Below are 56,779 nucleotides of genomic sequence, written 5' to 3'. Positions count from 1 at the left end.
GACGAGCATCGCCCGTCTCGGCGTCGTTCCGAGCCATTTGAGGACGGCAGCGGTCATCGAGACCTCGTAGCGATCACGCAACGGTTCGAAATCGACGAGCTTCGGCTTGCGAAATTCTGCGGTCTGAATTCGGAAGTCGTCTGGCGGCATCAACACGAGCGAAGCGAAACGGTTCGCCTCAGCTTCCATCTTTGCGTAGTCGGAATCTCAGCCCCACATGTCGCGGCGCGAGCAGTAGATCGGATCCCCGCTCAAATGGCGGTGGAGCAGGTAGTGTCCGAATTCGTGTGCCAGCGAAAAGTTGATACGCCCCTTCGAGGTGATGGCCGCATTGTAGAAGATGCCCCACTCGCCGTTCCCCTTCGGAACAAGCGCGCCCTCGAATCTGGTATCGAAGCGCCCACCTTCGACGGCGGTGATTGGTTCTTTCGGGAAAAGGTTACGGGCGTATTCAATGGCCACGGGAGCGATTTTGATCGGGAACCCGGCATCACCAGCATCGACGTCGACGGCAGGAAAATGCTGCTGTCGCCGGGCATGTCTGTAACCGTCGAGGTTAAAACCGGGAAACGGCGGATCCTGGAATATCTGTTTTCGCCGCTTGCGGAGATTTCATCGCAAGCCATGCAGGAGCGGTAAACAAAACATTTAGCGGCACTAACCGTGATGATGAGAGCCGACACGTCGATTGCTGACGCACTGCCAAACGACGCTTTGCAAATCGAAGTCGTTGTCACACGCTGACTACTTGCTTTCAATACGCCAATCCCTCGCGCCGAAACTCACATCAAAACGGGATAAAAAGGAACGGCCCAAAAGCCCGTCGATACCATCGCCGAGTGGCTTGTCACTGTCGGCAAGCACAATTGCCGCAACGTCCTTCGCCTCGACGCGTCCGATTCGTATTTGTTTTGCAGAACTGCGTTGGGCGAGGGAAATGCCGTTTGCGGACTGCATGCGTACCGAAAGGTCGCCGGATAGCGGCACCTTTGCCCGCTCTGCAAAGCGTCGTGTCAGCGAGACAAAGCTCGCGCCCGTATCGACGACGAATATGCCGGACACACCGTTGATGCTCACTTTGGCTGTAATAACGTCCTTGCCTTGCGTGGGAAAACGATCCTTGCCCGTCGCATAGGATCCTTCGCATTTTCCTCTGGTGCTATAATCCTTAATCATCGCCTGCGCGGCCGGCGTGTCGTTCTTCGATGGGTCGATGGAGACCCATGTCTGGATGGGGGTCATTGCTTCGCAATAATCAGCCAGTGCAACATAGGTTAACGACATTCGCCGAAAGACTTCATTGTTGAGTAAAGCTAGATCCTCGGTCAAACCTAGGACTGAATCGTAGGCATTGATCGCTTCCTTGTAGCGTTTCGCGTCGTGCAGTATCCGACCTCGCAAGTAGTAGGATTGAGGCAGATCAGGCGACATGGCTAAAAGATCCTCCGACACCGCTAGTGCGGCAGGAAGATCGCTCAACCCATAGAGAATATCGGCGGCCGAATAGAGAGCTACATCCGATGCCCTGCATTTGGCCGAAAATGCCAGAAATACCTTTGCCGCTTCGCGCGGATAGCCAGCTTGCTGCAGGTCGCCGGCAAAGGCATAGGATGAATTCCAATCGCACGGCTCACGCAGCAAAGCAGCGATGTGACCCGCCATTGGATTGCGATTCACCACCGCCCCCGGCAATGGCTCGAACTCAAGACGGGAATAAAAATCTTTGGGCACCGCGGCCGGATTGATGCCCATGATTTGCCTGAACTTATCGGAGACCATGTCTAACCCGACATATGCCGAGACACCACCTCCCAGCACAATGCATAGAATTAAGCCGATAATGATATACTCCTTCCACACGCTAGGAGGAACCATGCCACCGTTTCTGTCTTCCCAATCAGCCTTGAGCATGTATCGATCTCCCATAAATCACGCAGTAGTGTCGGTCGGCCTGCAAATCAAAGCTACTGGTGCAGCAGTCCCTTTCTAAAAATTTCGTCGGGCGATCGACGTCCGTTGCTTCACGCTCGGGGAACCAGGCGGGCGACCATGATCATCGGATTCAGCGGATCATAGGCGTCCCGTGGCTCTCCCTTTCCGGGCTCGCCGATATCTTGAGCTAATTTTCCCTTTGCCCCGAGCATGTATTCTGCGCCGGCGCATAAATGGGCGAGGGCCCGATAGTCAAAATGGGTGAAGGTCATGCGGGCAGCATCATATGCGTCCCGCTGTGCGGACAAAGCCGCATTGCCCATACCCGTGCTGGCAAGATAGGCCAGTAGCTTGGACCTATTGATCTTGGCGCCCTGACAGTAAGAACCGACAAGTCGGGCCACGATGAAATTCCTCGCGCCCGTCTGCAGCGGATTTTGCAGATCAAGAGAATATTCGGTGAGATAGGGATTTGTCGCTGGATCGTTTGTCATCGTCTTTCGCCATGATGCGGGGAACTTTTCCGCAGCGGTGGCTCTATGGCTGAGCACCGTTAGCGCTGCGACGATGATGAGTAGATGCTTCTTCATGGATGAAACCTTTTGGCTCAAGTTGCTGAAAGCGGTGTGGCGCAACTTTTTTTCGACTGCTCCAGATCGATCATTGGTCGAACGGCGGTGGAGGCTCGATGGTACGGTCGTAAGTGAATATCTCAACGGCCGTTGCTCCAACCTGCGGACCGTATCCAAGTGCAACAGCGGTGAAAATCCGCTCTGTTCGGAGCAACTTGCCTGTGTCCGCCGATATCCAGACCTTGCCTTTGGCTCGATTGGCACCCCGGTGCCAATCGGCGGCAATCACGATCGCTTTCATCGTTCCAATGATCTCGTCCGCTAGCCTGGAACAGTTCTCGAAGATCGGCTCACCATTTTGCTGACTTTCAATCATCGGTCGGCGATATTTCTTCCAGCCCGCATTCCGCTGGTTTTCATAGACAAAAGACCCATCAAAGCGATTTTCGCTTAAGATGAGTTTCGCTGGGTATCTGTTCGAAGCAATGTCGTGGATGATGTCCTGATATCTGCCCGTATTGCGCGTCTTTTCGTTGGCAGCGTCAAGGTCGTCGCATGCAGTGTTGCTGATGGCCTCTGATGTGCTGATCTGGCTGATTTCCACTGATGGTTTTTGCTGCATTGGCGGTGCAGCAGCAACGACGGTAGGCTTGCTGTCCGCAAGAGCGATACAGTGTGGTGGCGCTGGCAGCGCCTCACAAACTCGAAAGGACACAAAATCGCGAACAGCGCTGTCGCCCGTGATGATTTTCATCGCCTTCATTTCGTCGCGGGAAAGCGTGTACATATCAGCAGCGGGTATCGAAAGCGCTTTTTGCAAAAGCGCCGGACCGATTCCCATTTCATTAAAATAGGCGGTCAGATTGCCACGATGCGACGCGGTCAGTTTTGTGGTCGTGCGCGTTGTCACCTGCTTGTGCCCCACGACCTTTCTATCAATCACACGCTTTTTGCCTCCGACGGATTTGTAGTCGTTGCGGTAAATAGGCTCGCGACGAAAATAGGTCGTCGTGATTTGGTGCACGCCAACCTGGGCCCACCCTCCAGCAAACCGCCGCACGCCGCCTGCCATCATGTATCCGCAAGATGAGTTGCATTGTGCCTGGTAGTCATAAGCAAATCCGGGATAGGTCCCATCTGCGTTTTTGGGCGGCAGGCAGTTCTCCTTGGCGGTCGGGCAACCTGACAGACGTGTTGTCGCCACGACGACGTCAAGTCCATTCTTCCGGATCATGCGGCCCAATTTGATCGCGCCTTCGACGCTGCCGCCAAACGAATTGACGACGATCGGAAGACGGCGCGCGCCGAGGTGCTTCAACACCGCCGAAAACAACGCTGGTGTCGTTTCGGTGATCTGCCCTTCCATCGAGATCCATTCCGGACAAAGGGGCTCGCAAGCCGGAAGGTCGCCCCGCACGAGCTTGATCCGCATTGGCTGCCAGTCCGGACCGGTTCGGTCCTCCTGTGCTGCAAGGCTTGGGCTGGTAAACGCCAGGCAACAGATTACGACGAGAACCGATCGAGCCAATGCAGTCCATACCGCATCCCAAATACGAGACATGTCCCCTCGCTCTTCAAAAGCAAAATTGTAATGTGTTGAGATACCGGAAGCGGACGCTTCAGTACGGTCGTTGCTAGCGCGCGACAATCTTGAGCGCATCCAGCGTTTGCGGTGTGATTGTCCCTGTTACTTTTAGCCCATAGTCTTCCTGCATTTTTCGCAGGCTTGCGCGCAATTCATTGCCGAAAACGCCATCTATCGGACCTTGGTAGTAGCCGAACGCCATCATGGCGAACTGGACTTCCTCAACGATTTCTTTGAATTTTTCTGTGTTGCCGCGCAGCGTCCGCGGCACAACGGGCTGTGTTAGTGCCGGATATTGCGGTTGAGCCGGCGCCGTGTAGTCGGGCGCTGGCGGAACACTTCGTGGCGCGGGCGCACTATAAAGAGGATCGAGATAGGTCGGCGACGGCGCCGCATATCGTGGTGCGGCATAGCCGCCGGTTGAGGAACGATGAGAGACATGGCTGCTGTGCGAGCTGTGCGAACTATGGCTTCGATGCCCGGCAAGAATGAAATGGTGTGTTAGCCGAAAAACATCGAAAATTGACTTCGAATCCGCGCGCGGACCGTCTGGAATTTTTAAGAGCGGCAGCGCCTGCGATTGAAAGGGGAGAAATCCCGCGGCGAGCAAAGAGGGGATTGCGAACAGCTTTCGTTTCATATCGGCCTAACTCCCTCATAGCTTTTATTGTGCGGATGCCATTCGAAGAAGCCGCTGCACTCCGTTTTCATGCTACAGGGTTCGCATATGTCGGGATATGCGCGTTTCCAATCGGAAATTGTCTGTGGTGCCAGTTCCCTGTATTCGAAAGGCACCGTGCAAAGTGGAAAATTATAAAGCCGTGCCTCGATGCCGCGAGCGCGCACGAGATTCATCGCTGATGCGATCGGCGCAAAATCAACAGAGTTGTCGAAGAACAATTGGTCCCAGTTTTGTCGCCCGTAACCGATGTTTTCGAGCTGCATGATGGCCCAGACGGAAATAAATGGCACGTGACTGGAAATGAACCGCGCCAGCGACGGAAGCTGTGCTGCGTTAGGTTGCATGACAACCGTTCGCAGTTCAATGGCAGAGCCGGTTCGGGCAAGGATGGCGAGGGATTGCATTAGGCGACCGTGGGCGCCTTGCTTGCCAACGATCTCATCATGCGTCGCGGATTTGTGAGAATAAAGTGGTATGCCCCAAAGGATGCTGTCCCTCGGCAAAGCCGAGAGGGCTCCGGCATCTTCTTCGCAAAAGTGCTGGCCATTGGTCAGGATGTGGAATCTCAGATCCGGCCTTGCCGTTAGGACGCGCTCCAGCAGGCCGAACAACTCATCTTTATAAAGCAGGGGCTCACCGCCGGAGATACCAATTGTCTTGCCCGTTTCGGTCAACAGTGCGGCCGCCTCGAAATGCGGAAACATATCGGTGTGATTTTCTTTTGGCGGCTGCGAACACATGACACAAAGCTGATCGCACCGCTCCGTTACAAGAAACGTATTGTGCCGTGAATTGGCTCTGATAAATCGGTGCGCAATCTTCCGGTCGGGAACGACAAACAAAACATCGCCGTGGGTTTCCGTCGGGTCAGTATCATAAATATGCAGAGGTCCGTGGTTAGTCGCGTATAGCGCTGCGTTCGCCGTCACGTCCTCGAGCTGAGCGTCAAAGGCTGTCATCCTGCCATAGGTCGCGTCGAGAAAATGCCGGTCATCATTGAGGCGGACGATGAAAGGCTCGCCGCGTTGGGTAGCAATCTTCAGTCTGAGCGGAATCATCGGTGCACCATCGCCAGCTCTTGCGGCCACGCTGGAAGCCCGATCCAATGCACCAATGATTTTTGCGTGGCTGGGTCGTCGCGATAGATAAGTTCAAACACCTTGTCGAAGATCGATGTCTGCCGTCGGCAGAACCAGGTCTCGTGTCGTGGGATATCAACTCGTCCATAACGCGATATGTCGTCGACGACGTCAGAACCACAGAAAGGTTGATAGGCGCAATGGATGCAGTCTGGATCGAAATTGTTGAGGGATGAACCGTTCAACATTGCGACCTTTTCCTGATCAATCCCAGTTGCAACCCTACCGACCGATAAATCAACGCGGCCGATCCGCGACAGCATCCTTGCTTCATCCGTCGGATAGAAGACGCCATCATGGTCGACCACGATATAGTCCGAAGCAAAGAAATTGGGATTTCGAAGGTCAACATGATTGTCGGCGCCGGACCGCAGCACCCGCTTCAGGCACTGGCTGAAATAGTACTCCTCCATGAAATTGCCAGTGCGTGCGTTTCTCTTGATCAGGGTCTCGATGAACTGTGCGTGAAAACTGTTCCAACGCGCCGCAACGTCGCCTTGCGGTTTCAGCTTGCGGGCAAAGCCGTGATGATTGATAGGGCGAAGGTAGATCGAGCGAAGGCCGAAGTGTTCAAAATTGTCCAGCAGCATTTCGACGTCAGGTGGGTCGTCGACATCAATGGTGGGGAGAGCCGACACTTTGTTGCTTCCGAGGCGACGAACTGCTTCTTCCAGATTGGCAAAAAAGGTCTTGGTCTTGTCGGCATCACTGGTTCGTTGGCGCTGATGCGTCGCGAAATCACCGTCGAGTGAGGTGCTGACGAATGTGTCGTCAGCGTCCAGAAAATTCCACTCGTTGGGCCCGAGGCGTTGCAGGTTGGTGCAGACGACGAATTGGGATTGTTTGAAGCGAGAGCGACAGAAGGCTCTTATCTTATCGAGCAAGTCGAGCCGAAGCAGGGGTTCACCTCCCTGAAACTCGATTTTGATGTCGGCAGTCTCGAGTGCGTCCAGGAAAGAGATCGTGCCGGCAAGTGTTTCATCGCTCCAATCAAAGCCCTTGGCTGCCTCCGGGGCGCGAGAAACCTGACAATAGGTGCAGGTCAAATTGCAACGGAGGGTTGGGACAAGAATGATGTAGGAGAGCTTCTTTTGTACCGATTGTCTTCTTGTCCATCGGAACGCAAATGACGTGAAAGCAAGATCATCTTCTGTCGAATAACTGTGCCCATTGTCGGAAAGGAAGACATGATCACTCTGGAAGAGAACATCGCTGGCATAGCGGTCCAGGAATTCATTGTCCGATCTGAAGTAGCCGCCGGCATCGTCGGCAAACAGCAGCGACGAAGCGTCAAGTGAGCGAAATTTCAGGGGCCAGATCTGGTTCATCGCATAACGGCCGTCAGCAGGCTTTGACGCATGGTAAGCGTCTCCGCATAGATTTTTTCGCGATAGACGATGTGAAGGACAGCCGAGCGCAATATCTCGGGATCGATGTCGGTGTCACCAGTAACGATAATACCGCGGTCATTCCCAGAAAAAACCAAAGCTGGATAGTGCATCCGAAGGCGCACAATTGCAGCATCGAGATATTTTATAAACAGCGGCGGTAAGTCGATTGTCAGGCCTTGTGGGCCCAAAGTTTGCTTGTTCACGCTTTATAGTCCCCCGATACATTTTGTTATACGAAAGTATAGTTTTCGCAAGAACAAACAGACGTGCCTTGGTAAATTTCCATGCATCGTCTCGTAACGGACAATAAAGTTGCGAGTTCAGACGTTTCCGGCCACCTGAGGGAGTTTACAATGTCGATGATCCGAAATCTCGTATTCGCGGGCATGTTTGCGGCGGCATCATTTGCCGTTGCACCAGCCTATGCGCTCACAGCGAAGGAATGCAGCGTCAAATATCAGGCGGCAAAGGAGGCAGGAACGCTTGGTGGTTTGAAATGGAATGATTTCCGCAAAGCTGAATGCGCTTCTGATGCCGCGCCGGCAACGGAGACGAAAAAGCCGGCGAGCAAGACAAAATCCGATACCGCAACAACACCCACAGCCGCCGGCGGCACCGATGGAGCTGATGGTTTGACGATGAAGGAATGCAGTGCCAAATATCAGGCTGCCAAGAGTGCCGGGACATTGGGTGGTCTGAAGTGGAATGATTTCCGTAAAGCCCAATGCAGCGCGGATTCTGCTGCTGCAGCTCCGGCAAGCCCTACCGATGCCCGCGAGATCCGAACCGAGCGTCAGTGGTAAAGGTTGCGGCAGGGCACTCTTGCCGGAACGAATCCAGCCATCCCAAGGTCCGACACCCGCGGCCTTAACCTTGATCAAGACCTCCCCTTCGCCAGGCACCGGTCGAACTATCTGTTCGGTCCGGATTATTTCCGGTGGACCAAATTCATGCACACGGCAGGCGGTCATTTTGAGTTTATCTGACATTGCTTCATTCATTCCTTATCATTTGATGGGGGTAACGAGTTCCTTGTCGTCGGCGTCAACCACGAATACCGCGAGCAGCTTGGCTGGCTTGGTCTTGCTCGCGTTCCGGCTGATGGAGTGGATTGCGCCCGGTGCCTCCGACCAACTCTCGCCTGCGCGGTAGACCTTGGTCGGTTCGTCATTCACCTTCGACTCGATTTCTCCGGAGACGACGTAAGCGAAAATGAATGCCGACTTCGGATGGGTGTGTGCAGGCGATGATCCGCCCGGCGCATAATCGACGACCGCCGTCACAAGCGATTTGCCCGGGATGTTGGGGATCGCCTGCCGGAAGTTTGGAGTGACGGTTTCTCCCTTGCCATGCGCAGCCGCCGCCATTGCCGGGGCGATCGCAAGGGAGGCAAAAGCGGCAGCTATCTCTCCGGTCTGCGGCTCGAAGCTCAGGCCATTCGGATTGCGCAGCCCGCTGGCAAATATCCGCCAGCGACCGGTCGCCCTGTCGACTTCACAGATGGCGGCCCGGTTCTTCTCGGCCTCCATGCCGTTCTCGGTGATATTGCTATTGGAGCCAACCCCGACATAGAGCAGCGAACCGTCGGCGCTCGCGAGCAGGCTCTTTGTCCAATGGTGGTCAATGGGTCCTCCCGGCAAGGGCGTGAGCTCGGTGCCGGATGCGGTGATCTGCGTGCCGCCATCATACGGGTAGCGCATGATCGCATCAGTATTGGCGACGTAAAGATCGCTGCCGACCAATGCCACTCCAAAGGGAGAAAACAGGTTGTCAAGGAAAACGGAACGCGTCTCGGGTTTCCCGTCGGAATTGGTATCGCGCAGCAAGGTGATGCGGTTGCTCTTTACTGCTTTGCCATCTGACGTCACATACGATTCTACCCAGCTCCTGACTATATCCTTTGGACGCTTTGCGCTGTCTATTTTCGGGTCGCGGGATTCGACAACGAAGATGTCGCCGTTCGGAAGCGCATAGACCGACCTTGGGTGCTCTAGCTCGGTGGCGAGCGCCTCGATCTTGAGTCCTGCGGCGACAGTCGGCTTTTCACCGTCCTTCCATCCGACGACGGGTGCAAGATGTATGGGCGGGTACAGATATTGCTGCGGTTCGGGCAGCACCGGATTGGGGCCGATCTGGCTCTGGACGTCAAAGGTGTCCGCAGCGAAACCGGATGCCGAAGCCAAGGTGAAAACAAGCGTCAGTGCCGTAGCGCGGCCAGCGCTGATCAATGAAAAATGGTAAGACATTATTCTGATACTCCTACACCAAGACGGAAGACCAACGAGAAGCCCATCCACTCGGTGACCAAGGCGACGACCACGATGCCCGCCGACAAGGTCAGGCCCAAGGGAATCATCGAGGTCCACGCATGATGGGTGTGAATAAACATGTTGAACGCTGCCATGACCAGCAGGATCACGCTGCCGATGAGATGAATCCGGGCGATCAGCTCACTGCCGAGGCCGGGGTCGCCGAGAAAATCGATCAGTCCTGCTATGAAGCCGAGACCACCCATGATCAGGCCGACGGTGACGAGCCAGGCGGAAAAGTCCGCCCACATCATGTCGGCGGTTCGCGAGTAGGTAATGTCGGACAAAAATGCGCCGATGAAGCAGACAAGAGGGAATTGCGCAAACACGGCGCGGAGCGGAATTCCGGCAATTCTGGCCGTTGCGCGGGGACGCGAATGGGGCATAGGGATATCCTTTCGGCCTGCGCATGAACTGGAAAAGGGGCACGTCGCAGTGCATCCCAATCCCTTCGGGCGGCAGCTTTCTCTAACAGGCAAGGATTTGCCGGCGACACATACGAATTCGGCTTTCTCTTGCAGAACTTGACACTTCCTTGAGGCCGCGACCGCATCAGATTTGTTGCAGACACTGCAGGATAAACGCTGTTGGAATTATGTGACGTACGGCTGCATTTTGGATTGCAGCAAAAGGGCGTTCGTTGAACGAAGATATTATAATTGCCTTCTCAGGGATTTTATCGCCCGGCGATCCGCCACGCCGCGCCTCCGGACACGGGCAGCACGTATCTTCCAAATCCACGATTGCTGTTGAAGATTTCAGGTCGAGTGTGGCCCACCACTGCGCGCGATCCGGAAGGCGATCGGCGGCTAACCGGATTTGGCGGAGCTGCGTTTGTTGGAGTTCTGCCGATCCCTCAGGTAAGCCAGGATGCATCCATTGCTATCGCCGTGTCAGTCTTGGTTGGATTGCGGAAAATCGGCACGTGCCGGGCCCGTCCCATCAACACAATGTCGAGGACGGAATAGGGAAAAGAACCTGCAAAATCCTGGGGTACGAAGCCGACCGTGTGCAGGACCTCGATCATGCCCCTGTTCAGCTTGAGCAGGTGTGCCATGGCGCGCAGCAGCGTTGATTTCCCACGGCCGTTGGGGCCGAGGATAGCGAGTATGTCACCACGTTTCATGTCGAGATCGAGATCGCGAAACTGCCAGTGCCGACCGTCATAGCTATGCCCGGCATTGCGAATGGTCACGACGGATTCAACCACGACTCCCGCCTCCTGCCTGACTATGGCGCAACAGGATCGCAAAGACCGGCGTGCCGATCAATGCGGTAAGATGCCAAGCGGGATTTCAGTGCCGGTGAGTGTTCGCGCAACGTCGTCGATGATGATGAGGTACAGTCCACCGAGCAAAACCGAGGCGGGCATCATGACGCGATGATCCGGACCAATGAGCATACGGGCGATGTGCGGTACGACCAATCCGACCCAGCCGATAATACCGCTGACCGCAACCTGAGCGGCAACGATGCACGCAACCAGCGTCAGGATGAGCCAGCGCAGCCGCTCCACTTTCACGCCGAGCGCCCTCGCATCCTCGTCACCGACGGACAACAGATTGATCCGCCAGCGCAATGCCAATAGCAAGCCGCCTGCGATCAGCACCGGCGGCGCGATGAGGGTGATTTTTTCATGATTTGCGGTGGCAAAGCTACCAAGCAGCCAGAACACTATGGTTGGAGCTTGTCTTCGGTGTCGGCAAGATACTGGACCAGACTAACCAGCGCGCCGAAAAAACCGCTAATCATGACGCCGGCGAGAACAAGCGCAAGGATGTTGCGGCGCGCCACCAGGGAATTCAGGCCATAAACCAGGATAAGGGCAAAAAGGCCGAAGACGAAGGATGTACCAAGCAGGCCTGTTCGCGGCAGGCTCAAGAGGATGGCGAGCGTGCCACCGAACGCTGCACCCGACGAGACTCCCATGATTTGCGGGCCGACGAGCGGATTGCGGAAGACACCTTGCAGGGCTGCACCTGCAAGGGCGAGACCGGACCCGGCAAACATCGCAAGCAGAATGCGAAGATCACATTCTGTTCGACGGCCGAAACCAGAACCGTTGCCGGCAGCAGCGGATCGAGCAGAACTTCAATGACGCGCCTTACTGGAATATCGAAGCGGGCGATGCCGAGCGAGGTGATCGCCACAAGCAACAGTAAACAGGCCAGGACAAAAAGGGTCGTCCTCGGAGAGCGTGTTGACAGGATGGCCTTACCCGTCACTGGGCAGGGTGATAGTCGGTGCGGTAGAACTTGCGATAATAGGCGTCGGCCTCTGCTTGCATGTCGATATCCTTGAAGCGCTCGGGATAAAGCTGCTTCGCCAGCCATAATTCGCCAAGCGCCAGCGCCTCGGGCATGGGATGTCCCCATGCCTTGGCATATTCGGGCATCAGATAGATGCGGTTGTTCTTTACCGCGTCGATTGTCTGCCAGGCATCGGATTTCCTGATCTCATCGACAACGGCGGGATAGCGCTCCTGCACGAAGATCACGGAGGGATTCCACGCAAGTACGTCCTCCATCGTCACCTGCTTGAAACCCGCGACGCTATCGGCAACATTGCGTCCGCCAGCTTTCGCCATCATCAGGCCGGTATATTTGCCATGGCCATATGTCGTCAGGTCGGGATTGGCCATGTAAAGCGACACGCGCTCGGCGCCAGTAAGACCGGTCAGCCGGTCGGCGACCAGCTTGCAGTTCTTCATGGCGTAGGCGATCAATTCGTCACCCTGTGGCTTTTTCTCGAAAACGTCGGCAATGATGCGGATCGCTTGAGCAAAACCTTCGTCGTAGGCGGCGGGTTCGTCCTTGACGGAAGGGTTAAGCTTGGAGGCTTCCTGCGGCGGGACGGCGAGGAAGGATATCGCGATAACGGGAACGCCGACACCTTCGATCTGACTGATCATATCTGCAGGCGCATAGCTGGTGACAAACACGACGTCGGGCTTCAGTTTAAGCAACTCCTCGATGTTCACCTTGGTAAGGCCGCCTGGCATCGGCATATTGGCAAGCTGCGGCGCTAGCCTAAGATAGTTTGCGCCGAGTTGCTTCTTCCATTCGTCGAGTACACCGACGACCTTGTCCATCGCGTCGAGCTGTACTGCTATATTCAGTGTCTGATGCTGCAGGATCACTGCCCGATTGACCACGTCCGGTACGCTTACCTGCTTCCCCACTTGGTCGGTTATAATTCTGTTGGCCCAGGTAGGCGTCGCGATGATCAGGCAGGCGAGAAGAACGGCGATACGGGACATGGAATATTGGCGCGCAATATTGAACATAATAATTGAGAGTATCATTATAGTTTTGGGGATACAACGCAGATGGATTCCACTGCGCCAATCTGCACTTTACCCGCGCCTTCAGGACTGATTTTATGCGGTCCAGCTAACCAAGGGAGGACCAACATGAAAATCAGTGCACGCAATCGCCTCAAGGGCAAGATTGTCGAAGTCGTCAAGGGCACAACAACTGCGCACGTTCGCATCGATATCGGCGGATCCATCGTCACGTCTTCAATCACCAATGAAGCGGTGGACGAACTCGGCCTGAAGGTTGGAAATACGGCCTATGCCGTGGTGAAGGCTTCAGACGTGATGGTCGCCATCGACTGACGGCAGCTCGATCAAGCCGTGGCAGTAGCCCTCAGTCGGGCCATCACCTATGTCGAAATCGCCAGCTTGCGGTGGCGCGATCGGCTTGAACAAAGTCCTGTCGGGTTTGATGTCGAGCAGCGGCGTGCCATCGAGGCAGTCGAGACCGCGGACCGACAGGAACGCACCCTCTATGCTCCCAAAAGCTCCCTCAGTCTGGTCAACCTAACTGCAGAATCTCAACCCTACTGTTGACGTTCGTCCCCTTACACCATCTGCAAAAAGGGACATGCCGAACCCGAATCCAGGCAGTTGCCTAACCCGAAAATCTGCCAGTAAAACTTGTTTGAGAATGCCAAAATAACAAACTCGTAATCGAGATCATCCGGCGCGACTGCACCACCAAAATGCTCGCAAAGAAAACGCAACGGAGGCTCGTTGGAGGCTTGGGTGTTATGCGGTCGACATCAGCATTGCCCAGCAAGTGGGGCCGCATGTTCGCTGCTACGTTGATCAGCACCTTCCGGATGTCTGCGAGCTCACTACGCCGCTTTGTTAAGTTCCTCGTAATACCGTTTCAGTGCAAACGTGGCTGGGCTTAAACGAGCGGTGTAGTGTAAGTCTTAAGGTAATTGCTCATCACGTCACGCAACTCCACATTACTGAGTTTCAGTATTGCTGTGGATATGCGCAATCTTTTATTCAATCCGGTCAGTGTGCCCTTCAGCCGTCTGCCTTCGCCTTCGAAATACTCGGGGCGAACGTTAACCATCAGAGTTCCGATACGGTCCTGAAAGCGGTCCGCGATGTATACAGACTGAATATACTACCAGGGAATGAAAACCTTGCTGAGTGGAGATTTGCACACTAAGCCCTCTGAAGTCAGCGTGTAGAGTGACCGCCGGTTCAGCATCCCCCATAAAGATCCGAAAACGCATAGCGGTGAGAGGACAAGGATAGCGCACCAGGCGGAGATGCGTGTTCTCATTCGCGGATCGTCGAGAAGAAACCAAAAATGGTAGGCAAACAACAGGCTGAAGACGAGTAATACGAAAAGAGCCAAAACGGATACCTCTACGTTGAAATCAGTTTGTAAAGGCTTTTTCGGATCATGTTTTCTGTTCATTAAACGCACCCAACAGACATTGGCCTGCGCTAAACTACGGCCGCGCACTTGCATTTATTGAGGAACCGTTGCAAGTCTCCCTAAAATCTTAAGATCATCGAATATCCACGCCGTTTTCGACCCGATGCGCCCTAAAAGACTTTACCGACATTTGTTAGAATGCGGGCTCGGACAATAAGCTGCTCCAGCATCTCTACCTTGGCCGCCTGTTCCGGCGAGATTGGTGGGGCAGGCGACACGCTCTTGCGTTGTATGCGGGTATCTAAATCCTTGGCCCAGTACCCATCTGGAAAGGATTGCCGCAAACCCCAAGAACGGGGACGCGACCCTCAAAATTCCTTGACTTGCTTTTGCATTCTGGATGCCGAATCTGCGCTATTCGCAACTTGATAGATTCAACACGCCTTGGTATCGGCCTTGCGAAAAGGGGCGAACAGTACCGCAAGATGGAAAGTATATCGTCGAAGCTTCGCTCAGTTTTCCATGCCTGCCCCTCGATACAACTGGCTTGCAGTTCCCCGCGCAAAGTTTCAACAAGCGGATTGCTTGGCAGAACGGTGATATGAAGTTGACTGCCGAATTTGGATTAAGAAGACCAACCGGTGGTCCGTTCATTCTTTATGGAGCCAAAGCAGGCGGGGATCCTGAGGTCTCTATTCGTTGCTGGCGCGAACCTCAAGAATTTCTAAATCCACCGTGTCTTGGTGAGTTCTTGTGGCGCAACGATAGGCTAGGTTTGTCGATCCGTTTTCCGCAATCGGAAATTTCCAATTGGTCCCATATCGCCGATGGTGCGCGGACACTTTTGTACCGCTGGAGCGAAAATGCTCATCTGCACCAATAGGCTAAATCTGTTAGGCAATCGCCAATCTGGAATGTGCGTAACCTCCAGTGCGTCTGAAAAGATTGTCGCGACACTAACAAGCAGCAGCAAGAGCAAGCTACGCTGGGCCCGCGCGGCGATTGGGATTGATCCTCAGGTTTTATGTCTGTTAGCCCGCTCGAAGCCTTCGTTCCATTGCTTCCAGTGACGTGAGTTTTCTCGGTAGGGATTGTCCAGCTTGACGCCAGTTTCTCTGGAGCAGCGAGCGTCTCTCAGCCCATTGTTATAAGGGACACCCTGCCTCCGGTCGACTTCGTTTGGTTCCATCGATCCGAGTTTGATCGAAGCTTTGACTACGGCCATGAGTGCGTGGAAGTGCTGTTTGAGATTCATCTTTTCAGAATACTTGTCTTTAACGATTGAACATAGTGTCCAATGCGTTGGACACGCATCGCGATGAATGGTCCTTCGTTAAGGTCAGCAATGCCCGTAACGGGGATTGGACGAGCGTCCGCTTTGTAGGCCAGAAGCAGCCACTGTCTCGTCGGGGTCTTACCCCGAAGCGCATGGGAAAGCCCGCTTTCGGCACCATCTCGGTCTTTGATGGCGATTGGACGATGGCTACTTTTTGGCGCGATCAGGGCTCTGTCATGTCACTGGCGATGTCTGCTTCAGGGCACAGCGAAATTGCCTGTATGTCCGGTACGCGGGCGCACAGCGGACATAGACGTCTGCCGAACCCCAAAGCCTGCCTTGTCTTGACGTTAGGGCGTTACATCATAGCGAACGACGATTCGCCCCTCGACTTGTCCGGCAGCAAGTTCTTCGAGTGCGCTTTCAACGCCTGCAAGCGATATTTCCCGCATCTCCATTGCGAAAGGTTTGTCCGTGTGCATGCGCAGCAGCTCGCGCATTTCAAGGCGTGTGCCGACACTTGTCCCGGTGATCACGACGCCTGTGCCAGTCAGCCATTCCTGATTAACTGGAACGGGCGTTGATACCATCGCTGTGGCGACAATTCTCCCGCGTGGGCGAATGCTTCCAATCATCATGGGCCAGGTTGCTGCAGTCGGGGCAAAGTTGATGCATGCATGCATCCCTCCAAGGCTTCCCAACTTCTCGATCGCTGTATCGTCCGCGATCAATGTCGCCTGGGCACCCACAGCTCTTGCAAGCTCGAGTTTATCTTCGGAGATGTCGAGGGCAACGACGAAAGCTCCTGACCGCACTGCGATCTGGATAGCGTAGAGACCGAGGCCCCCGCAACCGAATATAGCGCAGCGCATGCCAGGTCTCAGTTCAGCCCGCCGAATGGCGGAATAGGCGGTGACGCCTGCACACATCAACGGGGCAAGCGAAACAGCATCGGATCCATCAGGGAGGGGAATTGCGAAATTCGCGTCAACGATAACATATTCCGCAAATCCGCCATCTACATCAAAACCATGGGCGCGCTGGCGTTGACAAAAGGACTCCTGACCTGCCAGGCATTCATCGCAGGTGCCACAGGTGTCGTGCAGCCAAGGCACCCCCACACGGTCGCCAGTTACGAAACGATCAACGCCTGGTCCCGTCGCTACGACGCGACCTATGCCTTCATGTCCGAGGATCTGCGCCGGAGGCTTGCCGCTGCCTGGCCGCACTGTGCCTTTCCATACATGCAGATCCGTGTGACATACGCCGCAAGCTTCCAGCTTCACCAGCATCTCGCCATGCGCGGATTGCGGAACTGGCAAACAGCGGATTGTGAATGATCCACCCGCGTTTCCCTCGAGAACAGCTGCACGCATGTCGAGGCCATCGACCAGGCTCATTTTAGAAGCTCTTCCTTGACCTTTGCCAGAGCAGGAGATCCGTCGAGCATGGTCACGCCGTCCAGCCATTTGTCCAGGTTTTGCGGATTCTTGCGGATCATGGCCATTGCCGCCTCTTCGCCTGTCGCGCCGTCGTCGAGCATCGATTTCATTCCTTCGTTTTCCTGATCGACGGAAAACACAAGATTCTTGAAGAACTTCGCGACATTCGGGCAGGTGGAGGCATAGCCCGGCCGTGTGAGTGTCCAAACGGTCGAGCCGCCAAATTCAGGGCCGAATTCTTCGTCGCCACCCGACAGATAGTCCATTTTCAGATTGAGGTTCATCGGGTGTGGTTGCCAGCCAAGAAAGACGATCCAGTCCTTACGATCCACGGCTCGTTTGACCTGTGCAAGCATTGCTTGCTCGCTGGATTCAACGATTGTCCACCCGCTGAGCCCATGGGCACCCTTGGCAACCATGTCGATTAAGGGCTGGTTGGTGCCCGGCTCGATACCATAGATCTTCTTGCTGAATTCATCCGGAAACCTGGCCAGATCGTCGAATGATTTGACGCCCGCCGCGGCCACATAGTCAGGAACCGCCAGGGTATATTTTGCTCCGGAAAGATTGGTGGTGAGTACGTCCACCCACTTTTTGTCGAAGAATTCCTTGAACTCGATATTCTGCGCGGGACGCCAGTTGCCGAGAAAAACGTCGGTCTGTCCGTCTTTCAGACTTGCATATGTGACGCTGAGACCGAGGAGATTGCTCTTCATCTCGTATTTCATGGCATTGAGAACGATGGTTGCCGTCGCCGTCGTCAGCGCGATATCCGTCCATCCAAGATCCGCGGCTTTGATCGTTTCGCAAGAAGCATCATCCGCCAACGCCGTTTTCATATTTGCAAGTAACAGACCTGCGACAAGCATAGCTGACAGACGCTTTCTCATGCCGTTTCCCCTTTGGTTTTCTAACGTGAGACAATGGCGGGAGCTTCGCACCGTTTATTTTTTTGTCAATTCAAAAAATTGTATGAGCGTACAAAATTTTGAACGCTATAGTTACAAGGATAGCTGGTAGTTGATTTGGGGCACATGAAACGTTCAATCGAAGACATAAGACGGCAGGAGCTGATCGAGGGCGCTTACAGGGCGTTTTTGCAGTTTGGAATGGACGGGTTGACCACCGCACGGATCTGCAAGGAGGCCGGCATGTCACCTGGTATCCTGTCCTACTATTTCAAAAACAAGGACGAAGTTTTGTTCTGGATGGTACGGCATGCCAACCGCGTTATCATGGATGAGGTGGTGGAGCGCATGAAACGCGCCTCCAATCGCTGGGATCGCCTCCTGGCCATCATTGAAGGCAACTTCCCTGAGACTCTGTTTGAACAGAATATCGCCAACGCCTGGCTGTCGTTCTATGTCGCGAGCGCACGAGACCCGCAACTTCAACGGTTGCAACGGCTTTTTCATCGACGCCTGGCTTCTAACATCACCAGCTGCGTCGACCAGATCATGGATGATGAAAGCGTGCCGCGCTTCGTTGCGACGGTGGCAATCCTCATCGACGGCAGCTGGCTGCATCGCGCCGCAGCACACACCAAAACATCCAGTGTCGAGGCGATCGACCTGATCAAAACTCAAATCGAACATGCGCTGGGAACCGCTAAAATGGTTGAGATGAAGAGGATAAAATAAGCAAAATTTGTTCTGCAACGAGAGTCGTGAATACTTCGCAATAAATTCCCTTGAACCAAGCGAAGCGCAGCTTCAGGCGCGAAGCGGACATTATGGAATGGCCGCTCGTGGCGCGATCACGACTCTGTCATGTCTGTGGCGATGTCTGCTTCCGGGCACAGCAAAATTTGCCTGTATGTCCGGTACGGGGGCGCGAATCGGACATTCGCACCGACACTACACGTCCTACTGACCGGGTCGGACATGAGCCGTATCAGCGCCCAGACCGACCGGCAGGTACGGCAAGGACCGGTCCGCTTCGCGCAGGCCTCGTAACGCTCTCCGGTCCGCTGATAGAACTCCCGGTGCAATTCCAACGCCCGGACATACCGCTTGTACTCGGAAGCCTTGGCCTGGGCGTCGGCAGTTGCATCATCTGGTACGCAGTAATGCAGCTTTCTTAACTTCAAGGGACGGCGTTGACCTCAGTCATGTGCGTCTTGCCTCCCGGCTCCTTGAACAGGACTCTTCCAGAATAAAAGCGGCGCGACGGCGTCCAATCTGCTTTGAGGTAATAAGCCTCCGCTACGTGGATGATATAGTCGCCTTCGGGCTTGCGGGTTTTTCATTGCGGTCTAATTCCTCTTGGTGGCGGGATGCCATTCAAGGATTGTCGGGCATTGCTGCCGGGGCAACGATGTTGCTCTGTGTTGTCGGAGATTCAACCCAAGGAATTTGGAAATTAGTTCCAGATCACGAAGCAATGCGGACGAACCAGATGCTGGCACTGAATCTCATTTGCTTCCACCGGAGAAACCGCTTTTAATTTTGTCTGAGTTCAACTCATGCAATTCGAGTGCGGTCCTGTTAACGATGAGACCGACCTGGACGGTGAGATGGGATCCCGATGCCATCCTTCGGCAATTGGCTCTTCGAGCAGGCCGAGTTCGGTAAAACTACCGCCGACCACGTTCTCGAGCATGTAGCTATTTTGGACTCCACATAAGAGCTGAAGAGAGAGTCATATAGCGGGGCAACCTTTCTGCCGAAAGCAGCGGCCAAGTGCGCAATCTTGTGCCATTCGATTATGCCGCCGACAAAGGCGACATCGGCCTGAACGCCATCGACGCGTCGGCTCGAAGGTACTCCAGAAATCGCTGCCGACTATAAATGCTTTCGCCAAGCGTTGTGGATGGCGGAAGCGCGTTCGGAACTCAATGCGCTGCAAAAAGGCGATAGCGGCACAGTGACTATTGGGGCTGGACCAGCTTGGTTGCGCAGCCATTTGCCGGAGGCCATCGCTCGGGCGATCTCAACGCGGCCGGAGTTGAAGATCTTCATCTCCGAAGGTTTCGATGAAGCCCTTTTTCGAAAGTTGCGCCGGGTGGAAGTTGACTTCGTGGTGTCGGAAACACCATGGTCGCAGAATGCCAGTGACCTCGATGTAGAGGTCCTGACATCTATCGACCTTTGTGTCGTCGCACGAAAGGGACATCCCCTGTCATTCAAGGATTCCATCAGTTTGAATAAACTGCTGGCTTAGCCAAGCGAGTTATAGCGCAAGCAGGTTTCGTAGCCAGCCAAACCTTGCCGCCTGTTTCGGGGCGAGCAATTTTCTGACAAAACGTGCTGTTCTACCGGAGCTCACGTCGGCCCCGAGATGACAGTAGCAGACCATCCGGTGCAGCTGAAGGTCTGTGATTTCGAAGTAGCGTTTGGCTTCGCCATAGGAGTCATTCGCCAAACCTGATGCGCGCAGATACGGGTCTTCAAAGGCGACTGCCAGCGCAGAACCTTCGGCACGCATAACATCGCGTACCGCGGGGGCCTGGAACTCCGTCTGATGGAAGGTCGAAAGCCGCCGCTTGGGATCACGTTCTAGAAGTTGTATCCAGCGTTCCAGGCGCTCAATGCGCGACAAAGTGCGGCGTGGATAATCGGGATCGGTTCTGTCAAGGACGTTCAGTTCTTCGGGTAGTGCATGTTTCACAGTGGCCTCCTATGTCAATGTTAGTTGGTCCGCCCATGCTCGCAATTCAGCCCACCAATGATCGTGGGTAGGTCATGATTTGATGTCCAATCACGATCATGCCGCACTTCAATTTCACGAGATGCGCAGATACTCAGTTTCAATTCATATGCCTCTCGCAGCTTTTGCCGTTTTCCTCAGAAGGTACTTCAATCCGGGTTCAACCACCCATTCGCCGAAATGCAGTGTCTGGACGTCGAGGCTGCCGTCGCTGCTGCGTGGAACCACAGCCGCGTACTCATAGCGCTTTCCAGTACGGTCGGTCACGGCGCCCGATATCGGCATTCCGTCGAAGTAGCCAATGATGTCGCCCTCGGGTTGAGGAGCGTCCAGCATGAAGTATTCGACTGGATGCCGTCGACTGACCTTCGGGGTAAATTAAAGTCCAAGCTCGTTCTTACCCATCTGACCACCGGTCAGATTTATGGAAAACCGTCGGAGACTGTAAGCCGAGGCACCGCGCTCCTACCTTTAGTCGCTCCAATGCATTGCGGCAGGTTGCGTCAGTTTTGCTCCTAAATCTTGAACGCTGGCCTCGGATTTAGAAGAGAAGCGCTGCCTTAAGCGTTTAATGGCTTACCAAGACGATCTTTAACACTTGTGTACAAGCACAGCGACACCCGCGGGAATTGCGCCCGCACAAAAGTGAGCACCACGTTCCGCTGCCGCTCATAGCACTGCGCTCTCTACGCCCTTGTGACGCAGGCAACTGAGATATCTCACCGACTGGAATGACGGCCGGCTCAGAACCGAGCTCAATTTCAAATCCTGTCGTAGAGCGACCAATAGGATTTTGCCATTCGGACGAAGCGGCGGCGGTCCTCGGCGAATTCTTGTAGAAGACAATAGCTGGAGTCTTGTCGGTTAGATCAGGGAATCACGCGATCGGCTCGCAATCGATCGAAGGCGTCGGTGAACGACGCAACCGTATCCTGATAGTCGAGGAAACCGAGCTTTCGACTGAGGGTCATGTCATTGAAAGTTTCGACTTCGCGACCAAGGTCGGCGTCCGTATGCCAGAAGGATGCAACCTTGGAAAGATGATTTGGCTCAAGTCCGTACTTGGCAACAATGCCATCCCAGATCGGTGCCGCATCGGCCATGCTTGTCTCCAATGGCCCCGCCTTGCCGGGATAGGGCGCTGCCTCGATTCCGAAGTAAGCGGCCAATCGCGGCCACAGCCAATTCCACCGGAAAATCTCGCCGTTGACCACATTAAACGCCAAGTCCTTGGCCTGGGGAGTCGTGCTCGCCCACAGCAGATGCTTGGCAAGAATTCGGCCGTCTGTCACGTCGATGGCCGCTTCCCATTGTTGTGGTGAACCTGGAAATACAAATGGACGACCTGTTTCCCGGCAGATCGAAGCGTAAACGCCGAGTGTGGCCGCCATGTTCATGACATTGCCTACTGCATATCCAATCAGGGTATGAGGCCGGTGCACGGACCAACTGAATCCATCCCGCTTGGCCGCAGCGAAAACCTCGTCCTCCTGAACATAGTAGAAATTGTCGAAAGGAAGCCGCGGCTGATCCTCGCGGAAGGGCGTTTCAGGCTTGAACTTGGCGTAGGCATCGAAGGGTCCAAGATAGTGCTTGGTTCCCGTGACCAAAGCGGTGTGCTCAACGCCTTGGCCTTCCACCGCTTTCAGAAGGTTGCGCACCATGCCGCCGTTAACACGGATATTCTCGACTTCCGTTGCCTGCCGCGACCAAGTGGTGATGAAGACATGGCTTGGCTGCAGGTCGGTCAAAACGGACTTCAGGCTGACAGGATCGTTCAGATCCGCACTCAGCGAATTGACGCCGTTCAGTCGGGATGGGGATCGAGACAGACCGGAGACCGTCCAACCTCCCACGTCGAGAAGATGTTCGGCAAGATGGCCGCCGACGATGCCGGTAACGCCTGCTATGAGTGCATGTTTCATGAAAGTCGTCTCAACTGTCGAGGAAAGCCATTTTGAAGCTATGCGGAGCATTCCGACCGAATGCAGATCTAAGGCCGGTCTAATTGGAGATCGTGAGGCCGGATCGAAAGGTCAAGGGCAGCCTCGCGAATTGCCGCAGCACCGCCAAATGCGCCACGTGCCGCAAATTCGCGACTAGCGTTCAGCTCAAGGTTGCTTCACAAAAAAGCGTGTTTCGTTAGATCTCTTTTTAGAGCCTCTGAACGGTACCGTCACTATATGACATTTCCCTTCAAAACAACGTCCAACCATCCAATTCACCTCGTTAGATATCGTTCATGGTCGGGCGAGATGTGCAAATTTGCCCTCTCGATTACCATTACAGGAGATACCATGAAAAACTTCTTTTGGATTGTCATTGCTGGACTTATGGCCGTCTTCATGACTCTGACGTCACTCAGTGCAACAGCTGCGAGTATACGCGCCCAGGCAGCTGCAACAGATGTAAATATGGTTCAGATAAAGAAGAACAATCAAAGGCAGTATGAACATAAGCATTATCACAAGAAACACTGGCATCGTCATGATCGACGTCATCACCGCTTCGACCAACGCCATGATCGTCGCGGCCATTGGCACGGTCACCACCGCTATCATGAACATCGGCGGGGCTAGTGTCTTCAGCGTTTGTCCCCAGTTGACAATTGCAGGGCATTGATGCCGCTGATGAGTTCGAAGAAGCGCGGATTAAGGAGTTAATTCGTGACGGATGACGATGCGCCCATCGACCTGTCCCGCTGCAAGGTCTTCAAGTGCGGTTTCAATGCCTGCAAGCGATATTTCCCGCATTTCCATTGCGAAAGGTTTGTCGCTGTGCATATGCAGCAGCTCGCGCATTTCGAGCCGTGTGCCCACACTCGTTCCGGTGATCACACCCCTGTGCCTGTAAGCCATTCTTGGCTCACTGGCACCAGTGCTGATACCATCGCCGTGGCGACAATTCTCCCACGGGGACGAATGCCTCCAATCCTCATAGGCCAGGTTGCTGCTGTTGGGGCAAAGTTGATGCATGCGTGCATCCCTCCAAGGCTTCCCAACTTCTCGATCGCCGTATCGTTCGCGATCAATGTCGCTTGTGCACCCGCAGCTCTTGCAAGCTTGAGTTTATTTTCGGAGACGTCGAGCGCAACGACGAAAGCTCCGGACCGCACTGCGATCTGAATAGCGTAGGGACCGAGGCCGCCGCAACCGAATATAGCGCAGCGCATGCCAGCTTTCAGTTCAGCCCGGCGAATGGCGGAATAGGCAGTGACGCCTGCACACATTAACGGGTGTCAGGAACTCGATAAGTTGCCTCAACGATCTGCGACTTATTGTTATTGTTCGGTAATTTTTCATAGGTTGGCTCAAAAAAATGGGTACATACCTCATTAGGTGCCTCATCGCAGACTCATTAACCCGCCTCAAATGCTACTCAAACATAAACAAGCCTGGAATGACCCGGGCTAAACCTCTGGAAAATATATCCTTATTGAAGTTCGGGAATTTTATCTCGGCAGTAGCCATGGCTCACCCCACCATGGAATCGACCGTGCCGCTTCACTTTGTAACTGTTACGTACTTAGAAATGCACCCCTCCAGTATTAGTCTCCAGTGTGTCGTCCGTGCGCATCACTTGATGGACGTTTCAGCAGTTATCAAGCAACGCGGATTTTCCGATTGCTTCGCATCCGACTTCGCGGCTTTGGTCTCAATGGTCGATCGATCAGAAATAAACTAAAGCCACCCAAGAGTGGCGTGCGTGTAGGCCGCAAATTGCGGTTCCTCGAAATCCAGAACGGTCAGGGGTCTCGCCCTGATCTGGAAATCACCGCCAGTTCCGGTTGTCGGTATCAACGACGAAATATCGTCAATGGCAGAACGTGTAGAACGCGTGAAGGGAGGGGACCACCATGAGTAACTCCGACGTCAAATCAAACGGATCGAAGAAAGCCGTGGAGGAACCTCGATCACCAGGTGGGACCAGCAACGAACCAGATAAGAAACCGGACAAGGAACCTTGCTCATCGAATGCTGCCGCCAGCTGCAACATTAACATCCATATCAAAAGCACCGGAACCATCAATATCTATAACTGCTCCAGCCCTTGCGAACCCAAGGACAGGACACCGAAAGACCGCGGACCTGCCAAACCTGCCGGTTCTTGCCTTGCCGTACCACCCGGACGAAAACACAAGCTCAGCCGGGAGCAACGGCTTAACAAATGGAGCCAGGGCACGCCCGTGCCAAGCGCGTTGGCGGCAAGCACGCTTCACACAATTCGGCGGTACCTTCTCAACAAAACTCCAGCAAATGCCCTGGAAACCTCGTCTTTTGCCATTTTATCCAGAATGACGCCTGAGATGCGCGAGGTGATGTCCTGTGCCGTTTCGTCCTACGACGGACTGCCGAAAGAACAACGGAAGCAACTGTTCGACACGTCGCTAGCTTTGGGAGACGATCAGCCGGTCGACCCAGACTTGTTGGCGACGGCTGTGCTGCAGGAGCTGACCCGTCGCACCGGACTCGTGATATTCAATGATCCGGACGGGCTCGAACAGGAACGCCCGGGACAAATCCGCGTCTACGAACCTGTGGGGGAAGATTTCTTCACCCAAGTACGAATCTGCCGGATCAATGACCTGAGAACCGCAAATTACATTCCATCCCTTACTCCGGGAGACCTTCTTCCCGATGAAGTGCAGCACGACTGCTCGTCTCAAATCGTCGACGGCACGGTTCAGGTCGTTTGCCAGGTTCGAACCGACGATTGTCCCGGTCACCGTTTCAACGAGGAAGTCTGTTTGCGCGTTCTCGATATCGAGGCGGGCAACTCGGTAGTCCTGCGGGGCGTGAACTACTTCAGCACCGACGCAAAGGTAAGATTGACATCGCGGCCCCCTGCCACAGTCGTCCGCGAAGTGGACGCCCATGTTTTCGGCGACGTCACAACGCCTGTCAGAGAAACTGTAAACGGCGAGTCAGTGCTGATCAATGATTGCCGCGTTGACGACAGGATTACATTCCGGCTCCCTGATGACCTGCCGCCCGCGATTTACGAGATACAGGTCGTTGTCCCCAATGTCACCGGCATCGCGTCGTTGGGACCGTTCATGATCTCCAATACCGAGTTCATCAACGTATTGCCGGCATCGACGGCAAGGTTCCAGATAACTGCGGAACGTCTTGGGTGCCGAAAGGAATCGTCGCCCACTTGGGCCGGCTCCGACGAGGTCGGACTGACGTTCCTGACGATCGCGCTTTTCCCCGACCTTACCATGAGCGAAGCCGTCTCCAACAAGTTCCCGATATTCGGAGACGTCGATTCCGCGGAAAACCGCACCTTGAACCGGGTGCTCTTTGACCAGCAGCAACCGATCGCCGCAGTCGTCGTCACGGCCCTCGGGCACGAGGTGGACGGCCAAGATGCCTATGACAACATGATCACCGACTGGAAGGACATCTTCGTCGATCTTGTCAAGGATCAATGGAAGTACATCACCGCCGGCCTATCGGCGGCGGGTGGGATTGCTGCTATCGCCAAGCTCGGACCCTACGCTTGGATCGCCATCGGAATAGGTGCACTGGTCACAGCGGGCATCGATCTGATCATCGCGCTATGGGCTCCCGCCGATCTGATCATCGAGGACAGCTTGGGGTATTCGACGGCTGACCTTACCGCGCTGACGAGCGAGAACTATCCCGCGCCGTCGACTGCAAGCTATGTCACTGCGGGAAAAATCACGGTCAATCCGCAATTCGTCGACAAGATACCCCTGCAATATCGAGTGCGGCACGACTACGTGGATCAGGATGAGGACACGCGCTATGACATCACGTACCGGATCAATCGTGTAGCGTAGACCCACTGTGATCGCGACGAATGCGGGTGGGGTTGGAACTAAACATCGGCGCGGGAGCGGACGATCCGGCGGCCCCCCAGGCACACTCAGTGCGCCGAGCGTCACATGTTGACGCTGGCGGCGGAACACTCAACTTCAATCAGATGTCCGCCAGCGATGGCAGCGGTACGGCTGCTGGCGGTCTTGATCCAATCACTGGTTGCGTATGCTGCAGGGCCCGGCGCGACCCGTGGCGTAGACGGATATGGCCTGCCACGGGGTCTTGATTATTATGGAACTGCGCAAAGTGTGCCGCCAGCACGGGCCGGGGAGGCGAGCGCGGTCAAGTCGGATTGGCCGACGTTACTTCCTCGGTAATTACCTCGAAGCGAGTTAATAACGAGGCACCAAAACTGGTCGATATGGCCACGTCGGTTGCCTCACGCCCGGTGGCCATGAGTATGCGCCCTATGCGCGCCGTGTTGTGGCTGGCGTCGACGGTGTGCCAGTGACCGCCAAGATATACTTCGAACCATGCGCTGAGGTCCATGGGATCCGGATTGAATAGGACGCCGATGTCGCCAAGATACCCCGTGCAATATCCTGAAAGCAGCGTGTTCATACAAACGGAAACGCCAGCACAGAACCAGACACCTGCGCCCGCCGACGCGCAAACTAGACCCGCTTCCGACAGCAATGCTGCGAAGCCGATGCAACGGAAAATGGACAAGAACGATGAGGGCACTGTGGACCTATCTGAGTTCACCAACATGGCGTTTGAAGCAAGCCGACACCAACGGCGACGGGGCGCTGTCGCAGGATGAAATTAAGGCGATGGTGATGAAACGCATGGTCCGGCGCGGCGAATGACCAATCGCCTCGATATTAACAGCGACGGTGTGGTGACGATCGCAGAAGTCGAAAAGCAGAAAGAAAAGCGGTTTGCATTGATGGATCGCAATGACGATGGGAAGTTGGAACAAAGCAAACTCCGCCACGGCAAGAACACCCACAAGGGACGTGAACGCCGCGGCCATCAGCAACATCGCGAAAACGGCAATGGCGAGAACTAAAAGATTGCATGGCACAACTTGGCGGCCGCGATTGCAACGAACGGCCGCCTGAGGCCTCTAGTGGGCAACGACATGACTTAGCGCGCGACGAGGACTTTCATGGGATTTTCCTGGAGCTGTCGCATCATCTGTTCTTCGAGCAAAGATGGCATTTTACCAACCATGGAAATCGCACCGTTGGCGGGGAGTGCATGCAAATGCTGGCAACCCTTGGCCTTATGCCATCATTTCAGTCGTCAGCGTCGGCGGATCGTTCGCGATCAGCATCGCGCCAAGCTTTAGTATATGCATAGCACCGCTATTTATTCTCCCGCCGCCACTTCCGAGATTTCTCTGCTGCCTTTGCCTTTTGCTCGGCCGCGCGGTCATACTCAATGCAACACAAAAACCTATAACAGATGGATGCGCTTCCCCGTGTTTTTCTCAAAAAGGAATACGTCCTCGGTCCTGTAACCGATAGAAACGTTATCTCCCAATCCGATGGCTGCTGACCGAGGTGCCACGACGATAAGTGGACCAGTCGCCGTCTTGGCGTGAATGTTGCGATTGCTGCCCGTAGTCTCGATAAGCATCACTTCGCCCGGGAATTCGATCGCCATCCTTTTGTCGCCCGTTGACAGAACGCCGTTTTCGGGCCGCAAACCAATTACAACTTGTGATCCTTCAAGCTCTGGAGGGCAAGTTATCGGAATGCGGATTCCCTCAATGGTCTTGACTAAACCTTCCTTACAGACGGCATCGATAAAATTCATCGGGGGCGATCCGATGAACCCAGCCACGAACAGACTTGCCGGATCGTCGTAAATTTTTTCTGGGGTGTCGAATTGCTGAAGCACACCCTTGTTCATGACGGCGATCCGGTCAGCCAATGTCAACGCCTCCACCTGATCGTGTGTGACGTAGATCATCGTTGCCTTCAATTGCCTGTGCAGATGCTTTATCTCTGCCCGCATACTGCTCCTCAACTCAGCGTCGAGATTGGATAAAGGCTCATCCATCAAATACGTCTTGGCGTCACGGGCGATCGCCCGTCCCATGGCGACGCGCTGGCGTTGGCCGCCGGACAGGTCCTTGGGCTTTTTGTGGAGATAGTCCGAAAGCTGCAAGAGATGCGCGACCACTTCGACGCGCCTTAGCCTTTCGGTTTTGGAGACGCCGCGCATTTCCAAACTGAAGCCGATGTTCTCTGCGACTGTGAGGTGGGGGTAGAGCGCATAATTCTGAAAGACCATCGCGATGTCGCGGTGCTGCGGCGGGATATCGTTGGCTACCCTGCCGCCTATTCTGAGAGTTCCCGATGAGATCCGCTCCAAACCAGCAATCATGCGCATCATCGTTGATTTGCCGCAACCTGAGGGACCTACAATTACGACAAACTCGCCCGGCTCGATATCGAGATCCACGTTCTTAACAACGGGAGTATCGGCTTGGTACGACTTGCTGACATTTTCGAGCGCAATCGAAATCATGACGCTCGTGTATCCCGATAGAATTCATCACGAACGCGTAGAGCAACTGACGGCCGGTCGGTGGTCATGACTTTGGCACCCAACGCAAAAGCTTTTGTCATCTGGGGCACGCTATGGGCGGCCCAGCAACCAATCTCAATCGCTGATTGACCGCACATTTCCGCGACCCGTTCATCGAGCAGTTCGATATTGACGCCGATCTCGGGAATGGCGTTCGTTCGGGCAATGGAAATTATCTCCGGAATGCCAAGCTGCCTAAGGAGCTGCGGGCTGATCAACCAAAGAACAGGGCGTTCCTGCGTCCGCTTAAGCTCCTGCAGGATTTCCAAATAAAAGGCAGAGAACACTGTCTTCTCCAGCATCCCCTCTCGCGCCAATGTTTCGGCCACTTGTGGAATGAATGACTTGTAGGGAATGCCATTCTTGTCGGCTTTGATCTCACAGCGAAAGCCAACTGACCCGTCGCGATAGATGTTGCAAAGCTCTTCGAGGGTGAGGGGGCTTTCGCCCTTCGAATAGTTGATGCGCGCGGCTTTGATCTCATGCAATGTCAAATCAGCGAGCGCTCCGACACTGTCCGTGGTGCGATCCATGTTGGCATCATGATGCACCACGATGTGCCCGTCCGCCGTCGGATGCACATCGAACTCCACTTGCTCCAGTGGCATGCCGGACGTCGCGCGAAAGCCAGAGGGTGTGGAGTCGCCATACTCGAGGGTGCCGCCCCGATGGGACGCTATCATCGTTTTCATTATATTTCCTTCAGTGGTCATTTGATTGCGCCCATGGAGATGCCGCGGACGAGGTGGCGCTCAACGAGGGCAAATCCGAGTAACACAGGAAGCATCGTCAGTGTGGCGGCCGCCATGACCAGTGGCCAGTTCACCAGGCCTTCCTGCGCATCCATCTTGTAAAGCCGGGCGAGGCCAATCTGCAGTGTCAGCATGTCCGGACTGTCGGTAGCAATCAGCGGCCAGACGTAACTGTTCCACTCTCCCAAGAAGATGAACAGCCCCATCGCGTAAATGGCAGGTTTCGACATGGGGATGATGACGCGGTAGAGCACTTTCCAGGCGTTCGCGCCATCCATCCAGGCCGCCTCGTCGAGGGAGCGGGGTATGCCGCGGAAATACTGGCGCAGGAAGAATGTCGCAAAACCGTTGGCCACAGCGGGCAAAATCAATCCTGCATAGGTGTCGAGCAGGCCCACTCTGGCAAAATTCAGGTAGTTGGGTATCAGCGTGATATGACCGGGGATCATCAGGGTTGCAACTACAAGCCCGAAGATCAAATCCCTGCCGCGGAACTCGAAACGCGAAAATGCGTATGCAGCCATGATCGACGTGGCCAGGCTGAGGATGGTTACCCCGCCCGACACAATCAGGCTGTTGAAGAGGTAGCGGAGAAAATTCATCTTCTCCACCGCATCGACATAGTTCTGAAGTGTCATTTCGCCGTTGCCGGAAAAAAAGCGATTGGCCGTCTGAAACGAGATCCAGATGCCGTAGAGGAGGGGGGAGAGGAACAACAGACCGACCGCGACAGCAGTGCTCCTCAGGACAACGCCGCCGCTAGTGTTCATAATGCACCCGCTTGCCCAATATCCGGGACTTCAAGACCGTCAAAACAACCAGGAATACGAACAGCAACACTGCAAGCGCCGAGCCCTTACCGACATCGAACAGCGTGAATCCGGTCCGGTAGAGCATGTTCACCATCATATCGGTGGACATCGCGGGCCCGCCCTGCGTCATCACGTCGACAATGGTGAAAATCTGGAAGGACTCGATAACGGAGACGATGAGCAAAAAATATGTGGTCGGCATGACGAGCGGAAACGTCACCCTCCGGAACGTATGCCACCTCTTGCCGCCATCCATCTTTGCGGCTTCATACAGGTCTTCTGGAATTGCCTGCAGGCCTGCGACGTAGATGACGATATCGTAACCCAATTGCTTCCAGGTGTTGACGATGATGATCACCCAAAGGGCAAGCGAAGGCGTCTGCAACCACGGCACTTTGGCGATGCCGAGATTGTTAAGCAGCGCATTCGCGACGCCCGCGTCGGTGGAAAATATCCATGACCATATGACGGCAATGGCGACGCTGGACGTGACGGCGGGCAGGAAGAATGCCCCTCGCAGCGCACGCACGGTCTTGCTCTCGGTGGTCAGGTAGCGCGCGATGGCTATGGCAAGGGCCAGCCGCAAGGGTACTGAAATGGCGGTGAATATCAGCGTGATGGTGACTGAATTCCAAAACTCATCCGAGCGCACCAGTTCGCTGTAGTTCGACAAGCCAACGAACGGCTTGTCGGACGACATGAAATCCCAATGACGGAAACTCAGATCGAAACTGACGAGTATGGGCCAATAGGTGAATGCCAAAATGCACAGGACGATGGGTAAAACCATCGCATAAGGCGTGAAGCGAACAAGCATCTAATATCCGAAGGACGGCCTGGAGCCGTCCCTTTCTCTTTGCGGCAATGTCAGTTGGTGGTCTGGGCTCTGGTCTGGGCAGCAAGTTCCTTGAGGGCATCCGGGACCTGTTTTTGCCCAAGTGCGACGCTTTCCCATACGCCGTATTCCATCTTGCGCATCCAGGTGACGACAGGCGGGCGCGGCCGGCCACGGGCGTAGTCAATCTGCTTGATCGACACGGTGATGCCCTCGTCCTTGTTCGCGGCGTCGGCAGCGACCTTGACGTCAAGCGTCTTCTTGTTGATCGGCAGGTAGCCTGTGGCCGCAAACCAGATCGCATTGGCTTCGGGGCTCGCCATGTAACTGATGAAGTCGTAGGCGGCCTTCTTCTTCTCGGCGTCGATCATGCTGACGATACCGATGCCCGCGCCTCCGATCGGCACCCGGCAGACCGCCTCACAGGGGAACGGCGCTACGCCGAGATCGTCTCCGAGGGCTTTTTTGAAACCGCCGAAAACCCCAGTAGAGTCCAGGTTGATAGCGACGTTTCCGGCGGTGAATTGCGCTTTTGCAGCATCCTCGTCTGTGATGCCGTCCACCGATGCGACTTTGTACTTACGCACGAGGTCGGCCATCCACTCATAGGCGGCAACTGTTTTTGGCGAGTCGACAATCACGTCGTTCGACACAGGATCGATCAGATCGGAATCGTTGCTCATGACGATGCCCCAGCGAGCGAACTGACCCATAGGAGTGATGCCGAACTTGCCTTGGGCCCCGAGTTTCTCCTGCACGGTTTTTGCGGCACCCAACAGATCATTGAAGTTCTTGAGGGGCACCGTATCAGGCAGCCCAGCCGCTCTGAGAAGGGCTTTGTTGTAGTATGTGACGGGCGTCGAGGAATTAAACGGAATAACGTAGTTGGAGCCTTTGTACTTCCCGACATCGAGGGCAAAATTGTAGAGCTGTTCCTTCAGCGGATCCTTGTCGAGGTATGGCGTAAGGTTCTCAAGGATCCCCTTTTCGGCAAACAGGCCGTAGCGCGTGATTTCCAGCAAGACCACGTCCGGATATCGTTTGGCTGGTATTGCAGCTTGCAGCTTGGTGACGATGTCATTGTAGTCGCCGATTTCCTGTGCGGTCACCTTGATATCCGGGCGCTTCTTTTCGAAGTCGCTGATAATCTGTTCGAGCGCCTTGCCGTTTCCGCCGCCGAACGAATGCCAGAAGGTGATGTCGGTCTCGGCCCATGCGGGTAGCGAGAAAACGGTAAGAGCCGCACCGATAGCCAGGGTTTTGAGGGATGTCACTTGATATCTCCGGTTCTAATCACTTCCGGATTCAACGAATCCGACTTGCGCGGATTCTGGTGATCTCCCGTGACAACGGCTTGTCAGTTCCATGACAGTTCGATGACTGTGAATAAATGGGCCTGACCCAACAAATGATGCCGTTTTTTCGCAATTAAAACTTTGACTATCGCGCCGGGGGGGCGACGAATGCTTAGTCCCCGCCAATGTCGGTTCAGTGACATCCGGGACATGAAACTGCTGAGACAGAGCCTGATGATAGACTCGAGCAGTACCTCCGCGGCTGTTGCGCCCCTTACTTAGTCTTGTCGGGCCTGACAAAAATGATCATCGTCAGGAACAACAAAAACAGTTCGACCGCTCAATGGCTCAGTAGCTGGATGGCCAGACACTCCACTCGGAAGCTGCGGACGATCCTGATGCGGCAGAACCCAAGCCCTTCGTCGTCCACTGGTTCGCCCATGACGTGCCTGGGGAATTTTCGCCTTCAGCCATTTGCCATCCGTGCAAGATTGAACCTCGAACATGCTAGGCATAGACCCTGTTGCGCCGCCAACTGTTGGGCGGCTCGCCAACTAGCCGGGTGAACAGACGCGTCATGTGCGACTGGTCGGAGAAACCGCACGCGAGGGCGATATCCGCAAAATTCTCGTTACGAGACAGCATCATTGTTTTCGCGCGCTCGATCCGACGTTTGATGAGATACATGTGCGTTGCCTCGCCAAAACTTTGCTTGAAAGCCCGCTGGAACTGGCTTGAGCTCAGGCCCACCAAGGAAGCGAGTTCGGAAATCGTGATGCGTTGATCTAGATGGGCATCGATGAATTTCTCAACCTTCTGCTTTCGGCACATTCCCAAGCCGCCCTGACATTTTCGATGACAGATGACCGAAGTTCGCCGTTGTAACTGTGCTTCGATTGAAAGCACTGCTTCATTCGCGCATAACATCGACGTCCTGGTGTCGATACCCCAAGTCGTCGAGATGAATTCGCGCAACCTCGTAAAAAGCTCAAGCCCTGTAGAATGTCTCAGAAACTCGGAATGGGGGGGCAAGCTGGGCATGACGGCTAGATCGGTAGTGCCATTTGCACCAGTCGCTTGTATCTCTGACCGCACTGAACCATCCTCCGCGTTGTGGAAGTGAGTTGAAGGACACCGTCGCGCAAAAGTTCATCATGCGAAGGACGCCGTTTCGCGCCCGCCGTGCACCGTATCCTTAAGGACCGCAATCCAACCTGCGTTGCAGGAGTGTCATGCCGGTCAATCTGCCTTGATCACCATCTCAGTATCCCGATGGTTGGCGAAGACTGGCCCCAGAACGAACTTGACGCAATTGTACATAGGTATCGATCCCGGACGCGCTATTCAAGCGGATGACGGGCAAAAGAAAGGGATGGACAGTGGCCTTCCCGTTTCTCAGTACCGGAGCGTTCGTGTTGCAAACGTGGATTGCTAGCTTGAAGTAAACCCATTGATACGGCGATCTACGAGCCAACAGAATGGGGCCAAAGATGCCTTCGCTTTTGCGCCGATGCTCCCAATGATGCGGCATCCGTTCAAGCCGCACAGAATTCCATGTGAGACGCTGCGACGAAACGAAAGGGAGGAAATTTGACAAGAATTGACGATGCCACGGGTCCCCCTCCCTGGTGAACAGCATCGTTGATCCGTGCGTTCGTCACGGCAAGCGGCTCCCGTTCGACCCGTTCCCCCCCACGGGCGGGGGCCGCTACTTTCCCACGGCGCTTCAACTACCCCTTTTCCGGAGGTCACAATGGCTAGAATTCTAACGTCGAATACGATTGATCTGCCGCTTGCATCCCGCCTGACCACAGCCGTGTTCTCGCTGTTATTGGGCGCGTTTATAATATTCGGCGTGGGGTTGTCGCATTCAGTAACGTTGCACGACACGGCACATGACACGCGCCATTCGTATGGCTTCCCTTGTCATTAAAACCACAGTAGCAGCGGAGCAGCGACTATGTTGATGAAATATCTTCTCGCGACAATTGCAGCTGGATTGTTCGCTGGCATGCTTTTGACACCGGCGATGTACGTGCGAACTGTGCCCCTCATTCTTGAAGCCGAGCGATATGAAAACGCTGCATATGGCCACGATCACTTGAACGCAATCACCGCTGTCGATGCAGGAGCGGGCAACACTTTTCCTGCAAAATTGCCGCACAACGCTATTGAAGAAGACGACCAAGCCTTGCCGTTTGGTCGCCTCACCAACACGCTGCTCGTCAATCTTGTTGCTGGTGCAGGTTTCGCCTTGGTCACGGGGGCCGCCGCTTTATTCCTTGGACTCAAAATCAAGTTTGCGAACGGAATCTACTGGGGTCTTGCGGGTTTTTTCATCTTCAACCTCTCGCCTTCGATCAGTTTGGCGCCGGAGCTGCCTGCCATGCCCGCCGCCGACTTGGCATCCAGGCAGGCATGGTGGTTGGTGACCGTGATGCTGGCAGCGGGAGGCCTCTATCTTAGCGTTCTTCGCCGGGAATTTGTCGCGAAGGTTTGGGGGGTAGTTTTGATTTTTGCCCCCCACCTCTACGGCGCACCCCGAATAGCTGATCTTAAATCGGGCGTCCCGCCGACGCTCGCCTCGGAATTTGCCGTGTCGACGCTAGTGACAAATATGTTTTTCTGGATGATTCTCGGCCCCACCCTTGGATTTTTCCTTCAAACATACGCCGAAGTCGAACATCGCGATCGACAGGATAGCCTGCCTCGGGCGTTGAATACGAACAGCAAGCCAAGATAATCTCGCAGTAGTCCTAGATAGCCGGCTGGCACGTTTGTCTGAAGCTACACGGCGAACAGGATGCTCGGCAGGCAGCCGAACATCCTGATGAATGACTCCGGACCATTGGACGAATCGCAAAGAGTAATATGGTTCACAAAACTTGCATTGCGGCGTTATCGGAAATCCCCCGAAAGTGGTGTCCATCCCGCAGCGCGGGTAACGCCGAGGCAAATCAGTCTGGTTCAGCGAAGGAAGTTATTGGGAGTATGAGAGACCTGGGGCCGATGGGAAGACGCCCACTTCGCATTGTCAGTACAAAGACACTGTCTTGGGCTTCAGCATTAAAATTTTTTCGCGTCACAAGGTTCAAGCCGCGGCCTGTTGGTCGCGCTCGATTGGCCAATGCCGATATCCCTATCAAAACGGAGACGGCTTTGCCTTTCGCATCATTGCCACAAGGAAAACGCAGGCAAGGGCGCCTAACGCCGCAACTGAAAAACCGTCAATAAATGACAGTACCGCTGCTTGACGCGCGACAGCGGCGGCCAGCAAGGCAGTCGCCTGTGCGGTCGCAGCTGCTGGATCGCTTGTGTGCACTCCCAATGCACTCCGGAAAGCCGCTATCCTGTCGAGTGTCAATCCGGCGATCCCGTCGATGTGAAGGCCAATGAGGTTCGAATGAAGTTGTTCGCGTATGCGTACATAGGTCTGCATGAACGCAGTGCCGATTTCCCCCCCGAACAGGCGGCTGACCTGAATGAGGGCGCCGATCGTGAGCGCCTCGGCAGGGTTGATCGATCTCACGATCAACACCACCAAAGCGGTCAGTGCAAAGGATTGACCTAAAGCCTGCAAAATCTGCGAGGGAAGGAAATCGCTTGTTGCCCATTGGCTTGTCAGGTTGGTAGCCATCAGACAGGCTGTGCCAACCAGCGCGGCACCAATGGCAAGAACCCATCTCCCATCGACACGTTTGAGCAGCGCTCCAAGGGGAATCACGATGAGAAGTTGTGGAAGCGCAATCCAGAGCAGGACCGAGCCCACCTGAAGCTCGCGAAAATTCTGGACTGTCTGAAGGTAAGTGGGAATGATGTACGCCGTTGATAGAATTATGAACCGAAAGCCCGCGAGCAGGAGCAGCAGCAAGACCAGATTCTCGCGGAAAATCAGACGGATGTTTATGAAAGGGTGGTCCGTAACAAGTTCGCGGACAATGAACGCAATGGTCAGCAAAAAACCGGATGCCAGCAACGCGTTGATCATGCCATTATTGATCCAATCCAGTCGATTGCCCTGATCCAGACCCGCATACAACAAACTGAACCCGATGGCGGCATAGGCCACACCTGGCCAGTCGAACCGGCGCAGAAGATCAATTTTGATTTCCTCCCGGGGGACGCCATGCCAAACACACACCGCCATGACCGGCAGCATCACGCAGTACTGCCAGGATATCCATGCCCACGACCAATTGTCGGAATACCAGCCCTCCAGAGATGCTGCTACATTAAGGGATAACTCGATATTCATCGCATAGATGGCGATCCCGTAGATGACCATGGTTGCGGGGAGGCTCCGCACTATGAAACTGATCGTGAGTGGAATGAACGTTCCAGATCCTACGCCTGCCAGAAACTGCATGGTCAGGAATGCGGCTAGGTTGGGAGAGAATGGACCCAGAAGGCTCGCGACGAAAAACAGGATGATCCCGAGAAGCAGAATTCGGCGAACACCGAGTACCGCGCCGAGATATGGCGATGTGACACCGATCAGCATCTGGCCGACTGCGAAACTGGTGGTGATCCAAGCCCCTTCGTCATAGCCTGCGCCAAGCGCCCCGCGCAGATCCGCAAGGCCAAAACTTGTCACACGGCTGCCCAACGTGGCCATGACCGCACCCAACATTACGCCGACAAGACCGATATACGGGCGGTACGAATCGATCGAAAGTCGGGGATGCTGTTCCGAAACCGGATGGAGGGCAATTCCCGCCGAGCTGAAGGGCCCTGCTTGGAGACTCATGGCTGTGGCGAGGCTTTGGCTAAACTGGGGTGTGGCTCTGTAGCGGACCTCGTGTCGACTGTCGCTTGTACCGACATTCCCGGCCGTACAAGCTCGCCAAGGGCCGGGTTGGCATCGAGCACAATCTTTACCGGCACCCGCTGCACGACTTTCGTAAAGTTGCCCGTTGCGTTGTCAGGCGGCAGTAGTGCGAAGGTCGAACCCGTACCTGGTGACCAGCTGTCCACATGGCCGGTCAGCACGACGCCGGGAAAGGCATCGACCGTTACTTTGGCGAGTTGACCCATCCTGATATTCGTCAGTTGGGTCTCTTTGTAGTTCGCCGTTACCCATAAATTCGGCATGGGAACAACGGCGATGACCTGTGTCCCGACATTGACGAATTGACCGGGCCGAACCTGACGTTGACCGACAAGGCCGTCGGCCGGTGCCAGAATGCGTGTGTAACGAAGATTGTTCTCGGCGAGACCGACCTGCGCCTCCGAAGCTTTCACCTGCGCGGCAAGCAATTGCTCCTGCACGTCGAGCCCGGCGAGCAGTGCGTTCTGCTGATCGAGCTGCGCCTTGCTCAATTCGAGCTGGGCATTGGCGCGCTTTTCGGTTGCGTCCGCTTGCTCAACCAATTGTTCGGTGCTCGCAATCCGCGTATCGAGAAGCCTGTGCTGGCGGGTCAGCTCGAGGGACGACCGTACAAGGTCTGCATTCGCAGCCACGATCGTCGCCTCGGCCTGTCTCACGAGAGCGCGTTGTTCATCGCGCTGATGCGCCAGATTGGCAAGTGAAGCGCGCGCCGAAGCGAGGTTCGCTTCAGCAAAGGCAAGCTGTGCGCGGTAATCGGAAGGTTCAATTTCGACGATGAGGTCGCCCTTGCGAACGGCTTGATAATCTCCCACCGCGACAGTAGCCACATAGCCGGAGACCTTTGCAGAAAGCGGAGTAACGTCTCCTGCAACGAAGGCGTCCTGTGTTGCCTGGAAACGGGCGTTGCCAATCCATTTATTCCAGTTGGCTGCAACGAGCCATGCCAGCAAGGCGACCACGAATACGAAAAGAACACGTAGCAAGGGAAAAAGCCATCGTCGGCGCTTCTCATTCGCAGTCATTTCCGGAGCTGCTGGCTGTCCACTTTCCAACTTTGTCCCCTCGATAAGTTCGTTTAGTCGCTGCGATAGGTTGGCAACGAGCGCAGGCAGGACGTTTATATCGTGGCTTTAATCTCCTTGCCAACTAACCTGCTCCTGCCATTCCAAAGTAAGCCTTTACAAGATGGATGACCACCGTGACACGGCGTGCCCTTGCCAGTAGTATCGGCCGGGGCAGACAGGTGAAAAGCAAAACGATGCTTTGACGAAGCAAAGCATCCCATCAATCTGCCAGCCATTAGGGAATCTCTTCATACCAACCAGTCGGAAGTACCTTCCGTGCCTTGGAAGTGTTGATTGGCAGCCAGCCATCCCTCAACAGCCCGCGGTTGAGAGGTAGGTCCAAACTGTTCTCCTACGCAAGTCGTTTCTGAACAATACGTCATTCGGCAGCTCTTTGATTGGACGAAAAGCGCATGGTCAGAACAAAGACACTGTCTTGATGCATGGCCGCTTCGCGGTCGCCAGCGAGGTCGTTACCTGTGGTGCTCATCGGCTTGATAGCTCTTGGGCACGCTTCAAGCGTCCGAAAGCCGCGCTTCTGAAGAAGTGATAGAACTAAAGCTGTTCGCGTATGCGTATGGGATCCCTGAATTTCTTCAGCCCCCTTCATAGGCTTCGCCGTTTTAACTGATGAACGCCGCGACGTGGCTGGGATAAGCGAGTCGACGGAGCGCCGGGTCCATAAGATACGTCGCAAAGCTTGTACCGCCCAGTTTCCTTGGAAGGTTCCAGTCGAATGGCGCTCCTCGGGCTAGCCACGCGACTTAGGGTCAAGTTTGGCGTTCATGTTTACAAGGTCTGCGACTGAGCTCGCTTTCATCTTCCGCATCATCTTACCACGGTGCGCTTTCACGGTGATCTCGCTGATGCCAAGTTCCCCGCCTATCTGCTTGTTCATCAGTCCGCGAACGACGAGCGCCATGACCTCCTGCTCGCGGGGGCTGAGCGATGCATAACAGCCGCGCAGCGTGCGCGTCTCCGATTCGTCATGCAGGACGGAGCGGCTGCGCTCGATAGCCTGACTGATGGCAGTCAACAACACCTCGTCATGAAATGGTTTCGTCAAGAACTCGACAGCACCTGCTTTCATGGCCTGAACGCTCATCGGAATGTCGCCGTAGCCGGTAATGAATATGATGGGAATATCGATCTGATCAAAGGCAAAACGCCTTTGCAAATCCAGTCCGCTAAGGTCCGGAAGATTGACATCCAGGATGAGACAACTTGGGACAGGTGTTCTGGGATGCGAGAGAAACGCTTCCGCCGAGCCAAATATTTCAGGATGCCACCCTTCGTGGCTGACCAATTCCTCCAGTGATTCCCGCACCGAAATGTCGTCATCGACAATGTATACCGTTGGTACGATATTGGACATTGACAGTGCCCCCAGCCCGTCATTTTGGCCGATATGAACATGCAAATACATTTGGCGCAACATGTTCATTACCCCGACGGTAAAGCGGCGTTGATAGCACTGAGCAGTGCCGTGTCGCTGAATGGTTTGAAAAGACATTCGACCGCACCGAGTTTCAACATTTGCGGACGAACGGCGTCATCGCCATGCGCCGTGACGAATATGACGGGAATATTCGAGCCGCGACGCTTCAGTATCTGCTGGAGATCAGGACCAGACATGCCCGGCATGGCGATATCGAGAATGAGGCACTTGGTCTTGTCGACCCAGGAGGACGCCAGGAACTCTTCGCCCGAAGAAAATACCTGGACCGCAAAGCCCAGCTCATCAAGTAAGTCGGGCAACGATTCACGTACGGATTGATCGTCGTCGACGATCGAGACAAGGGAACGTTCAGTCATCATCGACGCCTTATGGCTGCTGCTCTGCATGCGTTAAAGAAGAGAGTTGGGCGGAATGGCCGGGATCAGGAGCCGGAGTGCCGGCTGTTTGGGGAATACTAAATACGAAAATAGCTCCTTGCCCGTCGTTGGAGTTGGCCCAGAGGCGGCCACGATGGCTTTCAATGATGTAGCGGCTGACGGATAGTCCCATTCCCATCCCACCATCCTTGGTTGTGTAGAAAGCTTCGAAAAGTCGTTCAACACTTTGGGGACCAAGACCGGGTCCTGTATCCTGAACCGAGAGGCACACGCCGACGCTTTCATCCAATTTGGTTCGAATCACCAATTTCCTCGGACGATCGTGAACGTCTCTCATCGCGTCGGACGCGTTGAGGAGGAGGTTCAGTATAACCTGCTGAAGCTGAACGCGATCACCCCTGACAAGAGGAAGAGTGTTGTCCAAATCGGTCTGGACATTCACCCTGTTTCTCTGAAGCTCACTGGATGAGAGCGCAATTACTTCTCGTGCCGCTTCATTCAAATCGACGGTTTCGGTCGTTGTATCTTTCTTTCCAAAGAGTGAGCGCAATCGCTTGATGACGTCGGCCGCACGGTGCCCGTCCCGGATCGATCGTTCAGCTGTTCTACGCGCGCCTTCGAGGTTTGGAGGGTCTGCCGCCAGCATCCGCAGGCACGTACTGGCATTGGTCACGATGCCCATAAGTGGTTGATTGACTTCGTGCGCAATAGACGCGGTCAGAACGCCAAGGGTGGTTATGCGTGCGACGTGGGCGAGCTCCGATCGGGCTTTGCTGAGAGCCTCTTCCGTCTGATATCCTCGGGTGACGTCCTGGATCGAACCGATATAAGCCAACTGACCATCTCTGTCGCGCGTACCGTGAGCCACCAGATGAAGGTGCTTGACGGATTTGTCGGGCATACGCGCCCTGTATACGTAGTCAAGGTCGGTTCCGGGCCCGCGCGCAATGTCGACCATTTCTTGCACGAGCGGAAGGTCTTCAGGGTGAATACGAGAGGCGATCAGGGCGCTCGTAACTGTAACGCTCGGATCAAGTTCGTAAATGCGAAATGTTTGCTCTGAAAACTCAACGGTGTCTAAATCAACGCGCCAGTAGAAACTCCCGGTCAGACTGAGATGTTGTGCCTCGCGCAGCCAAGCCTCACTCCGTCTGAGGTCGGAATAGAGCCGGGCATTTTCGAGCCAGATTGCTGCCTGGGATGCGAGAAAATCGAGTACTGCGACGCGGTCCGGGGTGAATACAAAGGTGGTTAAGTTGTTTTCGAGATAGAGTGCCCCGATCACCTTCGTCTGCTTGAAAATAGGAAGACAGAGAACCGATCTGGTCCGGTTTTGGCGAACATACTCGTCTTCGAAATCGAGAGACTCGGCCGAAGCGTCATTCAGCACCAGACGCTCCCGTGTTCTCAGCACATATTGCAGCGCCGATTGGGAAAGGTCCGAAGGGGTTACAGGAAACCTTCGCACGGTTACTTCAACCCGGCCGCGTCCTGTCGTCGCTTTGGCTTCGATATGCGGCTCGTCTCCATCCAATAGAATGAGAAGCCCACGTTCCGCTCCGGCGTGCTCCACAGCAAGGCGCATCAGCTTTTCTAGCAAACTCGGCAAAATCATTTCGCTCGAAAGCGTCTGCGACGCCTTGTCTACAGTCGCGACATCGAGTTGTGTGACAGGTGTGTCGATCGTTGCGGTCGAAGACACTCGCAAGGCACGTGCTCGCAGATCTGGATAACGCTGGTCCAGTTGCTTTACTTTGGCCAAACCGCCCCACCGCTCAAAGCAGTCGCGAGCATTGGAAAGGTAGGCATAGCCCACGGTCTCAAGACCAAGCTCCTGGTAAAATCGGCCCGCCAGCTCGTTTGCGAGCCCCTCGTTCTGGACGAACCCGTGTAATCGTGCGAGACGAACCGCTTCTTCAAAAAGTTTCTGGGCTTCAAGCTCCCTCCCTTCAATTCGCGCCATTTCCGCAGCAATCAATGCTCTGCGGTTGGCGAAATTTTCTGGACAATTCTGGGACCAGATATCGATCCGATCAAAATGTTCGGAGAGGGCGAGCAAATGGCGGTCTCGATCTTCTCCAAATGTGGTATCCACAGCAGCTGCGCATGTCAGGGCAGCATAGAAGTTGAATTCCGCCTCCTCAATTGAAGAGCGCATTGACCACTCGATCCCGCGTACATGGGCAGCCGCCTCCGATGCCGCCGGAATATCAGCCGCAAAATACCGTTCCTGCAACCTAAATACCCAATGGTAGCAGACCATCATGGCCAAGCCGGGCGCTCCTTCGACATTCTGAGTGCCCCATTCTTCATCGGCGAGCGTATATTCGGCGGGTATGCCGCGCAGCATTTTGACCAAACCAAGTTGACCTATGAACCGTTCGGACGGAAGGCCGAGCTGCAGCCCCTTAGCGAAGGCAAAAAAATACTCGGCCTCGCGTTGGACCTGGGTCAGTGGAGCCCCTGAAGCCAGAAGATGCGTAATTAAATTTCTGGCGTTGTAGGCGGCGAAGGCCATGTCACCCATGGACTTGCCGATCTGGAAGGCTTGCGTCATCATAGGCTGACACAATGGCAGATGCTCGATCCAAGGCATCGTGAACGCGGCAAAGCAAGAATAGACGCGTGCCTTGTAACGGTCCGCCCCACGGCGCTCCACCAATTGACAAGCAAGTTTTCCAAGGCCGTATGCGGTGGTGTAGTCGGTGAAATGCGAACCCAGTGCCATGTTCAACGCAGAATAGGCGACACTCGAGCTGTCACAATTACCGTATTCGAGGCTGAGATTGGTCATACGCAGAAGCACGAGTTCCAAGAGGTACCTGTCCACCGCATAGGCTGCGGGGAAAAGCTCCGTCAGCACGGACATGGTGGCGATACAATTAGGATCGCTCATAGCAGGCAGGTCAATGAGGTCCCCGATGGGCCGGAGTGCCAGCTTGCGGCGCATTTCGATATATTCTTGACGAACTTCATCCTCAGTCGGTCGCGAGGACCACATGATGCCAACCCTTGATAAAAACCCGAGTGCAACCTCGACAGCTCGCTCATTCCTTCCGGTGGTGAAATACAGCAGAAGGCACAGGCAAACACCGTTGGCTTGGTCGGTGAGGCTGCGTGTGTGGTGGGAGAGAGCGTTCAGCCGTTGCTCCGCCGTAACGAGTTCTCCTCCTACAATCTCGCATTCTGCCTGCTGTAGTTCGAGGTCTAGCGTCAGGTCGTACTGCTGCTCCCAGCTATCTTCCCCCTGTAAGACACGCCCAACGGCAAAATAGCTTTGCGCAGCAGCATAAGCGCCCGAGGATTTGGCGCGCTTTCCAGCGATCAAATTTAATTCCGCCACTCGCTCCCGTTCGGATAGCTCATCGATGGCTTCACCCGATCTGTTGAACTGGTTGACGATCTCGAAAATATTGTCTTCAAGTTCGGCGGATGGTGTCTGCGCCAGGAGTATTCTGCCGATCTGAAGGTGCGTGGCATCTCGCTCGGCGTGCGGGATCAATGCATAGCTGGCTTCCTGAACGCGGTCATGAGTGAATGCAAACGTAGACCCTCCGTGGAAGAGCAGCCCGGCCTCTACGGCATCCTGGAATGTTGCATAAAGCAGGTCCTTCGAATATACCAGCACGAGCGCAACCGTACCTTCCTTTGCAGCACTCCCAAGACACGCCAGCACTCCCAATGCCTTCTGTGTAGCGAGGGGAAGACGATTGAGCTTCGCCAACATCAGCTGCGCCACATTGTCGGTGATGCCCTTGGCTCGAACCATGCGGATGTCCCAATGCCAGCTCGAGCTTTCGGGATCGAATGTAATCAGCCGCTCGTCGGCCAGAGCCGTGATGAATTGAATGGCGAAGAACGGATTGCCGCCCGTCTTGTCGAGCAACAGCTTGGCAAGTGGTCGCGTTTTTTGAGTGTCAGCAACAAGGGCATCGGCACAGAGTTGCGCCAAATGGACCGCCTTCAGCGGACCCAGCGTGATCTCGGAAATTACCCCTCGCGATCGTCGTATCGATGCCAGCGTACTATAGAGCGGATGCTTCTCGCCAACTTCATTGTCCCGATAGGCTCCTATGATCATCAGGTGACGTACTTCCGGATCTGTGATGAGGCGCTCCAGAAGCTCCAGCGTTGCCGTATCCAACCATTGAAGATCGTCGATAAAAATAACGAGCGGATGTTCGGGCTTGGCAAAAACTTCAAGCAAGTTGCGGAACACCAAATGGAAGCGAGCCTGTGCGGTTTGAGGATCAACCGGCGGTATGGGAGGCTGTTCGCCTATGATGAGGGCAAGCTCAGGTATCAGATAGATCATGAGTTGCCCATTCGCACCCAACGCAGCCAACAGCTCTTTGCGCCACCCGGCAAGTTCCGCATCACTTTTGCTGAGCAGTTGGCGCACAAGTCCTTGAAACGCCTGGGCCAATGTTGCGTAAGGAATATCGCGCTTATACTGGTCGAACTTGCCTACGGCAAAGAGACCCCGTTGCGGGACAAGGACCTTATGCAATTCATTGACGATGGACGACTTTCCAATGCCCGCATAGCCCGACACCAGAACCAGCTCACACGTGCCCTCTATCATGGATCGGCGGGCAGCCGCGAGCAAAGCCGCGATCTCGGAGTCGCGGCCGTATAGCTTTTCCGGTATTAGCAGCCGATCGGAGACGTCGTGTTGGCCGACTGGAAAATCCGCGATGGAACCTTTGGCTGTCCAGCTTGTCAGACACTTGCGAAGGTCATATTCGAGGCCGGATGCTGTTTGATATCTGTCTTCGGGGTTTTTGGAGAGCAGCTTCAGGATGATGCTATCCAACACATTGGGCAGGCCATCGACGTGTTCGCTCGGCGGCAATGGCTTCATCGCTATATGACAGTGAATCCATTCCATCGGGTCCGAAGCAGTGAATGGCAAATTTCCGGTAAACAGTTCGTAAAATGTAACTCCCAATGAGTAGAGGTCGCTGCGAGTGTCTACTGAACGGTTCATTCGTCCGGTCTGCTCTGGAGCCATGTACGCAAACGTCCCGGCGATGACTTCAGGCGGAGCCGGGGCCCGCCGTTCGCTTCTGAGACGCGAAGCCAGACCAAATCCCATAAGCCGTGTCCGTTCTTCGTCATCCAGAAGCACGTTCGCAGGCTTGATATCTTTGTGGATGAGCCCTTGCCGATGCATTTGACCCACGGCACTGGTCAAATCGATTGCTATGGCCAGCGCACGTCCAAGTTCCCACCGCTGATCCAACCGGCCGAGAACCAAATCCAGCGGCTCGCCGCCACTGTCCTCGAGCACAAGGACATCCTGGCCTTTGTGCCTCATAAGGCCCAACGGCCGTGTCGCCCACGCTGGATCGAGTTCCGGCGCGAGACCATGCTCGTGCACCAGTCGCTCTATATGCCGATCAGAGGGCCGATGTCCGTTAGCAGCTAGGCCGAGGATCGGGCGGCGGCCTGATGCGCGCCCTCGGTACAGAGTGAACTCTCCTCCTGACCGCAGAACATCGAACGAATACTCGGAAAACTGTGCCATTCGTGGATTCCCTCGTCGAAGTTCCGCTCTGACCGGCATCGGCGCAGAACCGTTTTTCGATCCGCAGGACAAGCAGCGCCTTATGACAGCATTCCCCCTGATGAAATGTGCCAGAACCTACGTTATCTTGTTCCACTTTTATGTGAACGTCGATGATACTTAGGTATCGGTTTTGTCTTAGGTTTTGTAGCAGACGGTGGTTCAATGCAGGGAGAAAGTGTGCAGCTTTTACTGCACGTTCCAGCTCCAAGATAAAGGATTGTTCCGAAAAAAGCGGGTGAGGGCGATCTCCGGAAATTTCACTTGAGGCGACAGCATCATGATTTTTGCACGCTCGATGTCCCCCTTTGATCGGACGAAGGCACGGTCCTGCAAGCCAGGGCTGGATTTATCGTTGTGAGTCGATGTGGATGCGAACGAGACTGAACCAGCTGAAACTCAAGCTCGCAAGCTACCAATCGCTTTCAATGGAGGTCTGGTGGCGATGTACGTTGCTTAGAGGGTTTACAAGAAGGGATCGATGGATGCGACCAGAGGTTCAAGCAATAACAGAGACAAGCGGTGAGTTGTCAGTTTTGCCCGACATGGCATATGCCGCAAGCAGAAGGTCGTCACTTTCGCTGACTCAGATCTAGACAAGAGGATCTCAGTCTGTGAGCTTGCATCCCTAGTCGAACTGAGCTCCAGTCAGTTTCAAGGAGCGTTCAAGCAGAGTTTCGGACAGGCCACGCACATGTATCTCATCAAACAGCGTGTCGAGCCCCCGAAATCATAGCTAGCATCTCAAATGAGTTTCGCAGAGATCGCTTTAGCATGGGGTTTTGCCGATCAATCGCATATGACGCGGGAATTCTGACGATTTATAAATAAATCTCCAAGGAAGTGGGTAGCAAGATTCTTGCGGAAGCAGTGCGCTGCATCTGCAAGCCGTTCTGCCAAGGCCACGTTTAAGAGTCTTTCAAACGGGATGAGGGTGCACGTTCTGCGTAGCTCAGCCTTCAATATGCCATTAATTCTCGGAATTCGATCGACTGTCAGAACGGGCGGGGTAAGGCTCAGGATCCGACGCAGCACGCGTTCAAATTGCGCAACGATTATTCAATCTTCGCAGGCATTGCTGGGGCAACTTGTTGATGACCGTTCCCGTGAGCGCACCGCTCTTCAAATCAAAAGTGAGATTAGGCGTATGAGCAATCTGTTGGACGAGGTCCTGGCCGCCCACGGGGGGCTGAATCGTTGGGAAGAGTTTTCATCGGTCGGGGCGACGATAGTGACCGGTGGAACCCTATGGGGCATGAAGGGACTTATACAAGATTCGACTCCCCGGCGGATGACCGTTTCCCTGCATGAAGTCCATGCTTCGGTCAAACCGTTCGGTGCTCCCAATCAAAGAACGGACTTCACACCGGACCGGATCGCGATCGAGACGGACGATTGCAATGTGGTGGCGGAGCGGCGAAACCCGCGCGCATCGTTCGAGTGCCACGGGAGGCTGACCCCGTGGGACCCTCTGCAGAGGGCGTATTTTAACGGTTATGCCCTATGGACCTATCTGACAACGCCCTTCGTTCTTAGTCTGCCCGCCGTAGTGCTAGAGGAGATAAAACCATGGATCGAAGCCGACCAGGTTTGGCGCGTCCTACGAGCAACCTTTCCGTCCAATCTCCCAACCCACTCCGAGGTCCAGGACTTTTACTTCGGCGGTGATTACCTGCTGAAAAGACATGATTACACCGTCGAAATAGCGGATGGTCTGACGGCCGCGCAATTGGTTTACGACTACATTGACGTCCAGGGACTCCGTCTGCCAACCAAGCGGCGCGCCTACTATCGGGGAATGGACGGTCGGACCACAGATACGCTTCTGGTTTCCATCGACCTCAGCGATCTTCGCTTCAGCGCGGCAGAAGATCGCTCATCTCTGTGCGACGATGCTTCCAATTCTGCGACATGCGTTCAAGCACACGCAGACGTCGTGTGAGATGATGGATTTAAGAAATGCCTATCAGAATTGGCGATGCCTCAGGTTACCCCCTCCCTGCCAAACGCATCGCCGATCCGTGCGAATGTCACGGTATAGCGGCTCCCGTTCGACCGCCCCTCCCACGGGCGGGGGCCGCTACTTCCACCCCAGGATAGGACCATTAACGTGTCCAGCAAACAGGTTTCGGTCGGCTCCGGCTTCGGGCCGGAAACAACGGCAACCCAGGCGATCGGCGACACGGACCTTCGCGGCAAGATCGCCGTGGTGACCGGCGGTTATAGCGGTCTCGGGCTTGAGACGACCCGGGTTCTGGCAAACGCCGGGGCCACCGTCCTCGTGCCGGCGCGGCGGGTTGGGCAGGCGCGGGAAGCACTGCAGGGCATTGCAAATGTCGAAATCGAACCGCTCGATCTAATGGACCCCGCCTCGATCGACATCTTTGCCTTCCGATTCAATAGGACGGAACGGCCCCTGCACATTCTCATCAACAATGCCGGCATCATGGCAAGTCCGTTGTTGAGGGACGGGCGAGGATATGAAGCGCAGTTTTCGACGAACCATCTCGGTCATTTCCAGCTGGTCAACCGGCTGTGGCCGGGGCTAACGCGTGCAAAGACTGCAAGGGTGGTATCGCTGTCATCCCGCGGCTACCAACTTTCCGGAGTCGATTTTGAAGATCCGAATTTTGAGCGCCGGGAGTACAATAAATGGACCGCCTATGGGCAGTCGAAGACAGCAAACATCCTTTTTGCCGTGGCGTTGAATGCCAAAGCGGAGAGCCACGGCATCACAGCGTTCGCGGTACATCCTGGCGGAATTCTTACTGAACTCGCCCGCCATCTCTCTCACGATGAGATCGCCGCTTTCGGAATCTTCGATGAAATCGGCAAGGTTCGTATCGATCCTGCTAACGACATAAAGACTGTCGAACAGGGTACCGCGACCACTATCTGGTGCGCGACCAGTCCCCAGCTTGACGGTATTGGCGGCGTTTACTGCGAAAACTGTGATGTCGCCAACCTTGCGGACCCTTCAAAGCCGTCAACGAACGGCGGTCTCGACCGCGGCGGCGTACTGCCGTGGGCGGTCAGCCCCCAAGACGCCGAAAAGCTCTGGGATCTCAGTGAACGCCTGTCCGGAACGACGTTGGAGTTGTAGTTTGGATCTGATCGACAATCACAGTCGAGAGCGGTTGCTTCGTGTGCTTGCAGCGGCAACGTTTATCATATTTTTCCAAGGGTATATGGTTGCACCGATCATCCCGGCGCTTTCCGCTGTGTTCGGCACATCTGTCCAAACCGTCGGTTTGATTGTTCCTGCCTATTTGGTTCCCTATGGGATCGCCACTCTCGTCTACGGAGTTCTCGCAGACAGATTTGGCATCCAGCGCATTGTATTTATGTCCTTGAGCGCATTCGTGGTTCTTACGATGCTGACGGCAACGTCGCGATCGATCGAACAGCTCACGGCATGGCGGATCGTGACGGGGCTTTGCGCTAGCGGCGTCGTTCCCATGGCGCTCGCACTGGTCGGCAGGCTTTACCCGTATGAAGAGCGGGGTAGGGCGCTCGGTTGGCTGTTCGGTGCAATGGCCGGCGGTATGGCGTTCGGATCGCCGCTAGGCGCGGTGGTCGTCCAGTATGCAGGATGGCAACTATTGTTCGTCCTTGTGGGCGGGGCCGGTGCTGTCGTTCACCTGTGTCTGTTGCCTTACAGAGCGATCCTGAAGTCCACGGAGCTTCGGGTCTCCGGAACGTTGCGAGACGTCATCCAAGGTTACGCTCAACTTCTGGCTTCGGCGCGCGGAAAGCGGACTTACGGCTATGTTTTGGTCAACTCCATGTTTCATTCCGGCGTTTTCACATGGCTCGGCGTGTATCTGGAAAGGCGCTACGGACTGGGGCCAGTCGGAATCGGCTTGGCGCTACTCGGCTATGGTGTGCCGGGATTCCTGTTTGGCCCACTGATCGGGCGATTAGCTGACCGCTGGGGCAGGGCCAAACTGATTCCCGTGGGGCTGAGTATTAGCGCCGGGGCTGGGCTCATTCTGATTTTTGAGTTTCCCCTCGCGCTCGCTCCCGCCGTCGCGATGACACTGTCGCTCGGGTATGACATGACACAGCCACTGTTCGGGGGGATCGTCACTTCGCTTGCAGGAAAACGGGCAGGGCAGGCCATGGGCCTGAACGTCTTCACGCTCTTCGTCGGCTTTGGCCTCGGCAGCCTGATTTTCGGTCTGCTGATCAATTGCGGATTTGCAGCGGCGTTCGCAGTCTTCACGTTCGTGGAGCTGGTCGCAGCAATGACGGCGTTTGCCCTCTTCAAGTCCGAAATGCCGCTTGTCCCGGATGGGTCGAAGGTTGAAATACCTGAACATTTGCACATGGATCCGACCCGCTACCGCTGAAGGGAAAAAGTTCGCTATGGATAGTGGAAGCAGATTTATCTCCGCGATCGACATTGTATCGATTGAGACAGTCGAACGCGAGGCCTGGCTCGATTTGTTCGCCGCTGCACCACGGAAATATGCCGACGCAGCTGATTTGCGGTACCAGCGATCGGGAGCCAGTGTTGTCCTTGCCGACCGAAGCGTGCCGATCGTCGAATTCAATCGAGGCATGTGCATAGGAGTGGAAAGACCGGAGAGCGAAAAAAGCGTCGACGCGATGCTGGAGTGGCTGCGTAACCATGCCGATCCTCAATGGGCCCTGCAAATCTCTCCTGCCTCCCAACCGGCAGAGATACACGCCTGGACTGCCGACAGGGGGCTGGCCAAAAAGGGCAATGGCTGGGCAAAATTTTACCGCGACTCGACAACGCCGATATCCCCGCGAAACAGTGATTTGTCCGTACGGTCCGTTAAACCGCACGATGCCATGAGCTTTGGCGATGTTGTGCAAAAAGGGTTCGGCCTGCCATCGGCGTCTTCCGCGTGGTTTGCCCGGTTGGTCGCTAGGCCAAAGTGGTCCACATATCTCGCCTATGAGGGAACTCTTCCCGTGGCCGCCGGCGCACTCTTTGTCGACGGCAACTGGGCCTGGCTCGGGATAGACGCGACCCTGCCTGACTATCGGGGCCGCGGGGCGCAGACATCGTTGATAGCGCGGCGCATCCAGGACGGTCTCGCAAACGGCGTCGGTGGATTCACCGCGGAGACCGGGCAACCCGAGGCGACCAAGGAAAATATGCACATCTCGTTCCGCAATTATCTCAAAGCGGGTTTCGTACGGGCATATGTCCGCTGGAATTACAGATAGGGTTCAAGAAGGGCACCGGATGAACAGCAGAACGATATTGCGAACGACACAAACCATCTCGGGCCAGCCGATCGCTCTTCCGCAGAAAAGTCCTGAGGTGGTTGTCTCAATCCTCGAAATTGAACCGGGTGCTAAACTTCCTCCTCACCAGCATCCGTTTGCGCGCTACGGATACATCCTGTCGGGAACGCTGAGCGTCACAAACCTCGAGACACGGAAAGTGATGACGTTTCAGTCCGGGGCATTCATCATCGAATCTATGGCGCAATGGCACTCTGGAACGAACCCGGGAATGGAGCCGTTGCAAATCCTCATCCTGGACCAAGTGGAAGAGGGGATGGAAAACATCATTCTGGGTGGATGAAAGATCCTGTTCAAACAGAAGAAGTCGCCCGCGCAACTGATCACTCAGGCGACGGTACCAATTACTTTTTGGCCTTAAGTTCTGCTGGAAGGTAACGTGAAAGTTCCATACCGGCTGCTACCTGACCCATTGTCGGTTTGGTCCATGTCTTCTTCATGATCTGCTCCTTCTATACGGTGGTATCACTATCGTATGGTGGGACACGCGCTTTTCTATCATTTTGGGAACATTTTTGGGACTAGACACGCTTCTTCGAACACGATCACTCGCCCAAAAGATGATTGTTCGGCGCGTGACCCGTTGCAACCCGGCCGAACAATTCGTCGGTCGTATCGGTGTTGAGTGCGCCGTGGAGAGTGGCGACGCGCGCATCGCGCCAAATTCGGTTCATGGGATCTGACGTCCGAGCGAACGAACCTCCGGATGCGCTCGCCAGGAGATCGACTGCTTGCCAAACAAGCTGGCTGGCAAAGCCGGCATCCCGCCATATGCGCGTTCGGCGCTCCATCGTCATCTTGCCCAAAAGCGCCGTGGTCTCCAGCTCTTCCAGTGAACGCTTCAAGATCAGTTCCGCAGCATCGATCTTGGAGCTGACTTCGCCTATCAGCAGGTGGGTGACCGCCGCCTGGTCCTGCTTAGGGTACTTCGTGAACGCGATCCCGCGTCCGCGCGATTTTTCGAGAAAGAGGTCAAGCGCCGCCTTCGCCATTCCCAAACCCGGTAGGCCCAGATTGATTGCAAAAAACGGGACGAACGGAAAACGATAGAGGGGTTCACCCGTCAGATACGCCGATGCGTAGTTCTCGCGGCGGGCCTTGCTGAGGAGTGCAATCCGCTCCGTAGGAACGAAGACATCCGCCACCCTGACGGTTGTGCTGCCACTGCCGCGCAGGCCGATAGTATCCCAATCATCGACCAATTTAACTTGCGATGCCGGAATCAGGGCCGCTCCGCGGTCGACAACATTACCTGCATCGTCATGGAACGGGATGCCGAGCACGTCCCATCCTGCGTGCTCGACGCCGCTGTTGAAAGCCCACAGTCCTTCCTCGATGACGACGCCGCCGTCCGCGCTGCGCACCTTTGCCGATCGGGGATTGAGAACCGCCGCGGTTCGAAAGTTGCCGCCTGCGGCAAATACTTCGTCGACGACTTCCTTCGGGTAGAATGTGGTTGCCATCCATGTGCCGATGGCGAGCAGGGCGACGTTCCAGGCGACCGAACCGTCCCCTTTTCCCAATTCGACGATAACATCCATATAGGTCGTCAGCGGAATTTGCCTGCCGCAGTAAATCCTGGGAACGAGCATGTCGAAGAGATGGCGTTCTTCAAGTGTTGCAACCGTCGCATCAGGAAGCCGCGCAAGGGTGTCCGTCTCGGCAATCTGCGAGCGGAGGAACGGCATGAGCGACGCAGCGACGGCGACAGGATCGGAGGCTGGTTCGGCGATCACGGGGGGCCTCTCATTGGGATCAAAGATCGAGCGCCGACAATCCCGGATGATCGTCCGGGCGACGGCCGAGAGGCCAACGAAACTTGCGGTCGGTTTCGGTTATGGGCAGATCATTGATGCAGGCAAAACGCCGTTGCATAAGGCCCGCTGCATCGTATTCCCAGTTCTCGTTGCCGTAGGAACGCAGCCAGTTGCCGCTGTCGTCATGCCATTCATAGGCATAGCGGACGGCAATCCGGTTCTCGTTGAATGCCCACAGTTCCTTGATCAGCCGGTAGTCGAGTTCCATAGCCCATTTTCGGGCAAGGAACGCGACGATTTCGCCCCTGCCGGTGGCGAATTCTGAGCGGTTTCGCCATCTGCTGTCTTCCGTATAGGCGAGGGACACGCGCTGCGGGTCGCGTGAATTCCATCCGTCTTCGGCAAGGCGAACCTTTCGGATCGCGCTGTCGAGCGTGAAGGGAGGGGCTATGATGGCGGTCATCTCAGTTTTCCTATCCGTGTAATTGGTTCGTCAACGCTCTTCGCCCGGCATCTCCGGCGCATCAGTCCGCAAAACGTGCGGATGTTTTGTCGCTTTCTTTCCTTGCCAGTCCCTGTCGATCGAACCCTCCTGTGCCTTGTGGAAGTATTGGCTGTTCACCAACCATCCCTTCACCGGCCGCAACGGCAAAAGGCACGTCACGAGCAGCAGCGGCAGGCTTGTGAACAGATGAATCCAGAGCGCCGGCTGGTAGGCTGTCTGCAGCCAGACGGCGAACAGCATGCTCGGAAGGCAACCGAACATCATGATGAAAAACGCCGGACCGTCTGCCGGATCGGCGAACGAGTAGTCGAGTTCACATACCTCGCATTGGGGTCTGAGGGTCAGAAATCCCTGAAAAAGGTGACCCATTCCGCAGCGCGGGCATCGCCCCCGCCAGCCGGTTCGGATCGGCGAGAGAGGAGGCCATTGCAGTTCGAGCGGCATGAGAGTTTTCTTCCGGGACAACGAGACACTCACTTCGAGTTCGGGCAATATGGATCATACACTCCAGCGCTTATTGGACGCAAAGCGCATCGCCGGAACATACATCGCGAATTCCTAAATCGGCTCCGGTCCAGGTTTCGACTTTCGGCAACCGCCCCTGGCGAGACCGGGACACATAGACCGTTTGCCGAATACACAAACATGCGAATTATAACCACCGGGGGCGGGCAGGACAGGGCTGTTTAAGATGGATGGGGACATACTTTAATCCTCCAATTCCAGGCCTGTGCAATACCGCTTCGTTTCGCCATATAGTCTGCAATCGTATTTGCGCAGTTGATACCCGTTCCAGTCACGACGACAACAGGTTTATCGCCGACCTTTATCAGCCGTCTATCCAAAAGGTCGTCCGAGCCCGCCACCGCGGTCGCACCTTGCGTCCGAAGTTACGATATCAGAACGGGAGATGCCAGCCAGTGACGAATAAGAGGAGCTTGCCGTTGTCAGAACACCACCGGGGCCCTGTCGGGCGGATAAGTCCGACCGCACGACGTTCTATGTAGAAAAGGTGCCATTTTTCTATTCCGCGTCGGAAGTTGGCCGTAAACGGCCGACGCTCATTTTCCCAAACGTCGTGCGGCATCAGATAGTTCAGTGCCGAGGACGCGTTTTGCGACCGCGGCAACTCACTGCGCAGCTGAGCGGTGTTCCAATCACGGCACCAAGGACTCGTCGTAGCTGCATTGCTCGAGACATGCCCCGTTGGAACGGAACTCCATCGAGAAAACCCGGCCGGGAACGCCGTCGACAATCTTGGGCGAAAAATCCAGAGGCAAACATTGGTTGACTGCCCTGATCGCTGCGTCGACGAACGCGCGTCTTTGGTCTGGACTACCGCTAAATACGATAGCGGAAGGCTGCGGCCGACCGATCAATGTGCCATCTCTCTTGAAGCTGAAGCGTAATGTAACCGACGCGTCATGCTGGGCGAACGCCGTTTTGCTCCAGCATCTTTGCAACGCGACGGAAACCTGGTTCATCGAGGTAAGTGTCTCTTGGGAAGACGAAGGAGAAAGTTGCAACATAAACAATGTGATGCTGAGAAACGTGAAAGTGTATTTCGACATATGGACCCCGCATATCGGTTGCTTGAAGTCACTTAGTTGCTTTCGTTGAGATAGTTGAAAATCGCTTCGACGTCGGTTTTGTTGAATGGGCGTGGTAGGCCTTTATCATTTTGGTGACCTCCGCACGCCAGAAGGTCTCTTCCATCTTTGGCGGCTGTGTGGTGATGTAGTCTGCCGAGTGACATCCCGTGCAATTATCCTGCGCGGCTTGATACCCGGACCGGGGCGGAACTCTGCGGTGTCGTCCGGATATTCCGACCGCTCGCATCTCCGGACACCGGCCCGACCGCCCTCGCAGGAACATCGGCAAGACTGTCGGCGGCGGCATTGGCTGAAATGACTGCACCGGCCGCGCCTGCCGAGGCGATGAGGAAGTTCCTGCGAGAGATCTTGCCTTCTCGGCTGGAGTCACTGATTTAATCCTCTCGGCGTTGAAGATCGGCTCGCGCCTATTCGCCTCGGATCGCGCTGGCGATGAGTTTTTCGGCCGGAGCAAAGCGCTCCGCCATACCCGAAGGCAGGCCGTGTCGCCCATCGAGCGTCGTGGAGGGATTGAACGTCACGTATGTCTTGCCATCGTCGCCTTCGCGGACCAAAACCCTGAGGGGAAGCTCCAGTGCAAAGTCCGGGGCGGCAAGCATCATCGGAGTGCCACCCAGAGGATTACCGTAGATGATGACCGTTGTCGGCGGCATCTCGAGCGCTACGGATCGGGCGGCGGCGCGGTGGTCGATTGTCGCAAAAATCGTGAAGCCCTTGCCTTTGAGGGCGGACTCCAACCTGCTGACCGTGTCGGAATAGCTGAAGGAACTTGTCAATCTCACAGCATTCTCCATTGCATCATTTCCATTGGCCGGACTGATGTTGCAGGTGGCGACCGCCAACAATCCGAAAGAGACGGTGACTGCATATTTCACCAAGTGCGCTGGTATCGGATCCGGCATGACATCTGTTCCGAATTTGATTCGTCTGGTCAACGTTAACGCTTGGCGTCATTTGCCGGATTGAAGCGAAGCAGCGGGGTTTGGACGATCTGACCAAAATCCCAAACCTCTGATCGTTCAAAATCAATGGCAAAGGTCCGACGACATCTGAAAAACGTTGCGCTTCCTCCAAATGGGCGCAGTTGCCACACTGCTTTGTCGGTGGTCTCTATGTCATGCATGCCTTTGCTCCTTTCGTTGCGACGCGTTACCGGTCTCGGGCGCTGTTCAGCTTTTCCACCGTGGTTGCCGTCGTCCAGACTGCGTTGGCAAACCAGCGGAAGTTAACCAGGGCAGCCCGGTAGGCATCGCCCTCCGGCAGTTTGCTACCCGCGGTGGCGTCGCGAACGACGGCAACTTCGAAACCGTGCTCAACGAAATCGCGCAAGTGCGATTCGACACAAAAATTGGCCGCCATCCCGGCAAGAATGACCTTGTCGATCTTCTTCTTCCGCAACTGGAAGATGACGTCGTTGGTCTGGGGACCCGCTATCTTGTGTGATGAGCAGACGATCGTTTCGCCGTCGTCGTGTCCCGGTATTCCGGCAGCCAGTCGGCACCCGAGCCTGCAAATCCGTGCAATGAAAGCGGACCTTCCCTGTCGAACATGCGCAGCTTGTGCATCAATGCTTCGCCCGGAG

Annotated in this window: 55 protein-coding genes and 6 pseudogenes (1 of these 61 cut by a window edge); 17 read left to right on the top strand and 44 right to left on the bottom strand. The window is 55.2% G+C overall.

Annotated features, from left to right (window positions below; genetic code table 11):
• Positions 1-462 (bottom strand): annotated as a pseudogene (locus PHA01_RS22025) (ImmA/IrrE family metallo-endopeptidase) (it extends 279 nt beyond the left edge of the window).
• Between the two features lie 21 nt (positions 463-483).
• On the opposite strand from PHA01_RS22025, the pseudogene PHA01_RS29465 reads away from it, so the two are divergent.
• Positions 484-639: pseudogene (locus tag PHA01_RS29465) on the top strand (HlyD family type I secretion periplasmic adaptor subunit); the annotation flags it as partial.
• Positions 640-744: 105 nt separating this feature from the next.
• Here the strand turns inward: PHA01_RS29465 and PHA01_RS22020 are convergent.
• From PHA01_RS22020 to PHA01_RS21990, 7 genes are all read right to left on the bottom strand, one after another.
• Positions 745-1,911: an aspartyl protease family protein gene (locus tag PHA01_RS22020; RefSeq protein ID WP_271898488.1), complete on the bottom strand. Its 1,167-nt coding sequence runs from the start codon at positions 1,909-1,911 to the stop codon at positions 745-747.
• 110 nt (positions 1,912-2,021) lie between these two features.
• Entirely contained in the window at positions 2,022-2,522 is a 501-nt protein-coding gene (locus PHA01_RS22015) for a hypothetical protein (protein WP_271898487.1), read from the bottom strand.
• Positions 2,523-2,592: 70 nt separating this feature from the next.
• Complete coding sequence (locus PHA01_RS22010) at positions 2,593-4,065, bottom strand: COG3904 family protein (protein WP_271898486.1); 1,473 nt, start codon at positions 4,063-4,065, stop codon at positions 2,593-2,595.
• A gap of 73 nt (positions 4,066-4,138) precedes the next feature.
• Positions 4,139-4,729: a His-Xaa-Ser repeat protein HxsA gene (gene hxsA / locus PHA01_RS22005; protein ID WP_271898485.1), complete on the bottom strand. Its 591-nt coding sequence runs from the start codon at positions 4,727-4,729 to the stop codon at positions 4,139-4,141.
• Complete coding sequence (gene hxsC / locus PHA01_RS22000) at positions 4,726-5,829, bottom strand: His-Xaa-Ser system radical SAM maturase HxsC (protein ID WP_271898484.1); 1,104 nt, start codon at positions 5,827-5,829, stop codon at positions 4,726-4,728. Before hxsC ends, hxsA begins: the two co-directional genes overlap by 4 nt.
• Complete coding sequence (hxsB, locus tag PHA01_RS21995) at positions 5,826-7,238, bottom strand: His-Xaa-Ser system radical SAM maturase HxsB (protein WP_271898483.1); 1,413 nt, start codon at positions 7,236-7,238, stop codon at positions 5,826-5,828. Before hxsB ends, hxsC begins: the two co-directional genes overlap by 4 nt.
• Entirely contained in the window at positions 7,235-7,504 is a 270-nt protein-coding gene (locus tag PHA01_RS21990; protein ID WP_271898482.1) for a hypothetical protein, read from the bottom strand. Before PHA01_RS21990 ends, hxsB begins: the two co-directional genes overlap by 4 nt.
• Positions 7,505-7,654: 150 nt before the next feature.
• Here PHA01_RS21990 and PHA01_RS21985 point away from each other — a divergent pair, with 150 nt between their 5' ends.
• Positions 7,655-8,104, top strand: coding sequence for a hypothetical protein (locus tag PHA01_RS21985; protein WP_417021007.1), 450 nt, complete (start codon positions 7,655-7,657; stop codon positions 8,102-8,104).
• Here the strand turns inward: PHA01_RS21985 and PHA01_RS21980 are convergent.
• The 7 genes and pseudogenes from PHA01_RS21980 to PHA01_RS21950 all read right to left on the bottom strand — a co-directional run.
• Positions 8,072-8,272, bottom strand: a pseudogene (locus tag PHA01_RS21980) (alcohol dehydrogenase catalytic domain-containing protein); the annotation flags it as partial. The gene PHA01_RS21985 and the pseudogene PHA01_RS21980 sit on opposite strands and share 33 nt — an antisense overlap.
• A 78-nt stretch (positions 8,273-8,350) precedes the next feature.
• A pseudogene (locus PHA01_RS21975) lies at positions 8,351-9,547 on the bottom strand (cupin domain-containing protein); the annotation flags it as partial.
• Positions 9,547-9,996, bottom strand: coding sequence for a DUF2231 domain-containing protein (locus tag PHA01_RS21970; RefSeq protein WP_271898480.1), 450 nt, complete (start codon positions 9,994-9,996; stop codon positions 9,547-9,549). The gene PHA01_RS21970 and the pseudogene PHA01_RS21975, both read right to left, overlap by 1 nt.
• Positions 9,997-10,466: 470 nt before the next feature.
• A complete protein-coding gene (locus PHA01_RS21965; RefSeq protein ID WP_271898479.1) occupies positions 10,467-10,820 on the bottom strand; it encodes an ABC transporter ATP-binding protein in 354 nt (117 codons plus the stop codon).
• Positions 10,821-10,877: 57 nt separating this feature from the next.
• The gene (locus PHA01_RS21960; RefSeq protein ID WP_271898478.1) at positions 10,878-11,285 is read right to left on the bottom strand and encodes a FecCD family ABC transporter permease; all 408 of its coding nucleotides are present in this window, start codon (positions 11,283-11,285) and stop codon (positions 10,878-10,880) included.
• Entirely contained in the window at positions 11,285-11,620 is a 336-nt protein-coding gene (locus PHA01_RS21955; protein ID WP_271898477.1) for an iron chelate uptake ABC transporter family permease subunit, read from the bottom strand. Before PHA01_RS21955 ends, PHA01_RS21960 begins: the two co-directional genes overlap by 1 nt.
• A 211-nt stretch (positions 11,621-11,831) precedes the next feature.
• Positions 11,832-12,914 (bottom strand): ABC transporter substrate-binding protein, encoded by a 1,083-nt coding sequence (locus tag PHA01_RS21950; RefSeq protein ID WP_271898476.1) that lies wholly within the window; start codon positions 12,912-12,914, stop codon positions 11,832-11,834.
• 108 nt (positions 12,915-13,022) lie between these two features.
• Between PHA01_RS21950 and PHA01_RS21945 the strand changes: the two genes are divergently transcribed.
• Entirely contained in the window at positions 13,023-13,229 is a 207-nt protein-coding gene (locus PHA01_RS21945; protein WP_271898475.1) for a TOBE domain-containing protein, read from the top strand.
• Here the strand turns inward: PHA01_RS21945 and PHA01_RS21940 are convergent.
• Positions 13,203-13,406, bottom strand: a pseudogene (locus tag PHA01_RS21940) (TrmO family methyltransferase domain-containing protein); the annotation flags it as partial. The gene PHA01_RS21945 and the pseudogene PHA01_RS21940 sit on opposite strands and share 27 nt — an antisense overlap.
• A gap of 400 nt (positions 13,407-13,806) precedes the next feature.
• Complete coding sequence (locus PHA01_RS21935) at positions 13,807-13,980, bottom strand: hypothetical protein (RefSeq protein ID WP_271898474.1); 174 nt, start codon at positions 13,978-13,980, stop codon at positions 13,807-13,809.
• A 715-nt stretch (positions 13,981-14,695) separates the two neighbouring features.
• Between PHA01_RS21935 and PHA01_RS21930 the strand changes: the two genes are divergently transcribed.
• Complete coding sequence (locus PHA01_RS21930; RefSeq protein WP_271898473.1) at positions 14,696-15,178, top strand: hypothetical protein; 483 nt, start codon at positions 14,696-14,698, stop codon at positions 15,176-15,178.
• Between the two features lie 743 nt (positions 15,179-15,921).
• Here PHA01_RS21930 and PHA01_RS21925 read toward each other — a convergent pair.
• Together PHA01_RS21925 and choX are read right to left on the bottom strand one after the other, a co-directional pair.
• Positions 15,922-16,971 (bottom strand): alcohol dehydrogenase catalytic domain-containing protein, encoded by a 1,050-nt coding sequence (locus tag PHA01_RS21925; protein WP_271898472.1) that lies wholly within the window; start codon positions 16,969-16,971, stop codon positions 15,922-15,924.
• Positions 16,968-17,903: a choline ABC transporter substrate-binding protein gene (gene choX / locus PHA01_RS21920; protein ID WP_271898471.1), complete on the bottom strand. Its 936-nt coding sequence runs from the start codon at positions 17,901-17,903 to the stop codon at positions 16,968-16,970. Before choX ends, PHA01_RS21925 begins: the two co-directional genes overlap by 4 nt.
• 144 nt (positions 17,904-18,047) lie before the next feature.
• Between choX and betI the strand changes: the two genes are divergently transcribed.
• On the top strand, positions 18,048-18,653 hold the full coding sequence (gene betI, locus PHA01_RS21915) for a transcriptional regulator BetI (protein WP_271898470.1): 606 nt from the start codon (positions 18,048-18,050) through the stop codon (positions 18,651-18,653).
• Between the two features lie 846 nt (positions 18,654-19,499).
• Here the strand turns inward: betI and PHA01_RS29460 are convergent.
• Positions 19,500-19,787 carry an enolase C-terminal domain-like protein gene (locus PHA01_RS29460; RefSeq protein ID WP_417021013.1) on the bottom strand — a complete coding sequence of 96 codons (288 nt, stop codon included), beginning with the start codon at positions 19,785-19,787 and terminating at the stop codon, positions 19,500-19,502.
• Positions 19,788-19,824: 37 nt separating this feature from the next.
• Between PHA01_RS29460 and PHA01_RS21910 the strand changes: the two genes are divergently transcribed.
• Positions 19,825-20,175 (top strand): LysR substrate-binding domain-containing protein, encoded by a 351-nt coding sequence (locus tag PHA01_RS21910; protein WP_271898469.1) that lies wholly within the window; start codon positions 19,825-19,827, stop codon positions 20,173-20,175.
• Between the two features lie 9 nt (positions 20,176-20,184).
• On the opposite strand, the gene PHA01_RS21905 is transcribed toward PHA01_RS21910, so the two are convergent.
• The 3 genes from PHA01_RS21905 to PHA01_RS21895 form a co-directional block, all read right to left on the bottom strand.
• Positions 20,185-20,622 (bottom strand): hypothetical protein, encoded by a 438-nt coding sequence (locus PHA01_RS21905; protein WP_271898468.1) that lies wholly within the window; start codon positions 20,620-20,622, stop codon positions 20,185-20,187.
• A gap of 144 nt (positions 20,623-20,766) precedes the next feature.
• Complete coding sequence (locus PHA01_RS21900; protein WP_271898467.1) at positions 20,767-20,997, bottom strand: hypothetical protein; 231 nt, start codon at positions 20,995-20,997, stop codon at positions 20,767-20,769.
• Between the two features lie 533 nt (positions 20,998-21,530).
• On the bottom strand, positions 21,531-22,586 hold the full coding sequence (locus PHA01_RS21895; RefSeq protein WP_271898466.1) for an SDR family oxidoreductase: 1,056 nt from the start codon (positions 22,584-22,586) through the stop codon (positions 21,531-21,533).
• Between the two features lie 523 nt (positions 22,587-23,109).
• Between PHA01_RS21895 and PHA01_RS21890 the strand changes: the two genes are divergently transcribed.
• Positions 23,110-23,283, top strand: coding sequence for a hypothetical protein (locus PHA01_RS21890; protein ID WP_271898465.1), 174 nt, complete (start codon positions 23,110-23,112; stop codon positions 23,281-23,283).
• A 29-nt stretch (positions 23,284-23,312) separates the two neighbouring features.
• Here PHA01_RS21890 and PHA01_RS21885 read toward each other — a convergent pair whose 3' ends face one another.
• Both PHA01_RS21885 and PHA01_RS29455 read right to left on the bottom strand, forming a co-directional pair.
• Positions 23,313-23,519, bottom strand: coding sequence for a hypothetical protein (locus PHA01_RS21885; RefSeq protein ID WP_271898464.1), 207 nt, complete (start codon positions 23,517-23,519; stop codon positions 23,313-23,315).
• A complete protein-coding gene (locus PHA01_RS29455) occupies positions 23,495-23,833 on the bottom strand; it encodes a zinc-binding dehydrogenase (protein WP_417021012.1) in 339 nt (112 codons plus the stop codon). Before PHA01_RS29455 ends, PHA01_RS21885 begins: the two co-directional genes overlap by 25 nt.
• Before the next feature lie 684 nt (positions 23,834-24,517).
• Here PHA01_RS29455 and PHA01_RS21880 point away from each other — a divergent pair.
• A complete protein-coding gene (locus tag PHA01_RS21880) occupies positions 24,518-26,467 on the top strand; it encodes a hypothetical protein (RefSeq protein WP_271898463.1) in 1,950 nt (649 codons plus the stop codon).
• Between the two features lie 322 nt (positions 26,468-26,789).
• Here PHA01_RS21880 and PHA01_RS21875 read toward each other — a convergent pair.
• Positions 26,790-27,050, bottom strand: a pseudogene (locus PHA01_RS21875) (transglutaminase family protein); the annotation flags it as partial.
• A 131-nt stretch (positions 27,051-27,181) separates the two neighbouring features.
• On the opposite strand from PHA01_RS21875, the gene PHA01_RS21870 reads away from it, so the two are divergent.
• Both PHA01_RS21870 and PHA01_RS21865 read left to right on the top strand, forming a co-directional pair.
• Complete coding sequence (locus PHA01_RS21870; RefSeq protein ID WP_271898462.1) at positions 27,182-27,316, top strand: EF-hand domain-containing protein; 135 nt, start codon at positions 27,182-27,184, stop codon at positions 27,314-27,316.
• Positions 27,313-27,519 carry an EF-hand domain-containing protein gene (locus tag PHA01_RS21865; RefSeq protein WP_271898461.1) on the top strand — a complete coding sequence of 69 codons (207 nt, stop codon included), beginning with the start codon at positions 27,313-27,315 and terminating at the stop codon, positions 27,517-27,519. Before PHA01_RS21870 ends, PHA01_RS21865 begins: the two co-directional genes overlap by 4 nt.
• 389 nt (positions 27,520-27,908) lie before the next feature.
• On the opposite strand, the gene PHA01_RS21860 is transcribed toward PHA01_RS21865, so the two are convergent.
• The 6 genes from PHA01_RS21860 to PHA01_RS21835 form a co-directional block, all read right to left on the bottom strand.
• Positions 27,909-28,988 (bottom strand): ABC transporter ATP-binding protein, encoded by a 1,080-nt coding sequence (locus tag PHA01_RS21860; RefSeq protein WP_271898460.1) that lies wholly within the window; start codon positions 28,986-28,988, stop codon positions 27,909-27,911.
• Complete coding sequence (locus PHA01_RS21855; RefSeq protein WP_271898459.1) at positions 28,985-29,740, bottom strand: glycerophosphodiester phosphodiesterase family protein; 756 nt, start codon at positions 29,738-29,740, stop codon at positions 28,985-28,987. Before PHA01_RS21855 ends, PHA01_RS21860 begins: the two co-directional genes overlap by 4 nt.
• Before the next feature lie 17 nt (positions 29,741-29,757).
• Positions 29,758-30,570 carry a carbohydrate ABC transporter permease gene (locus PHA01_RS21850; protein ID WP_271898458.1) on the bottom strand — a complete coding sequence of 271 codons (813 nt, stop codon included), beginning with the start codon at positions 30,568-30,570 and terminating at the stop codon, positions 29,758-29,760.
• The gene (locus PHA01_RS21845) at positions 30,560-31,429 is read right to left on the bottom strand and encodes a carbohydrate ABC transporter permease (RefSeq protein WP_271898457.1); all 870 of its coding nucleotides are present in this window, start codon (positions 31,427-31,429) and stop codon (positions 30,560-30,562) included. Before PHA01_RS21845 ends, PHA01_RS21850 begins: the two co-directional genes overlap by 11 nt.
• A 50-nt stretch (positions 31,430-31,479) precedes the next feature.
• Positions 31,480-32,721: an ABC transporter substrate-binding protein gene (locus tag PHA01_RS21840; RefSeq protein WP_271898456.1), complete on the bottom strand. Its 1,242-nt coding sequence runs from the start codon at positions 32,719-32,721 to the stop codon at positions 31,480-31,482.
• 528 nt (positions 32,722-33,249) lie between these two features.
• On the bottom strand, positions 33,250-33,573 hold the full coding sequence (locus tag PHA01_RS21835; protein WP_271898455.1) for a helix-turn-helix domain-containing protein: 324 nt from the start codon (positions 33,571-33,573) through the stop codon (positions 33,250-33,252).
• 922 nt (positions 33,574-34,495) lie between these two features.
• Here PHA01_RS21835 and PHA01_RS21830 point away from each other — a divergent pair.
• The gene (locus PHA01_RS21830; RefSeq protein ID WP_271898454.1) at positions 34,496-34,675 is read left to right on the top strand and encodes a CbtB domain-containing protein; all 180 of its coding nucleotides are present in this window, start codon (positions 34,496-34,498) and stop codon (positions 34,673-34,675) included.
• 27 nt (positions 34,676-34,702) lie between these two features.
• Complete coding sequence (locus PHA01_RS21825) at positions 34,703-35,485, top strand: CbtA family protein (protein WP_271898453.1); 783 nt, start codon at positions 34,703-34,705, stop codon at positions 35,483-35,485.
• Between the two features lie 399 nt (positions 35,486-35,884).
• Here the strand turns inward: PHA01_RS21825 and PHA01_RS21820 are convergent, their stop codons facing one another.
• From PHA01_RS21820 to PHA01_RS21800, 5 genes are all read right to left on the bottom strand, one after another.
• Positions 35,885-37,489 (bottom strand): MFS transporter, encoded by a 1,605-nt coding sequence (locus PHA01_RS21820; protein ID WP_271898452.1) that lies wholly within the window; start codon positions 37,487-37,489, stop codon positions 35,885-35,887.
• Positions 37,486-38,592 (bottom strand): HlyD family secretion protein, encoded by a 1,107-nt coding sequence (locus tag PHA01_RS21815; protein WP_271898451.1) that lies wholly within the window; start codon positions 38,590-38,592, stop codon positions 37,486-37,488. Before PHA01_RS21815 ends, PHA01_RS21820 begins: the two co-directional genes overlap by 4 nt.
• A 793-nt stretch (positions 38,593-39,385) precedes the next feature.
• Positions 39,386-40,009 carry a response regulator transcription factor gene (locus PHA01_RS21810; RefSeq protein ID WP_271898450.1) on the bottom strand — a complete coding sequence of 208 codons (624 nt, stop codon included), beginning with the start codon at positions 40,007-40,009 and terminating at the stop codon, positions 39,386-39,388.
• A gap of 68 nt (positions 40,010-40,077) precedes the next feature.
• Entirely contained in the window at positions 40,078-40,449 is a 372-nt protein-coding gene (locus PHA01_RS21805) for a response regulator transcription factor (protein WP_417021006.1), read from the bottom strand.
• A 10-nt stretch (positions 40,450-40,459) separates the two neighbouring features.
• Positions 40,460-46,000 carry a trifunctional serine/threonine-protein kinase/ATP-binding protein/sensor histidine kinase gene (locus tag PHA01_RS21800; protein WP_271898448.1) on the bottom strand — a complete coding sequence of 1,847 codons (5,541 nt, stop codon included), beginning with the start codon at positions 45,998-46,000 and terminating at the stop codon, positions 40,460-40,462.
• Positions 46,001-47,186: 1,186 nt separating this feature from the next.
• On the opposite strand from PHA01_RS21800, the gene PHA01_RS21795 reads away from it, so the two are divergent.
• From PHA01_RS21795 to PHA01_RS21775, 5 genes are all read left to right on the top strand, one after another.
• Entirely contained in the window at positions 47,187-47,981 is a 795-nt protein-coding gene (locus PHA01_RS21795; RefSeq protein WP_271898447.1) for a hypothetical protein, read from the top strand.
• Positions 47,982-48,149: 168 nt separating this feature from the next.
• A complete protein-coding gene (locus PHA01_RS21790; RefSeq protein WP_271898446.1) occupies positions 48,150-49,142 on the top strand; it encodes an oxidoreductase in 993 nt (330 codons plus the stop codon).
• A gap of 1 nt (position 49,143) precedes the next feature.
• Complete coding sequence (locus PHA01_RS21785; RefSeq protein WP_271898445.1) at positions 49,144-50,391, top strand: MFS transporter; 1,248 nt, start codon at positions 49,144-49,146, stop codon at positions 50,389-50,391.
• A gap of 16 nt (positions 50,392-50,407) precedes the next feature.
• Positions 50,408-51,241 carry a hypothetical protein gene (locus tag PHA01_RS21780; protein ID WP_271898444.1) on the top strand — a complete coding sequence of 278 codons (834 nt, stop codon included), beginning with the start codon at positions 50,408-50,410 and terminating at the stop codon, positions 51,239-51,241.
• Positions 51,242-51,260: 19 nt separating this feature from the next.
• On the top strand, positions 51,261-51,605 hold the full coding sequence (locus tag PHA01_RS21775; protein ID WP_271898443.1) for a cupin domain-containing protein: 345 nt from the start codon (positions 51,261-51,263) through the stop codon (positions 51,603-51,605).
• 61 nt (positions 51,606-51,666) lie between these two features.
• Here PHA01_RS21775 and PHA01_RS21770 read toward each other — a convergent pair whose 3' ends face one another.
• The 7 genes from PHA01_RS21770 to PHA01_RS21740 form a co-directional block, all read right to left on the bottom strand.
• Entirely contained in the window at positions 51,667-51,762 is a 96-nt protein-coding gene (locus PHA01_RS21770; RefSeq protein WP_271898442.1) for a pyrroloquinoline quinone precursor peptide PqqA, read from the bottom strand.
• A 105-nt stretch (positions 51,763-51,867) separates the two neighbouring features.
• Positions 51,868-53,058: an acyl-CoA dehydrogenase family protein gene (locus tag PHA01_RS21765; protein ID WP_271898441.1), complete on the bottom strand. Its 1,191-nt coding sequence runs from the start codon at positions 53,056-53,058 to the stop codon at positions 51,868-51,870.
• A gap of 19 nt (positions 53,059-53,077) precedes the next feature.
• Positions 53,078-53,542 (bottom strand): nuclear transport factor 2 family protein, encoded by a 465-nt coding sequence (locus PHA01_RS21760; protein ID WP_271898440.1) that lies wholly within the window; start codon positions 53,540-53,542, stop codon positions 53,078-53,080.
• A 30-nt stretch (positions 53,543-53,572) separates the two neighbouring features.
• Positions 53,573-54,028 carry a DUF983 domain-containing protein gene (locus PHA01_RS21755; protein WP_271898439.1) on the bottom strand — a complete coding sequence of 152 codons (456 nt, stop codon included), beginning with the start codon at positions 54,026-54,028 and terminating at the stop codon, positions 53,573-53,575.
• Between the two features lie 1,576 nt (positions 54,029-55,604).
• A complete protein-coding gene (locus tag PHA01_RS21750; RefSeq protein ID WP_271898438.1) occupies positions 55,605-56,099 on the bottom strand; it encodes a DUF302 domain-containing protein in 495 nt (164 codons plus the stop codon).
• A 35-nt stretch (positions 56,100-56,134) separates the two neighbouring features.
• A complete protein-coding gene (locus tag PHA01_RS21745) occupies positions 56,135-56,320 on the bottom strand; it encodes a hypothetical protein (RefSeq protein WP_271898437.1) in 186 nt (61 codons plus the stop codon).
• Between the two features lie 26 nt (positions 56,321-56,346).
• A partial coding sequence (locus tag PHA01_RS21740) for an isochorismatase family protein (protein WP_271898436.1) occupies positions 56,347-56,779 on the bottom strand: 433 nt, incomplete at its 5' end.

Source organism: Candidatus Phyllobacterium onerii, from assembly GCF_028331445.1.
Lineage (GTDB): Bacteria > Pseudomonadota > Alphaproteobacteria > Rhizobiales > Rhizobiaceae > Phyllobacterium > Phyllobacterium onerii.
Note: the sequence above shows the minus strand (reverse complement) of the source record. Positions and strands in the feature narration are given on the sequence as shown.

Excerpts from the sequence above, each read along its gene's own strand:
- PHA01_RS21835 (WP_271898455.1), bottom strand. The coding sequence starts at position 33,573 with ATGTGCCGAAAGCAGAAGGTTGAGAAATTCATCGATGCCCATCTAGAT.
- PHA01_RS21825 (WP_271898453.1), top strand. The coding sequence starts at position 34,703 with ATGTTGATGAAATATCTTCTCGCGACAATTGCAGCTGGATTGTTCGCT.
- PHA01_RS21950 (WP_271898476.1), bottom strand. The coding sequence starts at position 12,914 with ATGATACTCTCAATTATTATGTTCAATATTGCGCGCCAATATTCCATG.
- PHA01_RS21895 (WP_271898466.1), bottom strand. The coding sequence starts at position 22,586 with ATGAAACATGCACTCATAGCAGGCGTTACCGGCATCGTCGGCGGCCAT.
- PHA01_RS21795 (WP_271898447.1), top strand. The coding sequence starts at position 47,187 with ATGAGCAATCTGTTGGACGAGGTCCTGGCCGCCCACGGGGGGCTGAAT.
- PHA01_RS21880 (WP_271898463.1), top strand. The coding sequence starts at position 24,518 with ATGAGTAACTCCGACGTCAAATCAAACGGATCGAAGAAAGCCGTGGAG.
- PHA01_RS22020 (WP_271898488.1), bottom strand. The coding sequence starts at position 1,911 with ATGCTCAAGGCTGATTGGGAAGACAGAAACGGTGGCATGGTTCCTCCT.
- PHA01_RS21830 (WP_271898454.1), top strand. The coding sequence starts at position 34,496 with ATGGCTAGAATTCTAACGTCGAATACGATTGATCTGCCGCTTGCATCC.
- PHA01_RS21780 (WP_271898444.1), top strand. The coding sequence starts at position 50,408 with ATGGATAGTGGAAGCAGATTTATCTCCGCGATCGACATTGTATCGATT.
- PHA01_RS21870 (WP_271898462.1), top strand. The coding sequence starts at position 27,182 with ATGAGGGCACTGTGGACCTATCTGAGTTCACCAACATGGCGTTTGAAG.
- PHA01_RS21845 (WP_271898457.1), bottom strand. The coding sequence starts at position 31,429 with ATGCTTGTTCGCTTCACGCCTTATGCGATGGTTTTACCCATCGTCCTG.
- PHA01_RS21815 (WP_271898451.1), bottom strand. The coding sequence starts at position 38,592 with ATGACTGCGAATGAGAAGCGCCGACGATGGCTTTTTCCCTTGCTACGT.
- PHA01_RS21970 (WP_271898480.1), bottom strand. The coding sequence starts at position 9,996 with ATGCCCCATTCGCGTCCCCGCGCAACGGCCAGAATTGCCGGAATTCCG.
- choX (WP_271898471.1), bottom strand. The coding sequence starts at position 17,903 with ATGAGAAAGCGTCTGTCAGCTATGCTTGTCGCAGGTCTGTTACTTGCA.
- hxsB (WP_271898483.1), bottom strand. The coding sequence starts at position 7,238 with ATGAACCAGATCTGGCCCCTGAAATTTCGCTCACTTGACGCTTCGTCG.
- PHA01_RS21800 (WP_271898448.1), bottom strand. The coding sequence starts at position 46,000 with ATGGCACAGTTTTCCGAGTATTCGTTCGATGTTCTGCGGTCAGGAGGA.
- betI (WP_271898470.1), top strand. The coding sequence starts at position 18,048 with ATGAAACGTTCAATCGAAGACATAAGACGGCAGGAGCTGATCGAGGGC.
- PHA01_RS21860 (WP_271898460.1), bottom strand. The coding sequence starts at position 28,988 with ATGATTTCGATTGCGCTCGAAAATGTCAGCAAGTCGTACCAAGCCGAT.
- PHA01_RS21910 (WP_271898469.1), top strand. The coding sequence starts at position 19,825 with ATGGCGGAAGCGCGTTCGGAACTCAATGCGCTGCAAAAAGGCGATAGC.
- PHA01_RS21760 (WP_271898440.1), bottom strand. The coding sequence starts at position 53,542 with ATGACCGCCATCATAGCCCCTCCCTTCACGCTCGACAGCGCGATCCGA.
- PHA01_RS21775 (WP_271898443.1), top strand. The coding sequence starts at position 51,261 with ATGAACAGCAGAACGATATTGCGAACGACACAAACCATCTCGGGCCAG.
- PHA01_RS22015 (WP_271898487.1), bottom strand. The coding sequence starts at position 2,522 with ATGAAGAAGCATCTACTCATCATCGTCGCAGCGCTAACGGTGCTCAGC.
- hxsC (WP_271898484.1), bottom strand. The coding sequence starts at position 5,829 with ATGATTCCGCTCAGACTGAAGATTGCTACCCAACGCGGCGAGCCTTTC.
- PHA01_RS21770 (WP_271898442.1), bottom strand. The coding sequence starts at position 51,762 with ATGAAGAAGACATGGACCAAACCGACAATGGGTCAGGTAGCAGCCGGT.
- PHA01_RS21850 (WP_271898458.1), bottom strand. The coding sequence starts at position 30,570 with ATGAACACTAGCGGCGGCGTTGTCCTGAGGAGCACTGCTGTCGCGGTC.
- PHA01_RS21925 (WP_271898472.1), bottom strand. The coding sequence starts at position 16,971 with ATGAGCCTGGTCGATGGCCTCGACATGCGTGCAGCTGTTCTCGAGGGA.
- PHA01_RS21865 (WP_271898461.1), top strand. The coding sequence starts at position 27,313 with ATGACCAATCGCCTCGATATTAACAGCGACGGTGTGGTGACGATCGCA.
- PHA01_RS21820 (WP_271898452.1), bottom strand. The coding sequence starts at position 37,489 with ATGAGTCTCCAAGCAGGGCCCTTCAGCTCGGCGGGAATTGCCCTCCAT.
- PHA01_RS21955 (WP_271898477.1), bottom strand. The coding sequence starts at position 11,620 with ATGTTTGCCGGGTCCGGTCTCGCCCTTGCAGGTGCAGCCCTGCAAGGT.
- PHA01_RS29455 (WP_417021012.1), bottom strand. The coding sequence starts at position 23,833 with ATGCGCTGCGCTATATTCGGTTGCGGCGGCCTCGGTCCCTACGCTATT.
- hxsA (WP_271898485.1), bottom strand. The coding sequence starts at position 4,729 with ATGAAACGAAAGCTGTTCGCAATCCCCTCTTTGCTCGCCGCGGGATTT.
- PHA01_RS21805 (WP_417021006.1), bottom strand. The coding sequence starts at position 40,449 with ATGACTGAACGTTCCCTTGTCTCGATCGTCGACGACGATCAATCCGTA.
- PHA01_RS21755 (WP_271898439.1), bottom strand. The coding sequence starts at position 54,028 with ATGCCGCTCGAACTGCAATGGCCTCCTCTCTCGCCGATCCGAACCGGC.
- PHA01_RS21985 (WP_417021007.1), top strand. The coding sequence starts at position 7,655 with ATGTCGATGATCCGAAATCTCGTATTCGCGGGCATGTTTGCGGCGGCA.
- PHA01_RS21935 (WP_271898474.1), bottom strand. The coding sequence starts at position 13,980 with ATGGTTAACGTTCGCCCCGAGTATTTCGAAGGCGAAGGCAGACGGCTG.
- PHA01_RS21885 (WP_271898464.1), bottom strand. The coding sequence starts at position 23,519 with ATGGCTTACAGGCACAGGGGTGTGATCACCGGAACGAGTGTGGGCACA.
- PHA01_RS21750 (WP_271898438.1), bottom strand. The coding sequence starts at position 56,099 with ATGCCGGATCCGATACCAGCGCACTTGGTGAAATATGCAGTCACCGTC.
- PHA01_RS21930 (WP_271898473.1), top strand. The coding sequence starts at position 14,696 with ATGCCGAATCTGCGCTATTCGCAACTTGATAGATTCAACACGCCTTGG.
- PHA01_RS21890 (WP_271898465.1), top strand. The coding sequence starts at position 23,110 with ATGAACATAAGCATTATCACAAGAAACACTGGCATCGTCATGATCGAC.
- PHA01_RS21900 (WP_271898467.1), bottom strand. The coding sequence starts at position 20,997 with ATGCTGGACGCTCCTCAACCCGAGGGCGACATCATTGGCTACTTCGAC.
- PHA01_RS21810 (WP_271898450.1), bottom strand. The coding sequence starts at position 40,009 with ATGTCCAATATCGTACCAACGGTATACATTGTCGATGACGACATTTCG.
- PHA01_RS21745 (WP_271898437.1), bottom strand. The coding sequence starts at position 56,320 with ATGCATGACATAGAGACCACCGACAAAGCAGTGTGGCAACTGCGCCCA.
- PHA01_RS21945 (WP_271898475.1), top strand. The coding sequence starts at position 13,023 with ATGAAAATCAGTGCACGCAATCGCCTCAAGGGCAAGATTGTCGAAGTC.
- PHA01_RS21855 (WP_271898459.1), bottom strand. The coding sequence starts at position 29,740 with ATGAAAACGATGATAGCGTCCCATCGGGGCGGCACCCTCGAGTATGGC.
- PHA01_RS22010 (WP_271898486.1), bottom strand. The coding sequence starts at position 4,065 with ATGTCTCGTATTTGGGATGCGGTATGGACTGCATTGGCTCGATCGGTT.